The sequence below is a fragment of the Spiroplasma cantharicola genome, from assembly GCF_001281045.1.
GTDB lineage: Bacteria > Bacillota_I > Bacilli_A > Mycoplasmatales > Mycoplasmataceae > Spiroplasma_A > Spiroplasma_A cantharicola.
This window is the reverse complement of the sequence record NZ_CP012622.1, coordinates 1,038,087-1,095,757: the sequence shown is the minus strand read 5'-3', so window position 1 is coordinate 1,095,757 and position 57,671 is coordinate 1,038,087. Positions and strand designations below refer to the sequence as shown.

Sequence of the window (57,671 nt, the reverse complement as noted above, 5' to 3'; positions counted from 1 at the left end):
AATTTTAATTAGCAATATTAAATCAGAGGAATTGAAAACTTTTAAAAAGGCAACAACTCCTCCGCTATATTTGTAATTAAAGTTTTTAGTGTTTCCAAAAATAAGCTTTTAGATATTATTAAAAATGGACAAAATTCTAAAAGAAAATACAGAGTGAAAAAGTAAATTTAATTGTTAGAAAATAACATTTAATAGCACAATAACTCAAAACAATTAGGGGTAAATAATTTAAATATGGATTAAAGATGAGTATTGCAAAAGTTAGGTACTTAAAAAATAACAATAATTGAGTACTTATATATTGAAAGAAAAAAGGAGAAAATTAATTATGAAAAAATTATTAAATATATTAACTTCAGTAACCTTAATCGGCTCAGCTGCTACTTCAGTTGCAGCATGTGGAAATGGTGGAGGAGGTAAAGAACCAGATCTATCAAGTTTACAAAAGGAAATGTTAAAAGGGTCAGAATTTATCTCTAGGCTTATAGTTGCAGGTAGACATGAAAACTTAAATTACAATATTAATGAAATATTATCAATTTTTTTAACACCAACTCCAACAGCTATGAATATGCCTGTTTCATACAAATATAAAGGTGAAAGCATAAATATGGCAACTAATATTAACAAATTTAAAAATTATCTAGCACCTTCATTAAATTATTATAATGGTGATTATTATGCAGGTATGTTTGCAAGTTACATTATGGGAATGTATGACAATGAATTTTATGATGAAATTATAAATGGTGTAGATGGAGCTTATTATTTTAGAGATACTTTTTCAAAAAAGGGAAATCAAGGGTACAACAAAAATGGTAACAATGCTATGGGGTATGCTGCGGGATTAGGGAATGACATTAACTTATCAAAAAATGAAGATAGAAGAAATTTAGCTTGAGGTATTCAAGATACTGGTGCATTATCAAATTATTTATTGAATTTAGGCTTTGATGGAGCTAATCCAACAGATACAAATGGAACAGCAGGAGTAAAAACAGCGTCAGCAGAGGGTAAAAAAGGTGGAACAAATGGATCAGGATATGCTTGATATAATTCAATTTTGATGAGTGGAAAAGCTACACAGTCTGTTGATTTTAAAAATGATAAAAGTTTAATTTCTAACAATAAACTTAAAGAAGAAAATTATATAGTAGCAAATGATGAAAATCAATCAACAATTAATGGAAATAAGTTTAATTCTACAGGTGCTCTAATTACTAAAGTTGCTGGTGAACAAAATGTCAATGGTTTTATTAGTTTATTTGGGTCAATGTTAGAAAATTTATCTGATACAAAAAATGGAGCCTTTATTATGGCAGAATTTATGAATATTTTATTTCCAATGATTACTCAGGATTTTAGCGTATGAAACCCAGTTCCAGAAACACAAACAATGATGCAAGGTGTTGGTATGTCTTTAATATCAAATGTTTGAAGGGGAATTAAAAATATTGACAGTAGTTTAATTAGTAATTATCCAGACTTAATTGAAAAAATTGATAATTTAAACGATGCTCCTACAAAATTTGGACTAGCTCATTATTCCAAATTAGAAGAGATGTACAAAACTGCAAATAATGATAAAATGGAACAAGGTAAAAATGCAAAGTTTATTGTAGAAATAATTGATGAATTAATTAAAATTTATGAAAATACAGAAAATAAAGAAGAATTTAATCAAAAGTTTTTTATAGAAAAATCATCACCATTTTATAAAGCATATAGTTCAATAATGGAATATATTGGTGAAGAAAATTGAATAATTTCTATGCAAGGTAAAAATGATAATGGTGGAATTAACCTTTTAAACTTTGCGAGGGGAGCTTATAACATATTTTCAAATAGTGAAATTATGCAAGAATTTGAATTAATTATAAATGAGTTTAAAGATGAAAAAAACTTTAGAGACTTAACAAATGTGCAAAAAAATAAATTCTTAGAACTTATTGGATGATCAGAAGATGGATATGAAGAAGGTTCTTTAGGTGCAAGATTATATAATGGGTTTACTAATGAAAAGGTGATAGGACAAAAAGACTTTGCAGATTTCTTTGCTGGATTTAAAGATTCTGTTGCAAATGCAATGGCAAAAGTACATGAGCCAGTTTTACAATATATTAACGATGACAAATATTGAAAAGTTAATAATTTTAAAATTAGTACAACAAGTAACACACAATTATCTGGAAAAATGGAATTCACTCTTGATTATAATGGTATAGGTGATGTAACTTCTAATGCAAGTAAACAAACTAAAAAAGTAGAAGTTGGACAAAAATTTAATCCATATCAAACTCTTGAAAAACATCAACAAAAAGAAATTGAAGAACTTAAAAAATTAGATAAATTGGATGAAGAAAAACTTAAAAATTCTGGAAAAATTTTAGGTTTAGAGCAAAAAATTATTACAAAAGATGATCTTGCAAAGTATGATGGTCTTGGAAACTATCAAGATTACAAACCAGTAAAAAATTCATATAAAATAGTTTGAGAAAATATCTCTAAAAATCAAGAATCACCTTATTGAGTGATTACTTCACTAAAGTCATTTAATGCTGATGGAGAAGAATTCTATAATATTTATTAATAAAAATGCTTTTATTTAAAAATGGTTTAAGGAAATTATTAAAAGATTATGTCCAATTTGGGATATATTTGGTACTTATTACAATAGCTGTTATATTTACTTCTACTTTTGGTATTGTTTCTTCAAATTTAATTAGTACAAATAATAATATAAATAGAAATTTTGAAAAGTTTGATTACTCATTTAGATACACATCTAGTGCTTATAAATCTAATGATACTCAAACATTTACTCCATGATTTTCATTTAATACGCAATTAGTTGAAGACACTAAAGGTAATTTTTTCCCAACACTTCGTTTTGGTGAAAATGATCTTGGTGAAAATGAGATATTAAAAAAATATGAATTTATTGATGGTTGTGCAAATAATCAAAAGCAATGTTATGAGTCTTCTATCTTTCAAGATAAAAATAAAAATTACATAAATTTTCATTTTGGTGATGTAGAATCAAATTTTGATAGTAATAGTATTGATAAAAAATATTTACCTACTGAAAGTCAAGCTATATCTAATTTTTCAGTTGAACAAAAAATAGAAATAGTTAGAAAAGCTGAGTTTGGGGATTTATATAAATTTAATAAAGATGCAAAAAGTTTTGAAACTTCACTAATTGGAAAATTGTATAAAAAACATAATTATTTTGAAGATAAACAATTAACACCAGAAGCAAAAAAAACTGCATTGAATATTTTTCAGTATATGTTTTATTTAAATAATTCTGTTATAACTGATATTATAAAAAAAGATATTATTGATATTTATGAAAATACAGAAAAGAAAAAAGAAGAAATTGAAAAAGTCATTAATAAAGGAATCGGATTTATTGATGATAATGGGAATTATAAATTTTCTTCAAGTGAACCAAAATTAAATGGAGAAAATGATATTCAAGAGAATAAGCTTTTTAAAGAAAGAGCAAGCTTCTATATTAAAAAATTTGATTCAAGAACTTTATTTAAAACTAATTTTAATATAAATGGATATCAAATTTTAAGTAATAACATTACACATAGAGATTGATTTACAAATTATTTTAGTTTATTAGGAGACTTATCAAATTTTAAGGTGAGGTCAACTAATGAAGCTGTAAAATGAGATTCTAGTGGAAAAAAATTTAGATATATTTCAGCGTTTTATAATACTATAAAAAAAGATAGTGATGCCTATAATGTTCATTTTTATAATGAAGATATATTTAATTTATACAAAAGAACTTATAGAGAAGATAGTTTTACTTCAAATTCTTTTATAGTTTCAAATGGTTATGCCAAATATAACAAAATGGATTTAGGAAAAAGTTATGATATAAATCTTAAAAACAATAAAGGGTCATATGTAATGGATGGAATTGGTGTAGATTCACTTAATGTTTACCCAACAATATATGAAGAGGATTTATTAACAAATCAAGAAAATGAAGCAATTTTTTATATAAGTAATTCTGCTTTTGAACAAGAATTCAACAAAGAAGCAGGAGAAGATAGTTATCAAGATGTTAGTCGATCTTATTTAACTTACAAAAAAACTGATAAGAAAAATATTGAAGCTGATATGAGAATGTTTCAAACTTACTTTGCAGATAACGTCTTAAATTTAGGTCAAGTTGTTGAAAATATTGAAAAGCAAGATTATTCAGAAAATTTAGCAAGAGCAAATATTGAATCTTATAAAGATACAAAATTAATAAATATGAGAAGTAGTTTATTTCCGGGAGTTGTTAAAGGATTTTATTTATTAGCTATCATATTTTGTATAATATTTGCAAGTGCTTTAGCTTTTGTTGTATATAACATCTTTAAAAAAGTTTTGGTTTCTCAAAGAAGTCAAATAGGAAATTTAAAGTCTCTTGGAGTTTCAAATTCAAAAATTATATTTAACTATATTCTATATATGACTTTTCCTATATTAATACTTGTTCCAATAGGTTGATTTATTAGTTTATTTTTACAAGGCTCTCTAATGGGTATTTTTGAAAGATATTTTAATATTCCTTCAAAGTTTTCAATTGATTGAAAATTATTATTAGTGGAATTATCTGCCTTTTTAGGAATTGTAAGTTCAATGGTATTTTTTACAAGTTACTTTACTGTAAAACAATCACCTTTAATTTTATTATCTCCAAGTAAAAGTCATAAACCTAATATGTTTTTATCAAGAAGTTTTTCAAAAATAAAAGGTATAAGTTTTACTTCAAAGTTAAGACTTGTAATATTGTCAAGTGCAATAAAGGATTTAGTAGTTTTCTTTTCAATATTATTATTTTCAAGTTCGGTAATAACATTAGCATCAGTTGCACCAAATACAATGAAAAACATGTCAAAGGAATTTTATAAAAATATTAAATATAATAATGATTTTAGTTATTCAAATGTCATTGTAAATAATCCTTTAACAAGATATTCATTCTATCAAATGGATGAAGATAATAAAGCTAAAAGCAATTTAGAAGCTTCTTTATTTAATACATCAATAAAAAAAGGAGAAAATGACTACAAAACACTTTTTGAAGTAGATTATTGAAAAAATGGTAATGAAGGATCCTTTAAACAACACTTTGAAAGTATATTATTTAATAATTTAATAACTTTTAAAGGTGGAGTTTTATCAACAGGAGTAATGGATGAATTAGTAAAAGTAGAATCACAGATTATCAAGGAGAATAAAATAGTAAGGAATAGATTTAACAATGTTTCTTGTCAAATTATTCCAACACTATTTGGTCAAGGGGCTATTAGTGAAGTAAATGATTATAATGAATGTATAAAAAGTGTTTCAAACAATATTCTTCCTTCAACTATAAAAGAACTTTGAGATAAAGATAATCAAGAGTTTAAAAACTTCTCATTTAATTTCTCAGCTGTTTCAGTTGATAAAGAATTAGATCAAATGTATACAAGAGTTGATTCAATTATCAATAATAAAAAACAAGATAAATATACAGTTTATGGAATTGATTTAGAACAAAAAGCATCAAAAAATTTATTAATAAAAAATCAAGAAAAAATTAAATACAATAATTCTCTAGACTATATTCCAGTATTAATAAATAAAAAGGGAGAGTTAGAGGGATTAAAAATTGGCAGTGAATTTAATTTACAAACTTCTGAAAGTTTATTAGCAACTGTTGATGATGATAATTTAGCATATGAATTGAAATCTGATCAATGAAGTTATAAGAAATCTGATCAATGAAGTTATAAAGAAAAAGATTTATTTACAATGGATTTAGATAAATTCACTTATTCAAATAAAGAGGATTTTTACTTTAAAAAAGATAATAAATATGAACAATATTATAATATGGCAGATATTGAGCTATCTCTACAAAAAAAATCATTAAATAAGGATTTATTTAAGGAAGTAAATGAAGAATATCAAGAATATTCTAATAAAGAATTAATTTATAGAGATGCGGGAGATAGCTATATTGTTAAACCTTTTGATATCTACAAATATGAAAGTGGAGAGCCAATTGAAATTGGAATAGAAACATTATTAGGTGGTACAAATAACTGATTAAATATTGCATTAAAGAAAGGTCTATTAGTCAATAAATTAGTTGATTCAAATCCAAGAAAAGCAAAAGTTGTTGGAGTTGAGGAATTATACGATGGAAATAAATTATATATGGACCAGTTATATGCAAATCAGTTAATGGGAGTTACAACAGGTTTTGATAGTAGAAAAGAGTTTGAAAATGGAACTTCTATTAATATCTGAAGTAATGCTAAAATGAGTTCAAATATCCAAAATGCAGATCAAATGCAAAGAATTTTATTAGCACCATTTAATGCAAATAATTCAACTGAAGGTTTTGCAAAATATATGGACCAATCTATTGGTTATACTGACTATATTCAAATGAAGAAAATGGCTATGAGTAACTTGATAACATCAGTAATATCTATTTCCGTTATCTTTGTTTCGCTATCATTAATTACAGCAATTATTATAATTTACTTAATTACTGAAATGTTTATAGGAAGATATAAGCGATTTATGAGTTATATGAGAATTCAAGGTTATTCAATGAAAGAAATTAATTCAATTATCATGTGAATATTCTTACCTGTAGCTGCAATTGGAGTAGCCTTTGGAATAACAATTGTTTGACTCTTAATAAGTTATTTATTCCCTCAAATATTGCTTTCTCTTGATATAGCAGTACCTATGATAATGGGATGAACTATTATGCCTGTGGTATTCTTTGTAGGGTTATCAATTTTCCTATTAGGATATACAGTAATAATGTTATCTATTAAAAGAGTTAAATTAGCTTCATTGATAGGAAATGAATAATGAAAAAATCGACTTAAGTCGATTTTTTGCATTTTAAGAATTAAAAAAACTGATATATAAAAATATATTAACTTATTTTAATTAATTTAATCTTTTTTAAATTTCTTATTGCTTTTCTAATGATGTTGTGTGATAATTGGAAAGCATGTATATTTTATGTTCATTTAGACAACACACTGGAAAGGGTTGTCAATGTTGAAGGAGGACCTAATGGCTCAACAAAAAATTAAAATTAAATTAAAAGGTTACGACCATGCTATTGTTGATCAATCAATTGCTAAAATTATTGAAGCAGCTGAATCAACTGGAGCTAAAGTTCGTGGACCAATTCCATTACCAACAGAAAAGCAAATTATAACAATATTAAGAGCTACTCATAAATATAAAGATAGTAGAGAGCAGTTCGAAATGAGAACACATAAAAGAATACTTGAGATAGTTGAACCAACACCAAAAACAATGGATTCATTAACAAGAGTTCAATTGCCAACTGGTGTTAACATCGAAATTAAATTATAGTAGACGATCAAGATATACATGAAAATCATAAAAACAGGAGGAAATATCATGAAAGGAATCTTAGGACGTAAGTTAGAGATGACTCAAATCTTTAGTGAAAACGGTAAATTAATTCCAGTCACTGTTATTGCAGTGGAACAAAACACAGTTTTACAAGTGAAATCAGTTGAAAAAGACGGATACCAAGCACTAAAATTGGGAACAATCGATAAAAGAGCTAACTTATTTAATAAACCAGATATGGGTCAATTTAAAAAAGTTAACTCAGAACCTAAGCGCTTCGTAAAAGAAATCAGAGATATGGAAGGATACGAAACTGGTGCAGTAATTAATGCAGCCGACGTATTCAACGCTGGTGAATTTGTGGACGTTACAGGTATATCAAAAGGTAAAGGATTTGCTGGAGCTATTAAAAGACATAATTACTCAAGAGGACCAATGGGTCACGGATCAGGATATCACAGAGGTATCGGGTCAATGGGAGCAATTATTAACAGAATCTTCAAATCTAAAAAAATGGCAGGTCACATGGGACATGAACAAGTGACAATCCAAAATTTAGAAATAGTAAAAATCGATGTTGAAAAAAATTTAGTTTTAGTTAAAGGATCTGTTCCTGGTCCAAGAAAAGGCTTTGTTGTGATTAAACAAAACGTTAAAGGTAGAAAAGCGCAAGAGGCTGTTTCATTGTTATCAAGAAAAACTGCTACTAAAGCTGTGGTTGAACCAACTCCAGCACCAGTAGTTGAAGAAACAGCTCCTGCAGCTGAATAATTAGGGGGAAAGAAATTAACATGAAAGCAAAAGTTTTAGATGTTAAGGGAACATCTCTTAAAGAAATTACATTAAACGATAAAGTTTGAGGTGTAGAACCTCATCAACAAGCTATTTTTGATACAGTTGTTTCACAACAAGCTGCATTAAGACAAGGAACAAGAAAAACAAAAACTAGAGCAGAAGTTCGTGGTGGAGGTAGAAAACCTTGAAGACAAAAAGGTACAGGACGTGCCCGTCAAGGATCAATTAGATCTCCACAATGAAGAGGTGGGGGAGTAGTATTTGGTCCTACACCAAACATTAATTATAAAAAAGCAGTTAATAAAAAAGTTAGACAATTAGCAATTAGAAGTGCTTTAAGTATTAAAGCAAAAGAAGCAAACTTAGTAATTTTAGATAAGTTTGCATTCTCAAAACCTTCAACAAAAGAAATGTTAAGCGTAATGAAAAACATTAAAATTGAAGATCAAAAAACATTAATAGTAACTAAAGAACACGAAGAAATCGTTGTTAAATCAGCAGGTAATATTCCGGGAGTTAAAACATTAGACTTCCAAAAAATGAATATCTTTGATTTATTAAATGCAACAAAATTAGTTGTTACTGAAGATACTGTTAATAAAATCGAGGAGGTGTATGCATAATGCATTTAACACAAGTTATTAAAAAACCTTTGTTAACTGAAAAGACTTACTTAGGTCAACAAAATGGTGCGTACACATTTATTGTTGATAAAAAAGCTAACAAAACATTAATTAAAAAAACATTCGAAGAAATATTTAAAGTTAAAGTTAAAGACGTAAGAACTATGAACTATGACGGTAAAGAAAAAAGAATGGGTAAATATGTTGGAACAAAATCATCTTTTAAAAAAGCTGTAATAGTGTTAAAAGATGGAGAAACATTAGATATCTTATCAGACTTATAAAATTAAGAAATTAATTAATAAGAATTGTAAAAGATTAGGCGAAAACAGGAGGATATATTATGCCAATCAAAAAATATAAGCCTACGACCAATGGTCGTAGAAACATGACTAGCTTAGATTATAGTATCCTTACAACTTCAAAGCCGGAAGGTTCATTAGTTTCAAAACTTAATGAAAAGGCTGGAAGAAATAATCACGGTCAAATAACAACTCGCCATAAAGGTGGAGGACATAAAAGAAAATATCGTATCATTGATTTTAAACGTAATAAATTAGATATTGCTGGAAAAATCGCAACTATTGAATATGATCCAAACAGAAATTCATTTATTTGTTTAGTACATTATATTGATGGTGAAAAAAGATACATCTTATTTGCAAAAGGAATGCAAGTAGGACAAGAAGTTATTTCTAGTGAACATGCAGATATCAAAATTGGTAATGCAGCACCACTAAAAAACATTCCTGAAGGAACATTAATTCACAATGTTGAGTTAAGACCAGGGAAAGGTGGACAAATTGCACGTAGTGCAGGAAGTTCAGTACAAATTTTAGGTAAAGATGAAGATGGAAAATACATCACTTTACGTTTAGGTTCAGGAGAAGTTAGAAAAGTACTTGCCGAATGTTATGCAACAATTGGTGAGGTTGGAAATGAAGAATACAATTTAGTAAACTGAGGAAAAGCTGGAAGAAATCGTTGAAGAGGAATTAGACCAACTGTTCGTGGTTCTGTTATGAACCCAATAGATCACCCTCACGGAGGGGGAGAAGGTCGTGCTCCAATCGGACGTAAAGCTCCATTAACACCATGAGGTAAAAAAGCTCTTGGTGTAAAAACACGTGATAAAAAGAAAGCTTCTACTAAATTAATAGTAAGAAGAAGAAATGATAACAAATAGGAGGATTATGAAATGTCAAGATCATTAAAAAAAGGTCCCTTTGCAGATGACTATTTAATTAAAAAAGTTGAAGCATTAGGTGAAAAAAAAGAAATTATTAAAACTTGATCACGTCGTTCAACAATCTTTCCAAGCTTTGTTGGTCACACATTTGGAGTTTACAACGGTAAAGAATTCATCACAGTTTATGTTACAGAAGATATGGTAGGTCACAAATTAGGAGAATTTTCACCAACACGTAAGTTTGGTGGTCATGGTGATGATAAGAAAAAGAAAAAATAATCATTAGGAAATAGGAGTTTCAAAATATGGAAGCAAAAGCAAAATTAACAATGATTAGAATCTCACCAAGAAAAGTTAGACTAGTAGCTGACACTATCAGAAGTAAAAGAATATCAGAAGCTGTAGCAATTCTTCAAAACCAAGACAAAAGATCTTCAGAACCAGTATTAAAATTATTAAACTCAGCTGTAGCAAATGCTGTTAACAACAACGGTATGGAAGCTGATCAATTATTTGTTAAAACAATCTTCGTAAATGAAGGACCAACATTAAAGCGTTTTAGACCAAGAGCTCACGGAAGAGCTTATGAAATTTTGAAAAGAACTAGCCATATTACAATAGTGGTTAGTGACGAAAGATAGAAGGGAATTATAGAGTATGGGACAAAAAGTATCTCCAAATGTTTTACGTATAGGTATTATTAGAGGTTGAGATAACCGTTGATATGCTGAAAAAGGTGAATATGTTAAGTGATTACATCAAGATATCAAAATTAGAAAAGCTGTTGAAAAGCAATTAAAAAATGCAGCTGTTTCAAAAATTGAAATCGAAAGAACAAAAAAAGAAATCACTCTAGTAATTCGTTCTGCACGTCCAGCTATAGTTCTTGGACAAGAAGGTAAAAACGTTGAAAATATAGTTTTAACAGTAAGAAAAACAATTAAAGATAGAAAAGCTGATGTAAAAGTTAAAGTAATTGAAATCAAAAATCCAGATGTTGATGCAAAATTAGTTGCACAATTTATTGGAGAGCAAATTACAAACCGTGCATCATTTAGAACTGTACAAAAATTAGCTATTAGAAAAGCTTTAAAAGCTGGAGCTAAGGGAATTAAAACTGCAGTTTCAGGAAGACTTGGAGGAGTTGAAATGGCTCGTACTGAAGGTTACCTTGAAGGTTCAGTACCATTATCAACTTTAAGAAGTGATATTGATTATGCTCTATATGAAGCAAGAACTACATATGGACAAATCGGGGTTAAAGTTTGAATTAACCACGGGGAAATTATAGGAAAACAAAACCAAAACAATTCGAAAGTGATTGAGGATAAAAAACCTCAAAGAACACCAAGGGAGGTTAAATAGTTATGTTAATGCCCAAAAGAGTTAAATTCCGTCGTCCTCACAGAGTGAGTTATGAAGGAAAAGCAAAAGGTGGAAAGTTTATTGCATTTGGTGAGTATGGCTTAATGTCATTAGATGGTAATTGAATTACTTCAAGACAAATAGAGGCAGCTCGTATTGCTATGACACGTTATATGAAACGTTTTGGTAAAGTTTGAATTAGAATATTCCCTCATATGGCAATAACTAAAAAGCCATTAGAAGTACGTATGGGTTCAGGGAAAGGATCTCCTGAAGAATGAGTAGCAGTTGTTAAAACTGGCCAATTCATGTTTGAAGTTGGTGGAGTTTCAGAAGAAGTTGCTCGTGAAGCCTTACGTTTAGCAATGCATAAATTACCAGTGCGTTGCAAAATCGTTAAGAGAGGTGATGAATAATGTCTAAAGCAGTAGACTTCATGATAGAATTAAGAACAAAATCAGTTGAAGATTTAATCAAACTTGGTGAAGATCGTCGTGCTGAATTATTCGCTCTTAAATTCCAAGCTGCTGTAGGTAGTTTAGAACAGACTCACAGAATTCCTTCACTAAGAAAAGACATTGCAAGAATTGAAATGTTATTAGGTGAAAGAAGATTAGCTGGAGAAGAAGTAAATAAAACTATTAAAGCAGATTATTCAAAAGCAGTTGTTGAAGCTGAAAAAGCTGGTAAGCAAGTACGTAAAAAACATAAGGACATGATAGAAAAACTTCAAAAAGAACAATTTGGAACTGGAGAACAAGAACAAGTTTCAGAAGATGCAATTTTGGCAGCAATGCAAAAAGCAACTGAGGAACCAAAAGAACCAATTGAAATAGAAGTTAAAGAGGAAAAACCGGCTCCTGCTCCTGTAAAAGAAGTGGTTGTTGAGGAAAAACCGGCTCCTGCTCCTGTAAAAGAAGTGGTTGTTGAGGAACCGAAACCGGCTCCTGCTCCTGTAAAAGAAGTGGTTGTTGAGGAACCGAAACCGGCTCCTGCTCCTGTAAAAGAAGTGGTTGTTGAGAAACCGAAACCGGCTCCTGCTCCTGTAAAAGAAGTGGTTGTTGAGAAACCGAAACCGGCTCCTGCTCCTAAAAAAGAAGTGGTTGTTGAGAAACCGAAACCGGCTCCTGCTCCTAAAAAAGAAGTGGTTGCTAAACCGAAACCGGCTCCTGCTCCTAAAAAAGAAGTGGTTGCTAAACCGAAACCGGCTCCTGCTCCTAAAAAAGAAGTAGTTGCTAAACCGAAACCAGCTCCTGCTCCTAAAAAAGAAGTAGTTGCTAAACCGAAACCGGCTCCTGCTCCTAAAAAAGAAGTAGTTGCTAAATCAAAACCAGCTCCTGCTCCTAAAAAAGAAGTAGTTGCTAAATCAAAACCAGCTCCTGCTCCTAAAAAAGAAGTAGTTGCTAAATCAAAACCAGCTCCTGCTCCTAAAAAAGAAGTAGTTGCTAAACCGAAACCTGCAATTAAGACAGGTAAAACAATAGCTGAAGTTAAAAAACCAGTTATTCCAAAAGCAAGTAGTAAAGTAGTTCCTGCAGGTGAAGCAAAAGCAACTGGAAAAGGGAAAGAAAAACTAAAAGAAATAGCTGTTAAAAATGTTAAAGTTGGTGTAGCAAAAGGTGAACGTATTGAAGGAATTGATTTGAAACTTTCAAAAAAACCTAAGGGTGCTAAAACTTATACATTTGGATCAAATGTAGCAGAAGCAAAAAGACAAATTGAAGAAGCTAATAAAAAAATGGCTGAAAGAAAAGCAGCAAGACAACAAGCAGCAAAATCATCAATCAAAGGAGCTAAATAACCATGGAGAGAAATTTAAGAAAAACTTATATTGGTAGAGTAGTTTCAGACAAAATGGATAAAACTATTACCGTATTAGTTGAAACATACAAAAACCACCCAATTTACAAGAAACGTGTTAAGTATTCAAAGAAATACAAGGCACACGATGAAAATTCGAGTGCTCAAATGGGAGATAGAGTTGAAATTATGGAAACTCGCCCAATGAGTAAAACTAAAAACTTTAGACTTGTTAGAGTTGTTGAAAAAGCAATTATCTAATTTAAAAGAGGTACGACAGAATGATACAAAATGAATCAAGATTAAAAGTCGCTGATAACTCAGGTGCTAAAGAAATATTAGTTATTCGTAATTTAGGTGGAAGTGTTAGAAAATTTACAAATATTGGTGATATTGTTGTTGCTACTGTTAAATCTGCAGCTCCTGGTGGAACTGTTAAAAAAGGTCAAGTTATAAAAGCTGTTATTGTTAGAACTGTAAGAGGTTTAAGAAGAGCTGATGGTACATACATTAAGTTTTCTGAAAACGCTGCAGTAATCATCAAAGATGATAAAACACCAAGAGGTACTCGTATCTTTGGTCCAATCGCACGTGAAGTAAAGGATGCTGGATTTGCAAAAATTGCCTCTCTAGCTCCCGAAGTGCTATAGAAGGAGAACTTTTATGAATAAATCAAAAATCTTAAGAGGAGATGTCGTAAAAGTTATCGCCGGAAATCACAAAGGAAAAATTGGACCAGTAGTTAAAGTATCAAAAGATAAAAAAAGAGTTTATGTTGAGGGAATTGTGGCAATTAAGCATGCTAAACCTTCACAAACAGATCAAGAAGGTGGAATGAAAGAAATACCTACATCAGTAGATATTTCAAATGTTTCATTAGTTGACCCAAAAAATAAAAATGGATTTACAAAAATTGGATACAAAATTGCAGATGGAAAAAAAGTTAGAATTGCTAAAAAATCTGGCGTAGAAGTTAAATAGGAAAGGGATAAGTTAATATGGCAAAAGCAAATGTTAATAGATTAGAACAAAAATATAAAGAAAAAATCGTCCCAGAATTATTTAAAGAAAAGCAATATAAATCAATCATGCAAGTTCCAAAAATCGCAAAAATTGTTATCAATATGGGTATTGGAGATGCTGTACAAGATACTAAGAAATTAGATGATGCAGTAATCGAATTACAACAAATTACAGGACAAAAACCTCTTGTAACTAAAGCTAAAAAATCTTTAGCTGTATTCAAATTGCGTGAAGGTATGCCAATTGGTGCAAAAGTTACTCTTAGAGGAAAAAGAATGTATGAATTTTTAGATAAATTAATTTCAGTTGCGTTACCACGTGTGCGTGACTTTAGAGGGGTACCTAAAACTAGTTTTGATAAACAAGGAAACTACACAATGGGTATCAAAGAGCAAATCATTTTCCCCGAAATTGACTATGATAAAGTTAAAAAAGTTCGTGGGATGGATATCACAATAGTTACAACAGCAAACCAAAAGGACGATGCATTTTCATTATTACAAAAAATAGGAATGCCTTTCGTTAAGTAATTGAGGAGAATAGGATAAAATGGCAAAAAAATCATTAAAAGTAAAACAAGCAAAAGTCCAAAAATTCAAAGTTAGAGAATACACACGTTGTGGAAATTGTGGTAGACCACATTCAGTTTTGAAAAAATTTAATCTATGCCGTGTATGCTTCAGAGATTTAGCATACAAAGGTCAAATCCCTGGTATTAAGAAAGCTTCATGATAGTGAAAGGAAAAAGAAATTATGACAACAGATGTAATCGCAGATATGCTTACTAGAATTAGAAATGCAAACCAACGTTTTCACAAAGACGTTCTAATTCCAGGAAGCAAAGTAAAATTAGAAATAGCAAACATTCTTAAAAAAGAAGGTTTCATTGAAGACTTCAAAGTTGCAGATGACTTTAAGAAAGACATTACTATAAGCTTAAAGTACAAGGGAAAAATTAGAGTTATTAAAGGATTAAAAAGAATTTCAAAACCAGGATTAAGAGTTTACTCAAATTCTCATGACTTACCTCAAGTATTAAACGGTTTGGGTATTGCAATAGTTTCAACTTCAAACGGAATAATGACAGATAAGGAAGCTCGTCACCATAATGTTGGTGGAGAGGTCCTAGCATTTGTTTGATAAGGAGAGGAATTAATATATGTCACGTATAGGAAACAGAGTATTAACAATTCCTGCCGGAGTAGAGGTTAAAGTTGAAACAAATAACGTTGTAACTATAAAAGGATCAAAAGGAGAATTAATTCAAACTTTCAGCCCTTTAATTGAAATTAAAGTTGATGGTAGTGAATTACAAACTCTAAGAAAAAACGAACAAAAACATACAAAACAATTACATGGAACTACAAACTCATTAATTAAAGGAATGTTAACTGGAGTTAGTGAAGGATTTGTAAAGGAACTTGAAATTGTTGGGGTTGGTTACCGTGCTGCATTAGCTGGTAATAAAATCAACTTATCATTAGGGTTTTCACACCCAGTAGAATACGAAGTTCCTAAAGGAATTTTAGTAGAAATCCCAAAACCAACAGAAATTAAAATATCAGGAATTGATAAACAATTAGTTGGAGAAGTAGCAGCAAATATTAGAGCATATAGAAGACCAGAACCTTATAAAGGTAAGGGTGTTAAATACAAAGATGAAAAAATCATTAGAAAAGAAGGTAAAGCAGCTGGTAAGTAGGCTGTTGCTAAGGAGAAGTAAATATGAAATACACTAAAGCAGAAGCTAGAAAAAGAAGACATTATAGAGTAAGAAATAAAGTGTCTGGAACTAGTGCTAAACCAAGATTAAATGTATTTAAATCAAACTCATACTTCTATGCTCAAATAATTGATGACGCAAGTGGTGTTACATTAGTATCATCATCTTCAATAAAAATGGGATTTAAAAACGGACGTAATATTGATGCAGCTAAAGCTGTAGGAAAAGACATTGCTGAAAAAGCAAAAAGTAAAAAAATAACTAATGTAGTATTTGATAGAGGTGGATATTTATTCCATGGTAAAGTAAAAGCTTTTGCAGAATCTGCAAAAGAAAATGGTATGAAATTCTAGAAGGAGATTAAGAAAAAATGGCAGAAGAAACAAAAGTTGTTAAAACTGAATCAGCTCCAAAAGTAGATTCAAACAACCAAGACAAAAAAGACACTAGACCAAACAATAACAATAGACCTAACGGACAAAGAAGAGATCCAAAATTCAACAGAAACAGAGAAGACAACCCTTATGAAGAAAGAGTTGTTACTATTAACCGTGTTACAAAAGTTACAAAAGGTGGACGTAGATTCAGATTTGCAGCAGTTGTAGTTATTGGTGATAAAAAAGGTAGAGTTGGGTTAGGAACAGGAAAAGCAAACGAAGTACCAGATGCAATTAAGAAAGCTATTAAAGAAGCAAGAAAATCTTTAATTAGAATTCCTTTAGCAGGTTCTACAGTACCACATGATGTTATGGGACATTACGGTGCTGGGAAAGTTATGATTAAACCTGCAAGAAAAGGTACAGGAGTTATTGCTGGTGGTCCAGTTCGTGCTGTTGTCGAATTAGCTGGAATTTCAGATATCTATACAAAATCATTGGGATCAAATACACCTATCAATATGATAAGAGCTACATTAGAAGGTTTACAACAAATGCAAACACCAGAACAAATTGCAAGACTACGTGGAAATCAAGTTGAAGTTAAAAAAGAAACTAAAGAAGCTACAACAGCTTAAGAAGGAGTAATTATTTTATGAAATTACATGAATTAAAATCTACACCAGGAAGTAAAAAAGACTCAACACGTGTTGGTCGTGGTATGGCTTCTGGTAAAGGTAAGACATCAACTAGAGGACACAAAGGTCAAAATTCACGTTCTGGTGGAGGGGTAAGACCTGGATTTGAAGGGGGACAAACTCCTTTATTCAGAAGATTACCTAAAATTGGTTTTACAAGCTTAAATAGAAAAGAGTTTGTATTAATTAACTTAGATAAGTTAGAAACATTAGGGTTAACTGAAGTAAATCACAAAACTTTAATGGAGAAAAAAATTATTAAAAATGAAAAAACATTAGTAAAAGTGCTAGGAAATGGTAAAATTACTAAGTCAATAAAAGTTAAAGTAAATAAAGTATCAAAAAGCGCTGAAGAGTTAATTAAAGCTGCTGGTGGTACTATAGAGGTGATTTAGGTGGCTGCTAAAGTTAATAAAACTAAAAAGGCTAAAGTAACTAAATACAAAAACGAATTCGCTAAAGGTGGCTTCTTTGTTAGAAACAAAGACCTTGTAAAACGAATCGTTTTTACTTTAATAGTCTTAATAATAATTAGAATGGGAACTTTATTAACAGTTCCTGGTGTTCAAATATCACCAAATTTTAAAGAATCAGTTGGAAATCAAGACTTTTTCCAATTGCTATCAACTTTAGGGGGAGGAAGTATTGGACAATTCTCAATATTGGCTTTGGGTGTTTCGCCCTATATTACAGCATCAATTATTGTTCAGTTACTTTCAACTGATGTTATTCCTGTTTTAACAAGATGAAGTAAATCTGGTGAAAGAGGAAGAAGAAAATTAGATAGGTTAACTAAAGTATTGGCTATTCCATTTGCCTTAATGCAATCTGTAGCTACAATCTTTACATTGACAAGTCAAGGATTAATTGAAGCAAAATGAGGAACAAATGCCACTGGAACTGGGCCTGCATGATTTTATTACATATTAGTGCCAACAGTTATGCTTGGTGGAACATTCTTAATGTTATGAATTTCAGATCAAATAACAATTAAAGGTATTGGTAATGGAGTTTCAATAATAATCTTTACAGGTATTGTTTCTCAAATGCCAAATAACTTTACAAATACATTTAAATTTTGAGTTGAAGTTAAAGGTGAATCAACAATTCTATTTGATGGACTATTAAAATTCTTAATATATATTATTTCATTCTTATTAGTTATTTTTGTTGTTGTTCTAATGAACGAAGCTGAAAGAAAAATTCCAATTCAACAAACTGGAGCGGGATTAGTTGATACAAAAGATCACACACCGTATCTGCCATTAAAATTAAACAATGCAGGGGTTATACCAGTTATTTTTGCATCAGCTATAATTTCAACACCAATGACAGTAGCTCAAATTATTGCAGCTACAAACCCAAATAATGGATTTGTATTATTTACACAAAATTATTTATCATTTGGAACTTGATGAGGAATTGCAATTTATGGAATTTTAACAGTTCTATTTACTTTCCTTTATGCACAAGTTCAAATTAATCCTGAAAAAATTACAGAGAACTTTAAAAAATCTGGAACATTTATTCCAGGAGTTAAACCTGGAAAAGAAACTGAAAAATTCTTATCTGGAGTAATTAATCGATTAAGTATTATTGGAGCTTTATTCCTTGCTGGAATTGCAGTTCTTCCTTATATAATTTCTAAAATAACAGCTTTACCTTCTCACTTAGCTATTGGAGGAACTGGTTTAATAATTGTAATTTCAGTTGCAATTCAAACAGTTCAACAACTAAAAGGTAGATTGATTCAACAGTCATTCTTAGATAAAAAACAAGACAAATTTAGTGAAGATGAAACAGCATATAATTCACATATTTGATAATAAGGAGAAATAAGATTTATGAATATAATTTTACTTGGAGCTCCAGGTAGTGGTAAAGGAACTCTTTCAGAGTTTCTTTGTGAGAAAAAGACTTTTACACAACTTTCAACAGGTGATTTATTTAGAGATAATATTTCTAATAAAACTGATTTGGGTTTAAGAGCACAAGAATTTATTAATAAGGGAAAATTAGTTCCAGATTCAGTTACAAACTCAATGGTTGAAATGTATCTTAATAATAAAAAAAAGGACTTAATATTTGATGGTTTTCCAAGAACAGATGATCAAGCATTAGCATTAGATGATATGTTAAAGAATTTAAAAGAAAAAATTGATCAAGTTGTTTATTTAGATATTGACGAAAGTACTTTGATGGGTCGCTTAACTGGAAGAATGATTTGTCAAATTTGTAAAAGAAGTTATCATAAGATAAATAGAAAACCTTTAAAAGAAGGAATTTGTGATTTTGATAATGGGACTTTAGTTGTACGACCAGATGATCAAGAAGATAAAATTAAAATAAGATTAGAAGCATATCATAATCAAACAGCACCTTTAATTAAGTTTTATAAAGATAAAATAATTAAAGTTGATGCTAATTGTTCGCCTGTAGAACTTTATAATAGAGTAGAAAAAATTTTAGGTTCTTAACTATATGGCAATAACAATTAAAAATGCTGAACAAATTGAGAAAATGAGATATGCTGGACAAGTTCTTGGAGAAGCCTTACAGGAACTAAAAAAAATGATTAAACCAGGTGTTAATTGCTTGGATTTGGATAAGTTTTTTATAGATTTTATTACCCAAAAGGGATGTACAAGTAATTTTAAAGGTTATGGTGGATTTCCTGCACATATCTGTATATCAATTAATGAACAATTAATTCATGGAATACCTAGAAATAGGATATTAGAAGATGGTGATATTGTATCAATTGATGCAGGTTGTGTTTTTGAAAAGTATCACGCAGATGCAGCATTTACTGTAATTTGTGGTAACTCAAAAGATAAAAAGTATGATAAACTAATAGAGTTGTCTGAAAAGTCACTATACTTGGCAATTGAGCAGGTAAGAGCCGGTGTGCGCATCGGGACTATTTCTTCTACTGTTCAAAAATTTATTGAAGAAAATGGTTATCATTTGCCAACAGATTATTCAGGACATGGTATTGGATTGGAAATGCATGAAGATCCCTTTGTTCCTAATGTAGGAGTAGAAAATACTGGAATGAGATTAGTTCCAGGAATGGCTATTTGTATTGAACCAATGGTTCAGATAGGAACAAATAAAACTATTGTTGCTGATGATGACTGAACAGTGTCATCAAAAGATGGTAGTATGACTGCCCACTTTGAACATACTATTTTGATCACTGAAGGAGATCCAGAGGTATTAACTTTATTTAAAACCAAGGAGGAAACAGAATAATGGCAAAAGAAGATTATTTAGAAGTGGATGGTACCGTTTTAGAGGTACTACCAAATGCTACATTTAAGGTGAAATTAGAAAATGAAATAGTTATAGACGCCCACGTGTCTGGTAAAATCCGAATGAATTACATTCGCATCTTACCAGGAGATAAAGTCACTGTTGCAATTTCACCATATGATCCAACACGTGGAAGAATTACATACCGTTTTAAAAATGGTAAATAAGTAATTTTAATCAACAATGTAAATATAAATTAAGTACACAAAATCAGGAGGTTAGAAAAGATGAAAGTAAGATCATCTGTCAAAAAAATTTGCGACAAGTGTCGTGTAATTAGACGTAAAGGCCGTGTAATGATTATTTGTGAACAACCAAAACATAAACAACGACAAGGTTAATTATTTATTAATGTTTATTAATAAAGCAAAAATTGGTTAATCTTATTAGAAAGGAAATTAATAATGGCTCGTATAAATGGGGTAGAAATACCTAATGAAAAAAGAGTAGTTATTGCTCTAACTTATATTTATGGTATTGGTTTAACAACTTCACAAAAAATCCTTGAGGCTACAAAAGTAAGCGAAGATACAAGAGTTAAAGACTTATCAGAAGAGAATATTAAATTAATCTCCCAAGAAATTTCTAAAGTAAAAACTGAAGGAGATTTAAGAAGAGAAACAGCATTAAACATTAAACGTTTAATGGAAATTGGATGTTACAGAGGAATGAGACACAGAAAAGGACTTACTGTTCGTGGACAGTCAACTAAGACAAATGCACGTACAAGAAAAGGCCCTCGAAAAACTGTAGCTAATAAGAAAAAATAGTTAGAGAGGTATAAACTATGGCAAATAATAAACAAAACAACAAGAAAAAAGTTAAAAAGAATATTGCTAAAGGTATAGCTCACGTTCACTCAACATTCAATAATACAATCGTAACTGTTTCAGATGAAAAAGGTAATGTTATAGCTTGATCAAGTGCCGGAGTAATGGGATTTAGAGGAAGTAAAAAATCAACACCTTATGCAGCTCAATTAATAGCTGAAGCTGCAGGAAAAGGGGCTATGGACAATGGTGTAAAAACTATTGCTGTTGAAGTAAAAGGTCCAGGTCCAGGAAGAGATGCTGCTGTTAGAAGTTTACAAGGTATCGGATTAGAAATAACTTCAATTAAAGATACAACACCAATTCCCCACAATGGAGTGCGTCCAAGAAAACGCCCGAGAGGTTAATAAAAAGTATGAAACAATTTTCAAGACCAGAATTTAAATTATTAAAAGAGGAAAAAAACAGAAATTATGGGGAATTTAAAGTAGAACCTCTTGAAAGAGGATTTGGAACAACACTTGGTAACGCAATTAGAAGAACATTAATTTCTTCAACTCCAGGTGCAGCTGTTTATGCAATTAAAATTGTAGGTGCAGCTCACGAATTTACATCAATAAATGGAATTGTTGAAAATGTAAGTAGAATTATTTTAAATCTAAAAAAATTAGCTTTAAAAATTGATTCAAAAATATTTGATGATGAAGAATTTGTTGAATTAAAAGTAAGTTCTACAAGAGTTGGAAAAATAACTGCAGGAGATATCAGTTTACCTACTGGAGTTGAAGTTATGAATCCAGAATTACATCTTTGTACAATTGCTGATGGTGGAGTTTTAGATTTAACTTTATTTGCAAAAAACTCAAGAGGGTATAGATCATTTAAAGATAACAAAAAAGAGAAATTGGTTGCTGATGCAATTACAATCGATTCAAATTATTCTCCAATTGTTAGAGTTGCTTACCATGTAGATGCAACAAAAATTGGAAAATCAGTAGACTTAGAAAAACTTATTTTAGAAGTTGAAACTGACGGAACAGTTACTGCAAGTGACGCAGTTGCAACAGCTGCAAAAATATTAGTTGAACACTTACAATTCTTTGTAAATCTAAATGATGAAATCAATGATTTAAATGTTATTGGAGCTACAAATGAAGAAGATGAGAAAGAATTAGATCGTTTAATTGAAGATTTAGATTTCACACAAAGAAGTTTAAATTGTTTAAAAAGAGCAAGTATCAATTCATTACGTGACTTAGTTTCTCGTACTGAAGATGATATTCAAGAAATCAGAAACTTAGGTAGAAAATCATTAAAAGAAATTAAGGATAAAGTTGTTCAATTAGGACTAACTTTCAAACAAGATTAGAAGGAAGGTGTAGTTATATGTCATATATTCAAAAAAGAGGTAAAAACACTGCTTGAAGAGTTGCTTTAATGAGAAACTTGACTACTGAGCTAATAATTTCAGAAAGATTGGAAATTACTGAAACTAGAGCTAAAGAATTAAGACAACACTTTGACAAAATGGTTACACTTGGTAAAAGAGGTGACTTACATGCTCGTAGACAAGCTGCTGCTTGATTAAGACATGTGGATGCTTCTGAAAAGGAAACTGCATTACAAAAATTGTTTTCAACAATTGCAAAAAGGTTTAAAACAAGAGAAGGTGGTTATACAAGAATTCTTAAATTGGATAACCGTCGTGGTGATAATGCACCAATGTGTATCATAGAGTTAGTTTAATTATTAATAAAAAAAGTTCCAATAGGAACTTTTTTTATTAATTTGCTTGTCTTTAAATAAACTTTTATCAAAAAAGATTTATAATATATGAGGAGGCAAGTTCTATGCGAAAGGTTTTGTTTATTGGTTTAGGTCATATGGGTTCTTCTTTGTTTAAAGGAATTCTTAAAAATAAAAAAATTGAAGCTGTATTTTATGGATATGATACTTTTAAAGAGTTACAAGATAAAGTAATAAATTCTGTTGATAGAGCAAAAACTTTAAATAACTTAGAAGAAATTATTTCAATAGATATTAATTATATTATTTTTGCTGTTAGACCAATAGATTTTGATGAATTATGTGATAATTTAAATAAGTTGGATTTGACTAATAAAACTATAATTTCAATGGTTAATGCTATAGAAATAGAAGATCTTAAATCAAAATTTAAACAACATCAAAATTTAAAAATTATAAGAATAATGCCAAATATGAATGCTTCTATACAAAAATCAGTAACAGCTATTGCACATAGTAATGTTGCAAAGGAAGAATTAGATTTTGTTATAAAAATGTTTGAAAGTTGTGGTATTGTAGAATTAATTGAAGAAAAAAACTTTGCTACTTTTACAGCAATTTCTGGTTGTTTACCAGCATATGTATTTACTTTCTTTAAAGCAATTACAGATTATGGAATTCAAAATGGAATTGAAAAAGAAAAAGTATTCAGAATTGTGGAACAATCAATAATAGGAAGCATTGAAAATGCATCAAATTCAGGAATTGAATTAAAAGATATGATTGCAAGTATATGTGTTCCTAATGGTTCAACAATTCAAGGACAAAAAGTTCTAGAAGATAATGATTTTGAACAAATCATAAAAAAATGTCTTGAACAAGCAGATAAATACTCTAAACCAATTAAATAATAATCTTTGCTTATTTAAATAATACTAAATTATAAAAAGTATAATTTAGTATTATTTAAATATTTATATTTGATATAATAATAAATGTATGAGAGGTAATACTATGTCAAGCACCAATTTAAATGCAACTGAAAAATTAAATGAATTTAGGCTTAAATTAAATGAACATAATGATAAGTTAATTCGTGCAAGTCAAAAAATGATTATTGCAAGAAGTAAATTTTCAAGACGTGAAGTTGAAATTGATTTTGTTAAATCAGCTGAAAATGAATATAAAATAATCAAAAAAGATTTTAAAGAAGTTTCTGATAATAGCTTCTTTTTTGAAAATGTTAAAAAGGCTAAAGAAGAATTAAAAAAAGCTTCAAAAAATTCAAAGGAGTATTGAAAATTATTTGAAGAATATAAATTAGCAGTATTTTTATATAAAGAATCAAAGGTAGCAATTAAAGATAGAGGCCACGGTGGATTGCTTTCAAAGCTATCTCAAACAGCTTTGAAACTTGATAAAATTAAATTTCGATATAGAGAAGGTCATCCTTTTGCAGTAAATGGTGTAAGTGTTGAAATTAAACACGGTGATTATATAGCAATTATTGGACATAATGGTAGTGGTAAATCAACGCTTTCAAAAATAATTATTGGAGTTTTGCAACCAACAAATGGATCAATTGAAGTATATGGTAATAAAGTAACTAGAAATAATATAAATATGATTCGTAAATTTTTAGGAATTGTATTTCAAAATCCAGATAATCAATTTATTGGATCAACTGTACGAGATGATATTGCATTTGGATTAGAAAATAGAAGAATTGCTCCATCTAAAATGGCAGATATTATTGTGAAATCTGCTAAAAAAGTAAGAATGGAAGAATTCTTAGATCATGAACCATTAATGCTAAGTGGTGGTCAAAAACAAAGAGTAGCAATTGCTTCTGCTTTGGCTCTTTCTCCAGACATTTTAATTTTTGATGAAGCAACAAGTATGCTAGATCCAAAAGGTAAAAATGAAGTCAAAGAGATTATGGTTGAATTAAAAAATACGAGAGAAAAAACAATTTTTTCTATTACTCATGATATGGATGAAATTTTAAATGCAGATAAAGTTATGGTAATGAATAAAGGTGAGTTAGTTAAATTTGGTTCACCAAAGGAAATCTTATCTGAAAAAGAATTCTTAAGATCTATTCATTTAGATATTCCATTTGTTGCTCAAATTGAAGAAGCACTACAAAATGAGGGTCTTAAAATCTCTGGAAGTGCAAATTTGGAAGAGTTGGTGAAAAATATATGTCAAAAATAAAGAGAATGTCACCAGAGCAAAAAGCAAAGGCTGTAGCAGAAAAAAAAGAACATAAAGTTGAGTATAAAATTCATTTAAAAGAATTAAGTGTTAAACAAAAACATGATAATAAGAGTAGAAAAAAAAGACATAAAGAAGTAAAAAATTTAATTAAAGCTGACAGAAAAAATCAAAAGGAATACCAAAAGGAAATTAAAGCTAATATTAAAAAAGATAAAGAATTCATGCCTGAAAGAATTAAGGAAGTTAAAGATTGATATGCAAATCAGTCAAAAAAAGACTCTTTAATCAAAAAGGAATTTAAAAGAAAGCTTAAAATTGTAAGTCAACCTAAATGAGATTTTAATGGTGAAATTAAATTTGAATCAGTTGCCTATACATACAGTAAAAATTCACCATTTGAATTTAGAGCATTAAATGGTACAGATTTAATAATTGAAGAGAAAAAAATTACAGCAGTAATTGGTATGACAGGTAGTGGTAAATCAACTTTAATTCAGTTAACAAATGGTTTATTAGTAACTGAAACAGGAAGAACCAAAATTGGTGATTTTCAAATTCCTGCTTCTACTAAAAAAATTAAACAAGTTAAGGAACTAAGAAGAGAAGTTGGTTTGGTATTCCAATTTCCAGAATATCAATTATTTCAAGATACAATAGAAAAAGACATTTCTTTTGGGCCAATTAATTTAGGAGCAAATAAAAAGGAAAGTTTTGAAAAAGTTCCTGATTTATTAAAAATGGTGGACTTACCAATAGATTATGCAAAAAGAAGCCCATTTGATTTAAGTGGGGGTCAAAAGCGTAGAGTTGCTATTGCAGGAATTATTGCAATGGATGGTAATACACTTGTTCTTGATGAACCAACAGGGGGCTTAGACCCTCAAGGTGAAGAAGACTTTATGAATTTATTTAATAAATTAAATAAAGAAAAAAATAAAAGAATTATTATTGTAACTCACAATATGGACCATGTTCTACAAATTGCAGATCAAGTAATTGTTATGCATAAAGGTAAAGTTATTTCAAAAGGAACTCCATTTGAAATTTTCTCTAATAATAAGTTATTAGAGCAAATTGAAATTGAGCCTCCAAAATTATATAAACTTGCTCATAAATTAAAAAAAGCAGGTTTGGATGTTACAAGGACTGAATTTAGATCAGTTGAAGAGCTTGCAAAAGCAATAAAAGAAGCTGTTAAGGCTAAAAGAAAATAGGTAAGGAGAATACGATAATGAGAATGGTATTTGGTAGATATATGCCCTATAATTCAATAATTCATAAAATGGATCCACGATTGAAACTGTTTATGATTATTTCATTGATTGTTGTTGTCTTTTTACCAATTGGTTATACTGGTTTTGTATTAACAGCAAGTTTAATATTTATGATGTATTTGATAAGTAAGTTAAGTTTTAAAATGCTAATAAAATTATTTTTTCCAATTATATTTATATTTTTGGTTTTAATATTAATTAATATATTTATGCTAAAACCAGATAATTTTAAAGAATTAGCTGATGGTGCGCATGATACAGGTGCCTATGCCTATGGTTATCTTTATAAATGAAAAGCTATTTGTTTTTCAGAAAAGGCTTTATATTCAGCTTTATATATGACAATTAGAATATTTTTAATGATAACTTTAACTACAATTTTAACAGGAACAACACAACCATTAGAATTAACTTTAGCAATTGAAGATTTATTATGACCATTAAAATTAATTGGAATACCTGTGTATATTTTTTCTACAATTATTTCAATTGCTTTAAGAATGATTCCAACTTTAATTGATGAAGCAGGAAGAATTATGAAAGCGCAATCTTCAAGGGGAATTGACTTTAAAAATGGAAAATTAATCGATAAAGCAAAATCAATGACATCATTAATTATTCCTTTATTAGTATCAGCTTTTCAAAAAGCTGAAGATTTAGCTTATGCAATGGATTCAAGAGGTTATGACCCTCATGCTAAAAGAACAAGATATAGACAAGTAAAATTTAGATTTTTAGATGTAATTATCTTTACTATTGGAATGGGTGTCTTTGCAACTCTTATTTGTTATATTAATATCAGTTCATTTCAAGAAATGGTACAAATCCCTAGAATAGATACAATTCTATTTTCTCAACCTATTAAATAAAAAAATGTATTATTATTTATTAACTATTGAATATGATGGAACTGATTTTTGTGGTTGAGCTAAACAAAATAGACAAAGAACTATTCAAGGTGAAATTGAAAAATCTATAGCAAAAGTAGCCAAAAATTCTATATTTAGATTAGTAGGAGCTTCAAAAACTGATTCAGGAGTTCATGCAGAAGATCAAAAAGCTTGAGTTGAATTAAATTTTAAACCAAATATTGATGGTTTTCTAAAAGCACTAAATAGAAGTCTACCTTTGGGCATTCAAGTAAAAGATATGAATCCTATAAAGAAGGAATTTAGAGTTAGAAATTGTAAAGAAAAAACTTATGAATATAGAATAAATTTAGGAAAAAATAATGTCTTTGAAAATAGACATTATTTTTTAGCAAAAAATTTTTTAGACATTAAAAAAATTAAAGAAGCTTTAAATTTATTTGTAGGAAATCATGATTTCTTAAATTTTTCAGGAATTAAAATTGAAGAAATCGATTTAATTAAAACTAAAAGAAAAATTAATTCTATTGAATGTCAATTGAATGATGATATATTTTTTATTACTTTTAAAGCAAAAGGATTTATAAGATATCAAATAAGAATGATTGTAGGAGCTTGCTTAGCTTATAGTTTAGGCAAAATTACTTTAGATAAAATTGTTAATGTTTTAAAGCTAAGGGAGGCAAAAATGCCCTATATTGCAAATCCTGAAGGACTTATTTTAAAAAAAATTACTTATTAATCATTTTTTAAGGTATTATTTATTTAGGTCGGTTATTGTGAACTTAAATACACCAAAAATGAGTAATAGATATTTATTAGTTTATCTTTTTTGAATAAGTTTTCTTAACAAGAAGGAAAAGGTATGTAATAAATCTCTTTTACAGTAAACCGACTAAAATACGCAAAAGGCGTATTTTTTTATTTATAAGCATAAAAGTTGTTTTTTTCCATTAAAATATCATTGTATATAAAATAAATAACAATTTAATTTATTTTTCTACGAAATTTGTTATTTTTAAAATTTGTTATTTTTTTTAAAAATGCTAATATTAACTTGATTATCAGATTTTTAAGAGGAGTTTGCATGAATAGTTACAATAAAAAAAATGTTAAAAAACTATATATGTTATTTGTTTTAGTTCATTTAACTATAATTTTTATTTCAACTTTTTTTAAAGATTCACAAGATAGTTTGTACTTTGCAATACAAACTACATGAATAATAAATACAGTGATTATTTCTGCAATCTTTTTTTGAATAGTTATTGAATCATTATTGATAATTCAAAAGCTTAAAATGAGTTTTATTAATTTTAAATCTTTTAAATCCTTTAAAAGATTTACTTATTTAAATGATTTTTTCAAATTAATATTGATTACATTTCCGATATTTATTTCAACTGAAATTCAAGCAGTAGAATATTTCTGAAATTCAAATCAAGCTTTAATAAGTTTAGAGATTTTCTTAATAATTTTTTTCACAGTTATAATATTATTTACTTTTATAATGATTTCAACAAATATAATTTATGCAAAAATTAGAAATAAAATAAAATCAGAAATTAATCAAACTATCTTTTTTAGTATTTCAACGATAATACAACAAGATTTAATTTCATCAGAATATCTAAATTTTACAAAATTGTTATTAAAAGAATTTAAATTAGATTTTATGACAATTACAGAAAAAAATAGTTTTGTAGAGCAAGTTGTTAATTGAAAAAAAAGTTTCCATCTTAAAATATTTAAAAAAGGAGTGACTCCTCCTTTAATAATTTCTTAATATATAATAATTAGTTATCAATTAATAGGAGGAAAACTAAATATGAAAGGAATTAGACTTTTACTAAAGAATGCTTTTAAGTCTGCTGGAAAAAATAAATCACAAATTATTGGTTTATCACTTTTAGTTATGTTGGTATCTTTAGTTATATCAGTTTTAGGTGCAACATCAACTAGAGTTGTAGGGGCTTATAATCAATTAAATAGTCAATCAAATTTGAGAGATTATGTTGTAGATATTAATATGGAAGATAAAATCTTAGAACCTGATGAAAATGGTAAAGATATTAAAGAATGAGAAATAGATGGAGTACTTTCAAAAGATGATATGTTGTATCAGCAATATATCATGAACCAAATAGCACTTAAATATAATTTAGATGTATCATTTACTGAAGCTAGATTGATATCAGGTTTATATGGTAAAAAAGGTGATATTAGAGTTAAAGCAATTTCAAAAATTAACTCTGATATAAATATGGGTGTAGATAAACTTGTAGTATCAAAAGGAAGAACTTTTAAAGCAGAAGCCAAAGAAGTAGTAATTGGTGAATCTTATGCTAAACAAAATGGTATTAAAGTTGGTGATATTGTTAGAGTGAATACAGATAAATATGGAAAAGATTTATTAGTTAAAAACACTGAGGGTAATTCACCAGAAGTTGAACAACTTAAAAAAGATTTAAGAGAAATGACTAATGTTCAAACATTTCTAGATAGCAATGCTTATAGAAATCAAGTTTGATTTGAAGTTGTAGGAATTGGAACATCAGCTGATTTTACAACTCCAATAATGGATGCAACTACAATAATGCCTAACATTAATAATGAAGTATTAATGTATATGGATTCTTCATGAATGGGTTATGAAAGTATAGCTTATAATTTTACAAAAATAAATAATGAAGGATCAACAGCAAGAAATGAAGTTAAAAAGACTATGGCTTCATATATTGTTTCAAATGCAAAAGTTGTTGTAACTTCTGAAAATGATAGAGAAACTTATATCTCTGTTAAAGCAGCAAATGGAAGTAATAGTGAACTTTTAAATAATTTAGAAAAAGAATATAAAACTTGAGCGAATATAAAACTAGATAGTAAATATATTTATGACTCAAATGATTCACTTTATAAATTTTCTACAAGAATAACAACATTTAAATCTATAATGACTGGTTATAATTCAATGGCAACTGCTTTAATAATTGTTATTGTTGCAATTGCAGGTTTTACAACAGTGTTAACAACAAAAAAACAAGTTGAGTTACAAAGTAAACAAATTGGTTGTTTAAAATCTTTAGGATATAAAAAACGTGAAATTGTTAATAATTTTATTGCTATTCCATTAATTGTTTCAATTCTTGGAGCTTTATTAGGATATATTATTTCAATATTTATTGAAACTCTAGTAGTAAGTATTTTTTCAAATTACTTTAATATTGCTTTCTTAGGGTTTAAATTTAATATTGTTTCTTTTGGAACAAGTATTATTGGTTTATGAATCGGTCTAACACTATTGGCATTTATAATTGGTTATTGAACTATTAGGTTGCCTGCTCTAACTTTATTGCAAGGTGGAGATGATAAGGTAATTAATAAATTTTCAATGTCTATTAAATCTTTATTTAAAAAAAGAGGTTTTAACACAAGGCTAAAAACAGCTCTATTAACTACTTCTATGGGAAAACTTGCTGGAGTTAGTGCCACAATGCTTTTAAGTGCAACTTTAATTACAACAACAATTATTGCTCCAAAAGTTATGAAAGATAATATGACAGCAACTTTTAACGGAATGAATTATGAAAATATGGTTGAATATACTCAACCAATAGCAAATAATCCATGATCATTTCAAAGAACATATAACCCAAATTGAAACAGTGAAAAAGAGGGTTGGGGACAATATGAAATAGATAAAATGGTAAAAATTAAAAATTCTGGAAAAGAAGGAAATAAAGGAATTACAGATGGTTGAACTCCTTATCCAGTTAAAGAAATTGAATCTAATCCAACAGATGCAATTAAGCATGAAATCGATTGGGCAAATGTATATAGCTCTCTTTTAGAGGGGAATATAAGTCCCTATTACTATACATACGATATTGCAAAAGATGATAAATTCTTTTGAACAGAATTCTCATATTTAAATTGAAAAAACATGTCAACAAAATTACTTCAAAATTTAGATAGAGCAGAGGTTTCTGGATTTACTGGTGGAATAGCTTTATCTCAGTTACAAGCTCAATGACCAGATTACATAAAATTAACTGATAATATAAAAAATTTGAAGGACCCAACTGCTTCACCTTCTACTTTAGATTTAAAAACATACTCTAGATTAATGTTACAAGTTTATAGTAAATATATTAAAGGATTAAAACTTACTTATAATGAGGGCATGATTGATAGAAGTAACCCAGAAGAATTATTAATTAACGCTTCAAAAGCACAAAATAAATTAAATTCAGTTTTTAAAACAAAGAAAACTAAAAATTATTGAGATTTAAATAAAAATGAAAAAAATACTATGCAAATTAATGAAGACTTTACAGCTGACTTTAAATTTAAATGAAATGGTGAATTTATAAGTCCATTGGAAATTAATGAAAGTGATTTAGAATCAGTAACTGATGAAAATATATTAAAGGATTTAAATAGAGCACTTACTTTATGATTTGGTTCTGTATTGGATGGAAGAATGGGTACTGCTGTATTACAAACTACATATACAAGGTCTCCTTATTTTGTTCAAGAATATATAAAATCAGCTATTGAAAATAATGAAAATTATAATATTACTTTTAATTTAATTCCCTATGATAATAATAAAGATGAACTTGGAACAATGCTTAACTCAAACTTTTTATCTAAAAATGGGAAAGTTGAAAGTGCTAAAATATTTGGAGTAGAAAAAGATTCAAAACTTGTTTCTTTAAAAAATGCAAGGGGTTTAGAATTAAGTAGTACTCTATTTAAAAATGAAGTAAATGACTTTGTACCTTTAATTATTAATGAAAGTTTTTCCAAAAAAATAAATAAAGAAGTTGGACAAACTATTTCTCTTAAAGTTTTAAGAGAATTACTTAAACTGGATGGAGAAAATAAAGATTTAGTTTTAAATGAAGATGTAAAATACGGACATAATTTAGTAAAAGATAATAAACTAAATTTTAATAATGAATTTAGAACTCAATCAACTTATGCATACTATTCAAATGGTGGCATTTATGCAGATAACTCTTCAGCAATATTGGGTAGGGGTGTTGACTCATCAACTATTGGAGATATAAATATTGCAGCTAAGTATGCTGATAAAGCTACAAACCCAATAGATGTTTATGAAAAATATAAAGATGGAACATTGAGAGTAAATTCAAAATATGAAAATGTAGAATTTGTAATTGCAGGTGTACAAAATGGATATGGTCAACCACAAGGTTGAATCTCTAATGAGAAGGCAAATCAAATTTTAGAATATGATCAAGTTAAAAAATATAATTTCCAAAATTGATTTGCTAGAGAATATCCTCAAGGAAATCCATTATATAAACTTGAACAATTCTCAAATGGTGATGAGGAAAAAATTCAAGGAGTTACTTTAGAAGAGTTTATACAAGAAGTTTATGATGGAAAAAGAACTTATGAGGATTTCATTGCAAATGTGCAAAGAAGTAAACCTGGCTCAAGTTGAAGAAATATGAATCAACTTTATGATAATTTATATCCTATATTTAACTATAAATATAGTGAAGAACCAGAAATTATTGATTTAACTCAGGGGTTTTCGGTATCTTCAAAAATTGGTGACTTCAGTTCTGTTGGTTTAAATGGAAGTTTTGAAACTAAACAAGTCCCTTGTTCAGAAGTAGAATCAACTGATGCAGATGAAAATGAATGTACAATTGTTGATCCAGAAAAATTTAATCAAGGTTATGGAATTGGAACTCTTTCAACAATGCTACCAAAAGAACAAACTAGACAGATTTTAGGTCAAGTTACAGATCTTATAAATTTAATAATTATAATGTTTATTACAATAGCAATTATTGTTTCAGCAACAATTATTCTTTTAACCACAAGTTTAATTATTTTTGAAAATAAACAATTTATTGCAACTATGAAAACTTTAGGATATTCAAATGGATATGTTGTGAGACAAATTTTAGGAATGTACATAGCTCCAATTATGATTATGTATGTTATTGGTTTTATAGCAGGTTGGTATATCTTTGTCATAATATCTGACTTTTTAGCTTTAAATACAGCATGAGTTTTACCAGTAAATTTCTCATTGTGATTGCCATTTAGTGTATTTGGAGTTATTGCAACGATTTATGTAGTAACTTTTACAATTGGATGAAAAAATATTCAAAAAATAAATCCATTAGAAGCTTTAAAGGATAAAGATTAAAATTAAAATCTTATATATTTATATATAAGATTTTTTTTATATAGATTAAATTCTGTTAATTAGAAAAGTGATAATTTTCTATCATTTTAAGTTAGAATTATTTTGAGGTGCTTTATGAAAAGTCATAACAAGTCTGAACGTGTAAATATTTATTTATCAAATCTTAATGACCAAATAAATCTTAATATGAAATCTTTTATTAAAATAGGACACGATTATAATATCCCAGAAATAACTGTTAGAAGGGATGTTAAGTTTTTAGAAAAAATGGGTTATTTAAAAATTGATATGGGCTTAATGAATTTTGTTAAGAATAAAGACTATGAAATTACTAGAAATGAAAAATTGCAAACTAATAAAGAAAAGAAACAAATAATTGCTATTAAGGCAAATGAATTAATTAGCTCTTCTGAAATATTTGTAGGTCCAGGAACTACATGTGAAACTTTTATAAGAGCAATTACTAAAAATATTAATGTTTTATATACTAATGGAATGGAAATTGCTAGAATTGCCAATAATTCGCCAAATATCCATCATGTAGTTATAATTGGAGGTCGATTAAGACCTCAATCAACAGCTATGTGTGGCCCAATAGCTAATCGAGCTTTAGAAACATTAAAATTTGCTCAATCATTTATAACTGTTACTAATGTTGATCAAAATTTATATCTTTATAATAATCATGAAGACGAAGCCGAATTTATTAATAATTTAATTAATGTAACAAAAGAAACAATTTGTTTGATAGACTCTAGTAAAATTAATAATTTGGTAAAGGGAAATTTAATATGTAATATTGAAAAAATTAATACCTTAGTAGTAGATAAATTGCCAGATGAAGAAATTTTAAGTAAAATTCCACCAACTATTAAAAATGTCTAAAAATGATAAAAAATGATAATTTTTTATCATTTTTTTATTAGCTTATGATAGTATTTTAGTGGAAAGGAAACTAAACGTGGAAAATATAATAATATATATCAATAAAAAAATTGATAAAGAATATAAAAAATATTTATTGGAAAATATTAAGTCAAAAAACTTTACTATTACATTTCAAGAAGAAAAGGATATGTTTAGTGACTTAAATGAATTAGCAAATAAGCTAAGTTTAAAAGAATTGCAAAGAGTAATTGTTATTGATGACTTTGGAACGTTACCATTTATGATTATGGCTCAAAAAAAAGGAGTTGTAGTTGCTCAAGTTTCTGATTATCATTCTGGAAGAATGACAATTGAACACAATAACTCAAATGTTTTATCTTTAGGGTTTGCTATTATTGCAAAAGAAAATATGATGGATGTAATTAATGTTTATTTAAATGCTACATTTGAAGCGGGAAGACATATGGTAAGAATCAATATGTTAGAAAATATTTTGGAGGGAGAATAATATGAAAATCGCAATAGGATGTGATCACATTGTTACTGACATTAAAGATAAAATAGTTGAGATGTTAAAACTTGATGGAATAGAAGTAATTGATTGTGGTACTAATGATTTTAATAGAACTCACTATCCGATATATGGTCATAAAGTAGCTGTCAATGTAGTGACAAAAAAAGTTGATCTTGGAATTGTAATTTGTGGAACTGGGGTTGGAATTACAAATAGTGCTCAAAAAGTTAAAGGAGCAAGAGTTGTCTTAGCCAAAGATGTTTTAACAGTTGTTGATGCAAAGGAAAAATACAATGCCAATATTGTTGGATTTGGTGGAAGAATTGTTGGTCTTGGCTTAATGTATGAAATGATTACAAAATTTATTGAGGCTAAATATTTAGCTAAAAATGATAAACTAATTAGTCAAATTGATAATATGATTAAGCAAGAAAATTATGATAGTAGAATTTTTGATAAAGAGAATAAAAAGTGAGATGAGGGATTTTATAATTAATTGCTATTAGGGGGTTCTATATGAACAAAAAAAACTATGCCTTAGCAATTGATCTTGGTGGCACAACAGCAAAATGTGCTTTAATTTATGAAGAAAAAATTATTGACAAAATTATTATAAAAACTAAAAAAAGTGAAATTTTGGAAAACATTTATTTTAATATTTTACCTTTTTTAGAAAAGTACAAATTAAAACAAAGTGATCTTATTTTTATAGGAATTACAATTTGTGGGTTAATTGATTATGAAAATGGAATTTCAATTTGAGCAGGAAACTTAGAATGAAATAATTATGGAGTAGTTAATAAATTAAAGGAATTATTTCAAATTGAAAATATTTATATTTTAAATGATTCAAAATCTGCTACATATGGAGAGTATGTTAAAGGAATCAAAAAAGAAAAAAGTAGTATGCTTTTATATACAATTGGTACAGGACTTGGTGGAGGAGTTATATTAAACCATGAATTATATTTTGGCAATAATACAAAGTTGGCAAGTGAACCAGGACACAGTGGTGGATTTCAAAGCAATTATCAATGTAATTGCAATTTACCCGGATGTATAGAAGGCTTAAGTAGTGCCACAGGAATTGAGAAAGAACTAAATAAAAATTATGAATATTTTTCAAAAAAATTAAATATTCAAAAAAAGTGGATTGAAATAAAAGATATTTATAGTTTATTTCAAAGTGAAGATAAAAAGACAATTGATATTTTAACAACATGCTTAACTCCTTTAGCCAAACATATTGCAGTTTCCTTACATTTAATGGATTTTGAAATTGTTGTTATTGGAGGAGGACCTTCTGCATTAGGTAAAAAGTTAATTACTATTATTAAAGACATATTAAGGAAATATTTATTACCCAGTTTTTATAAAAAATTGGACTTAAGAATAGCGAAGTTAGGAAATGATGCTGGTATTTGAGGAATATATTATTGAGCTATAGAGAAACTAACTAATTAAGAATATTTTTAACAAAATATAGGAAAATATCAATTTCTATATATTTTTATAATTGACTATTTTTATTTATAAAATCATAACAATACTTTGATGAGAGGATGCAATTTGTGGAGCAAAAAAATACAAATAAATCTAATAAGAAGGTACTTGTATTAAAAGATATAACTAAAAAATTTGGAGATGTTGTGGCTCTCAAAGGTGTAAATTTAAATGCCTATTTAGGAAAATGTATGGGAGTGCTAGGTGAAAATGGTGCAGGAAAATCTACTTTAATGAATATAATTTCAGGAGTTTATAAAAGAACTAGTGGTTATATGATATATAACTCTAAAAAATATGAACCCAAAAACATTAAAGAAGCAGAAAAAAATGGAATAGTAATAATTCATCAGGAATTAAATACTATTAGTGAAATGACAGTAATGGATAATATTTTTTTAGGATCTGAAATAAAAAATAAATTTAAAATTATTAAATTTAAAGAACAGGAAAAAATAATTAATAAAATATTTGACCAGCTCAAAATTTATATTAATCCTTATGTAAAAATTGGTACTCTCTCAATTGCGCAACAACAATTAATTGAAATAGCAAAAGCTGTTATTAGAAATGCAAATGTAATTATTATGGATGAACCTACTTCTTCATTATCAAATAATGAAACACTTAAATTATTTGAGATTATTAAAAAAATGAAAGAACAAAATAAAGCAATTATTTATATTTCACATCGATTACAAGAGATTCCAGTAATTTGTGAAGATATGACAATAATTCGTGATGGTGAATTTATTGGGGAATTTAAAGTTGGCGAAATTAATGAAGATGAAATTATTACTAAAATGGTGGGAAGAAATGTAAAAGAAAAGTTCCCTAAAAAAATTTTATTGAACAAATCTAAAATTTGTTCAATAAAAAATGTACAAAGTAATTTAATTAAAGATGTTAGTTTTGATATCTATAATAATGAGATTTTAGGTTTTGCTGGATTAGTTGGAGCTAAAAGAACTGAATTATTTAAAACTATTATCGGACAATTAAAAGATTCCAAATTAGAAATTATTTTAAATAATAAAAAAGTTAATTTTAAAACTCCGTCAGATGCAATTAAAAAAGGATTTTATTATGTTACAGAAGATAGAAAAGTAGATGGTTTATTTTTAAATTTTGATATTAAATTTAATATAACTATTTCGTCATTAAGAAAATATAAAAACAAATTTATAAAAAATATTTCTACCAAGAAGCAAAATAATGATTCCAATTATTTTCTGAATAAAACATTATTAAAAGCTCCAGATATTTTTAGAAATGTTTCAACTCTTTCTGGGGGAAATCAGCAGAAGGTCTTGATTGCAAAAGCTTTAAGTGTCAATCCCAAAATAATTATTTTTGATGAGCCCACAAGAGGAGTTGACGTTGGTGCTAGAAAAGAAATTTATGATTTAATTTTAGAATTTAAAATGCAGTCTAAAGGTGCTGTCATTATAATTTCAAATGATTTACCTGAAATTATAGGTCTTTGTGATTCTGTAATTGTAATGAAGAATGGAACAATTACAAAACAATTAGATAATAATAATTTGACACAAGAAGAAATTTTAAAATATGCAATTTAGTAAAGGAGTAAAAATGTGATTAATCCTTTTAAAAAAGTATTAGTAGAAAATGCAAGAATCAATATTGAACAAAATTATAATAAGGATATAAAATTTTTAGAAGAGCATAAAGAAAAAGTAATTAATAGAAGATTGGATATTATTTTTAATATATCTTATATAGTTGCAAATAATATTGCAATTTATGAAAATAAAATAAAAAATTTTTATAAAAGTCACAACGAAACTATTGAAGAACTTGAAATACAGTTAGAGGATGAAATAATTAATCAAAAGGAATTTGATAGTTTGAAAAAGCAAGCTTTGGAAAAATTTAATATACAATATCAATTTAAAATTCAAAAAGTTAATAATAAGATTAAAAAATATAGTGAGAAAACTGAAAAAATAATTGACTTAAAAAAGGAAAAATATAAATTAAAAAATAAGGAATTTAGTAAATCAATTGATTTAAAGATTGCAAATTTAAAATTAAAAAGAGAAGAAAAAATTAAGAAATTAATTTTACCAAATATTACAAGAATAAATGCAATAGAAGAAGTTTTGATTTCCAAAAAGCAAAATAAATTAACAAATAGTAAAGAGTATAAAAGCTTTGTTAAAATTGATTCTGATTTAAAAAATAAAAGTATTGGTCAAACTAAATTCAATCAACAAATGGATTTATTAAAGCCAAAATTGGATGAAAAGATTCAAAAAATTGATAGAACTAAATCTTTTAAAGTCAAAAAATTTAGTGAAGTTGCAAAATTAACAAATTTTAATAGTTATTTAAGAAGAAAAAAAACTAAAGATAGTTTAATAAATATTTTAAATCAATCAAAGTTATTACTTTTAATACTAATTATTTCAATTGTTGCAGGTTTATCAAATCCATATTTTTTTACACAAAGAACTTGAATCAATTTATTAACAAATAATTTAGATTTATTACTTGTAGCTTTTGGAATGACTTTAATTATTTTAACTGGGGCAATAGATCTTTCAGTTGGTTCAGTATTGGCTTTTTCAGGAGCAATAACGATTAAACTATTAGAAGCCAATTTTGCTATCTTATTGGCAATTATTATTGGCTTAATTACAGCGTGTATATTTGGTTTTATTGCTGGATTCTTAATTAGTTTTATGAAGTTACAGCCATTTATTGTAACGTTAGTATTAATGCTTTCTTTGCGAGGTGCAACCGCTTTGTTGCTTGAATCAAAAGCAACTGCTTTACCCCAAGAAACTTTACAATGAATAACCCAACCAGCAATTGGTAAAATGCCTTGAAGTTTTTTTATAGCTATAATTGTATTTGTAGTACTATTTATTTTAATGAAATGATATCAATATGGTAGATATGTGTATGCAGTTGGTGGAAATCAAAAAGCTGCCTATTTATCAGGGATTAAAACAAATATGATAATGACTAGTGTTTATGTTTTTTCAGGTGCCTTAGTTTATGGAGGTACATTAATTTATATTAGTAAGTTAAATTCAATTTCACCTACATCAGGAAATCAACTTGAATTAGATGCAATTGCATGTGTTGCTCTTGGTGGTACTTCGCTTTTAGGAGGTAAAGGGGGAATATCAAAAACTCTGCTTGGTTGATTTGTAACATGTGTTTTAAGTACAGCTATGAATATGATTGGTATTGATAGTTATTGACAAATGATTGTTAAGGGAATGATTATTTTAGTAGCAGTAATATCGGATAAACAATTTAACATTGTAACAAAAATGGAAAGACTATATTTAAATCTAAGATTTAAAATATAAGGAGGAAAACATTATATGAAGAAATTACTAGCAATATTTGGTTCAACTTTTTTAATAAGTTCAAGTGCCTTAACAGTTGTAGCGTGTGGAGATTCAAAAGGAGTTATTCAATTAATTATTCCAGAAGATCCAAATGCGTTTTGACAGGATTTATTAGATACAGCAAATAAATATGTATCATCAAATGATAAATATAAAAATAAATATAAAGTTAAATGAACATCATCACAACAAGATTCAAATAAAGAGTTAACAAATACAAAAAATGCAGTTGATGCAGGAGCTTTGGGAGTCATAATGGGACAAAATAACCCAACTCAGAGAGAAGCTGCTAAGTATGTAGTTCAAAACAATATACCATTAGTAGCTGTTAATATTCCATTTGCAAATGATTTAAAAGAGGGTGAAAAACCAAACTTTCAAGTCTATCAAGATGCTGAAGAAGCATCTTCAAAAATGGGAAAAGAAATTTTTAGCTTATTAACTAAAAATGGTGTTGTACCAACTGAAAATGATAAATTAAAAGTATTTGAAATTTGAGGAGATCCTTCAACTCCAACTGCTCAGGGAAGACATAAAGGTTTTGCAGAAACTAAATCTTATGATTACTCATGATTTAAAGGAGATAATACACCTCCAATTAATGGTGAAGGTGTTAATGGAATGTATTTAGAAACAACAGCAAATAAATTAGTTTCAGACAATATAGCTGAAATTACAAAAAAAGCAGATATAATTTATGCCCATTCAGATTCAATGGCTAGAGGTGCATTGGCAGCTTTAAATAAAAGTGAAGAAGGCAAAAAATGATTAACTCCTGAATATGATGAAAAAACTGGAGAAATTACAAAACTTGGTGGAGTAATTGTAGGATATGACTATGACTCAATTTCAGTTACACAAATTGCTAATTGAAAAGAAAAACCAACAGAAAACATTTTTGCAACAATTCATATGTCATCATCAGATTTGGCTACAAAATCAATGGCAAAAGTAATTGAAGAAATTGAAAATAGTAATCTTAATAAAGAAAAAAATATAATGGAAAAAATTGATGTTAATGTAATCATTCCAGATTATTTTAAAAAATAAAAATCTAGTTATATAAATATAAAGTGATATTCAAATAATAATGAAAATAATATTATTTTTATTATTAAAATTTGTATTATCACTTTTTTATTTTTTTAATAAATTAATAAATAATATTTTTACATTTTTTATTTTATATAATTAAAGATTTTTTTACATAAAATGAATGCAACAGGAAAATGTAGAAATTGGGTGGCAGGGGTGGGGTTTGGAAGAAAGAAAATTTTTTAAATGTTAAAATTATTTAGTTTAATTGGTAGTTTAGTAATTGTAGGATCAAGTGTAGTACCTGTTGCTCAATTATCTTCAAATATTGTCAATAAAGATATAGATAAAAATTTTCATATAAGTGAAGCCAATGATTATGTGACATATTCTTTAAAAATGTCTTATTTTCAAATGGATATTAATTATTTTTATATGACTTTACAAAATCTTGCAGCTGAAGGAATTAATGAGGCAAGAAACTCAAAAGATATTGATTTAAATGATATAAGCATTAAATCCGTTTGAAATATTGATGAAAATGGAGAATTAATAAATGAAGATATTTATGGAAGAAATGGTGCAGGAACAAGAATTCTTGAAGTGAAAGTAGCTCCATCAGATAATGGAAAATTAAAAGGATTAGTAGGCAAAAGGATTAGTAGGCGAAATGGATTTTATTAATTTTATGAAACATAATTATTTAGATTTAAGTGATTCTGAATTAACTAATAATCGCTTTCCAATTGAAAATCCTTCTTTGTGATATCATCAGACACTTGAAAGTATTAATGGTCAAATGATAGGGTGAATTTATGAATATTATTGAACTCTGGAACTTGGTTGATATACTCCATTAGCTTTTGGACCAAATATATTTAAAAATCAGCCAAATCTTTTATTTAATGCAAAAACAAACAAAAGATTTACACAAAGAGAATTAGATGATATGGAATATGGAGAATTAACTGATTTAATAATGGTTTTAAGTCCTAGTGAATATGGAGCTCGATATGGTGTATTAAATAGTACAAGATATACTTTTAATTTTACAAAAAATCCTAAAAATAATATAAATCCAAAATAAATTATTAAAATTATTATAGAAATTAATATAAATAATTTCTAGGAAAGTTGTTTTAGAAGACAACTTTTTTTATGCAAGCCCTTTAGTTTAATTTTTTAGAATTTCATGGATCAATTTAAATAAAACTTGCATTTGACTTTTTATGTTGTTAAAATAGAAAAAATAGGAGATAAGTTGGATGTTAAAGATAAAAAAATTAAGTAAAACTTTAATAAAAAATATTTTTGTACTATCTTTACTTTTATATTTTTATTTATCAGCGGTCTCTGAGTTTGAAATTTTTTTAAGCAATAAAGCAAATATAATTTTTAATAGTTTTAATGTTTTTATTAATACAATATTTATGTTTATTTTACTTCTTGTTTTAACAATTGAATTTAGTAAATTTATGTATTATATTGAAATAAATATAGGAAATACAAAAAATTTAAAATGAGTAGTTAAAAGAGATAATTTAGTCTCACTTTTTAAATTAGCAGTTTTAACTTTTCCATTTGCACTTATTTATTTAGTTAAATTTTTTACAAAACAAACAAGTGTATTAGAATTTGAAATTGTAATTTTATGTTATGCATCAGCTGCAGTTTTATTGATCATTACTTTAATCACTATGTACATTGCATATAGTTTTGTTGTAAAAAGAAAATGAATAAATACTTATGAAAAAGAGTATAACTTTTTAATTGAATCAATTTACTTTAACTCAATGTTTCTTGATATTATAAATTTTGATCAAAACAACTATTTTGTTGAACTAAAAGATGAAATTAATATTTTTTTAGCATCTAAAAATGAAGAAAATGATATTTTATTTACTCATCAATTAGCTGAATTTTTGAACAATACAAAAAAGGCAACAACTCCACCTTTAATTTAATATATTTATTGAAAAGCTATTTATTAGCAAATCTATTTAAATAGTAATTTTTATTATACTCAAATTATATTTTTAAAAATATAAGAGTAATTTTTTAAATACCCAAATATATTAAATAAGGAGAAAACTAAATATGAAAAAATTATTAACAATATTGGCAACTACAAGTATGGTTGCAACTTCATCATTATCAGTTATAGCTTGTGGTTGAACTAAGGATAAAGATGGAAATAATGATAATTTACCAAATACTAATTTTGAATTAGATAAAAAAGCTATTGATATTTATAGCAATGAAGTTGGCTATATTAATATAACCAACTGAACAATTTTAAATAGCAAATCAAAACCAAATAAATTTAAATATAGCCAAGAAGGTATAGTTCAAATTACAAAAACTATTAAAGAAGATCAACTTGTAATTACACCTGTATCACAAAAAATTGGAACTGTAAAAGTAACAGTTTCTTCTGAAATTCACTCAGTTGAAATAACAATTAATGTTAAACAAGTAGAGCAAGAAGAAAATTTTAAATTAGAAAAAACCACTTTAGATGTAAAAACTTCTTCAACCAATTATATTAAAATTAGTAATTGAGATGCTTTACAAGAAAATTCAAAACCTGACAAATTTGTATTTGAAAATCAAGGAATTGCAACAGCATCTTTGGATAGCGCAAATAAAAGAATAAAAATTGAAACATCCTCACAAGTTGCAAAAAATTTAAAGCTAACAGTTGTTTCAAAAGACAATAGTCATTCTCAAGATGTTTTAATCAACATTGAGGCTTCAAAATTTAACTTAGCTCAAGAAAACTTAATTGTAAATATTGCAGCGGGAAATATGGTAAATGGTTTAATTGATTCAAGTATTGCTGTAGGAAAGGAAGGCTTTACAATAACAGATGAAGCAATTATTAGTGGATTTAATGCAATGAACAATTCAAATATTTCTAAAGATGAATTAGAAATTGATAGAGAGGGAGAAGGAACAACAGAAGGTAATAATGGTATAGGAACTTCTGTAATTATAAGGGCAAAAGAAAATAGTCAAGTAGTAGAGGGTGAAACTCTTTTAATACTAAACCAAAATATTGACCCCAATGAGTATTTTGCAAACAAAAATTTAGGAGAAATTAGATTATTTGAAGGAGCTTATAATAAACTTGCTGAAGTACTTAATTCAAAAGACGTTATTAGTTTAGGGGCAATTATCTTTGAACAAGTTGGGGCTAAAAATACTCAACTAGAATATATCAAAGCAAATTTTATTCAAAACTTAGGAGAAGCTGGAAAAGCTATTATGCAAAATGCTAAAACAACAGCAACTACATTCCAAATTACAAATATGCCAACTCTTGGAGGTATATTTAAAGAGGGAATAAATGTTGAGTTTACATATAAATTCGTACCAGAAGATCGAATAACATTATTTGAAGCACTACCAGAAAATAAAAAAGTATTTGTTGACGTAGATAAATTAATGGATAAATCAAAATTTGCACAAAAAGCTGCTAAGGAACAAATTTATAATCAATTATCTCAAAACTTTAAAACTGAAATTAGCTTAAATCATTTTATAGAATTTACAAATATAATTTTTGATACATATGAAGTTATTACACCTGGAATAATTTCAACTAGTATTCCAGTTGATTTCAAATTTGATGTATTACCTGGATCAGATAAACTATATGCTCATGATGGAGCAGCATGAAATGGTTATATAAATGCAAGTGGCTTAGCAGAAGTTGCTACTAGTGGAGGTAATTTAGAAAAATATGAAGACAATAAAAAATTTGAAGAAAAATATACTGCAGGAATGGGAGGCTTTACTGTTGGTGGCTCTACTAGTGGTAATTTCTATCAAGGACATAATATAATGGCTTTAAATCAAACTTTAGTATCACCAATTGAATTTCAAACAGTTTCACAGGGAAGTACAATTAATTTAAATTTTGATTTAGAAAATATGAAAGAAGAATATAATGTTACAGTTCAATCAAGTGATTCTAATGTCGCTTCAGTTAATTTAATTAAAAATGAGAGTTATCAATATACTATAGAGCTTACTGGTAAGAAAAAAACAGGTGGTTTTTTTGGTTCAAAAGAACCTACAATGAGTATTAAAGTAAATGGATTTACAACATATAGTTTTAAAGTAAAAGTAAGTTAATAAAATGAAAAATCAAAAACCATTTTTTAAAAATTCATTTAAAAACTTATTAAGAAATAAAATTCAATTAATTACAATTATTGTTCTAGTATTTTTAACAGCATTTGTATTTACATTATCCTATTCTTCAACTACTAGAGTTGAAAATTCATATAAGAATTTTATTTCACAAAGAAATAGTAATATCCATGATGCAGTAATAGATTTATCAAAAGCTTCATATATTAATGACTTTGAAAAAGATTTGTTCAGCAAAAATATTTCAAATTCAGAGGTAAGAGATAATTTATTAATAACTTATTTACAAAATAAATTGAAACATTCAAGTTTGGAATTTGATTTTGATAGAGTAGAGTCTCGTATAGCTACCTTATCAACAAACAAAACGTTAAAAGTCTTTGCGCTAAATTCAGAACAAAAAGTTGATAGGTTTGTTGTTAATAAAGGAATGAGTCTCGATTTATGAAAAAAATATAGTCAAGCAACAAATATAAATACAAAAAGATGAGTATATGTTAATGAACAATTTGCAAATGCTAATAATATAAAAATAAATGACATAATTAGATTACAAGATGATAATTATGGAACAAGTGTCTTAGTAAAAGATAGTGAAAATAAAAAAGTAGATTTTAGTCTTTATGAAAAAATAGATATTAACTCATGAATCAATAATACTGAATATGCAAATCAAAATTGATTTCAGGTTGTTGGATTTGGATCAACTGCAGATTTTTCAACTCCTATAATTGATGAAACAAAACCACTTCCAAATACAAAAGAAGAAGGTTTAGTTTATATTGAACCATCTCATTTAGGTATTAAAAATGTTTATTATCAAAGTATTTATCCTGATAATCAATTTAATCTTTTAGATTTTGAAAGCCAAAGGATATGATATACAGATAGTGAAATAAAAAATGAGGAAATTATTTCTGCTTCTTCAAATTTAGATAAAGAAATAAGTTTTGTTCTTAAATTTAAAAATAATAAAGATATTAAAAATTCAACAGCAGCAATTAATCAATATTTAACTAATTTAAATAAGTCAAAAGAAATTGATTTATATGCTGGATATGAAAACACAATTAATAAAGACATACCAATAGCTATTCATAGAGGAGATATAAAATATAAATATAGCAACAGAACTGAAATGCTAGCGTTTACAATTAAGTCTTACAAAACTTTTAGTTATATTATTATGTTAATAACCTTAGCTATTGGTATTGTAATGCTAGTTATAATGTTAAATAACCAAATTAAAAAATCCTTTGGTCAATCGGGAGTTTTATTATCATTAGGATATAAAAAGTCATCTTTAATTTGAGCAAATGGATTATATCCTTTAGTTATTTCAATTACTGGAGGATTATTAGGTTATATTATTGGAATGAGTATGCAAGAATTAGTTATTTCTTTAACAAATAAATTTTTCTCAATTAAAATTGAACCATTTAATATTTCATGAGAATCAATTTTAATAACAGTCTTTGGGATGTTTGTATTTTTGGAAATAATTACATTAATTACTTATTTCTATATGTTTAATAAATATACACCTCTACAAATGATAAATTTTGAAAGTAGAAGCTCTACAAATAAATTTAAACTTGCAATTAAAAAAACTTTAACAAAAGGTAGAAAATTTGATGGAAGATTTAAAGGTGCAATCTTATCAGGTTCAGTTTTAAAATTGCTTTCTGTATTTTCAGTAATGTTAGTTTCGTCTAGTTTAATTACTATTGGTGCTATAATGCCAAATGTCTTACATGAGAACAAAAATAAAACTTATTTAATAAATGGTTTTGATAATCAAATTGAATATGAAAGCCCAATATATAATTCTCCAACAAGTTTTTATAAAACATATAATCCTTATAGCACTTTTAAAGATGACTTAGATGATTCAAAAAATATTCTTGATATGTTTTTACAAAATAATGTATCAGAAAAAATATATAATCCTTCAATTGATGTTGGTTCATTAAATGATATGACATATAAATCAATTGATATTGATTATTTAAAAAATGATAATTTAACAATAGAGCTGGGTGATATTGGCCAAGATCAAAAAAATAATTTTTACAAAACAGTTATTTTTAATCTTTGATCAGATTTAAAAAACTTTAATTTAGATAAATATTGAAATAAACAAGCTATAATAGATGTTTTAGCAAGTGATTCAAAGTCAAAAGAAAATATTGAAGACTTAGAAAAAATAAGACAGTTTTATTTAAAATATAAAAATGCTATTGGCTTAGAAAATAAAAGGAAAGGTTATATAATTTCTAATGGAACAAGATTAGACAATAGAGGTGGTCCTGTTGAAGCTGGAAAACCAATGATTAGTGAAACTGATTATTATGCTGCTTTTGGAAGAAGTTTTACATTCATTCAAGTAGATCTTACTTCTACTGGTCAAATGAAAAATGATGAGCCATTTGAAAAATCTCTTTATGATTATGTAGATAGAGAAAATTGAACTGAGAAAAGATTAGCAACTATTGTCCCAATTTATAATTGAATAATAGCTTACTTCTTTAATAATTTACAACAAGCATTTTTACAAGGAATTTATAATGATGCTCCAGTTTTAATTAAAAAAACTATCGAAGAAGAATATAAAAAAGAAGAGGGAAATTTTAATGTTGCTTTTGGACTAATTCCTTATAATGAAAAGAAAGAAGATTTGGGAATATATTTAAATGGTTATGTAAAAAATCAAAGTCTAAAATTATATGGAATTAAAGAAGATAATAAAACTCAAATTTTAAAAGATAACAAAACTGTAGATTTAAAACCACAATTGTTTAATAATAAAAATTCAATTTTAGTTAATCAATCACTTGCCAAAAGATTAAAACTGAAAGTTGGAGATAAAATAAATATTAATCATATAATTACTGCTTTAAATTATGAACAAGATTTATTAGATATAAATAGTTGAGATTCATCATCAATGAAAGCTACATCAAAAGATGATAATTTTACTTCTTCAAAAAATCTATATACGACTTCTATGTTATCAGATGATGGACGAGGATGAAAAAATAAAGTAATTAATCAAGAAGAAGATGGAAGAGTTTATAAATCAGATATAAACTTTAGCAGTCCAGGTTTAGTTGGAGCAAATGCTATGTCAAAAAATGTTGCTAGTGGAAAAATTTCAACAAAAAATTTTGAAAAGGATTTTGAATATACTATAGCTGGAGTTGTTGAACAATATGGTGAAAATAAAGCTTGAATTAACAATGAAACTGCTAAAATAATTTCAAATTATAATAAAACAGAGGAATTATTATTTAGATTATTTATCAAAGAATGAAGTAATCCTAAAAATCCTAATAGTCAGATAGCCTTGCTAGTAAATTGAATTAAAGAAAATCAAAATCAAAATGATAACTCCATTCTATTAAAGGATTTTAAAAAATTTGCGAGTCAAAAAAATAACGAAATCTATTTAAAACTATTTGAAGCTCAATACCCACTATTTAACTATAAAACTTCTTTTGACAAGAGTTTTACTGATATTTCAAAAGGAGTTTCAACTAATCAAAAATATGGAGATTATTCAATGATTGGATTAAATGGTGGAAGTGATAATACAACTTCTTATACAAGCTATTCAACTAGTTCTATTCAAAATGCTTTAAAAATAGATGAAGCTTTAAAAGTAATAAATCGAATTAATAGTACTGTTGATATGATTATTTACTTTGTTGTTTTTGTAACTATCTTTTTAAGCGCTATTATTATTTTATTAACAATTAATTTAGTAATTTCAGAGAATGCTAAAATTATAGCAGTTATGAAAATACTTGGTTATAAAGAATGATACATTAGTAAATTATTTATAGGTATTTATATACCTGTAGCAATTATAAGTTCATTTGTTGGATTTGCAATTGCATGAGCAATAATTCTATTAGTTGTTAAAACACTTTCCGTTAGTTTAGTTTTACCATTAACATTCCAAATTTGATATATCATTCCTGGAGTTTTAGGAACTTGACTATTATATTCAATAAGTAATGCATTAAGTTGAACATCACTTAGAAAAGTAAGTATGTTATTAGCAGTTCAAGGAGGTTAAAAAAATGAGTAGTAAATTTAAAAAAGTTTTAGTTGGATTGTCTTCAATTGTCTTTATTCCTAGTATAACTGCAAACGTAGTTTCATGTACAAGTGATAAATATGATGATATTTTTAGACCAGATCCAATTATGCCTATAACAAAAAATGGTTTTGAAAAGGTAAATCTTGATAATATCAATATCGAAAAAATTTATTATACAGATGATTTATTAAAGCAAATTATTAATAGTCTAGAATTAGGGGGCTATAAAGAAGATAATTTAAAAATTCAAGTTTTTAAAAATAACAGTGAAATAAGTCTGAAAGATGATTTATATAGAAATGGTACATATAAATTTATTATTAGTAATAAAGAAAATGCAAATGATAATATTACTGCATCAATTAAAATCTCAAATTCTGTTCACTTACAAGATGTTTTTAAAGTAACAACTATTGGCAATATTTATGATAATCGACCAAGAACAATAATGATGGCGTTAATGTTTAATAATATAGATATGGTTAATCAATTATCAAAAGTAGGAGATGAGTTAACTGATGTAAGTAAATTTGACTATAAACAAAATAATAAGGGAGCTATAATTAGAATTAAAGATGAAGTTCCAAAACAAAGACCTGAAAGCTACTATGGGTCTTTAGATGTAAATTATCAAATAACTCCTTTTATAGCTGAAGAAATTGAAGGTCAAAGTTTTCCAATGACTATTTCTGAAATAGTAAAAATATCAAATAATAAAGTACCAACAATAAGTTTTGGCAAACTAGAAGGAAAAGATAAATATACAGTTTTAATGCAATTTATTATTGAAAATTTATCAAATCCTACTTATTGAGCTTTATTTGTCAATGATCTTGATTTAGATAATTTTGAATCACTACCAATTGAAAATAGTGCAAATCAATATAAAATTAGATTTTATTCAAAAGACTATCAAAAAATGCAATTACCAGAAACTGCTCAAGAGCAAAATGGTGATTATGATAAAAAAGCTCATTATTTAAATGATAAACAGGGAATCGAATTAACATTTAGTTACTTTGATTAAGCTATTTTTTATATATTATTTTAATTTAAAAGCTAATAATTAACCATTTGATAGACATATCAAATGGTTTTTTCTATTTTCTTTAACTTTTTATTTGTCAGTTTTAATAAATAATGTATAATATATTTGCTTACTCACTAGCCCCGGAAGGTAAGGAGAACAAGCACATGAAACAAACTACACTTATTAAAACAGCAGATATTGCTAAAAAATGATATGTAGTTGACGCAACTGGAGCAACTTTAGGTAGATTATCTACTCAAATTGCTATGGTTCTAAGAGGAAAAAATAAACCAACATTTACACCCCATATTAATAATGGTGATCATGTAATTGTAATTAATGCAGAAAAAATAGTTTTATCAGGTAAAAAAGAAAATGATAAAAACTATTACCACCACTCAATGCACCCAGGGGGATTAAAATCTAGAAACGTTGCCACACAACGTAAATTATTCCCTGAAAGAATTATTGAGCGTGCAGTAAGATTAATGTTACCTAAAAATGTTCAAGGAGGGAATCAATACCGTGCATTACACGTTTATGCAGGTAATGAACATCCACACCAAGCACAAAATCCAGAAATTTTAGTAGTTCAATCAAAAAAAGGAGATAGTAAATAATGGCAGCAAAAAAAGAAGTTGTTATGTATAGAGGAACAGGAAGAAGAAAATCTTCAGTTGCTCAAGTAATACTGACTCCTGGACAAGGTGAAATTATAGTTAATGGAAAACCAGCTTTAGAGTTTTTCCCATATGCAACATTAGTTCAAGATATGGAACAACCTTTAGATGCAACAGGTACAAAATCAGATTTTTCAATCAAAATTACTGTTAAAGGTGGAGGATTTACTGGTCAAGCTGGAGCAGCTCGTTTAGGGATTGCAAGAGCTTTATTAGAAGCAAGCAAAGATTACAAACCAGAATTAAGAGGGAATGGTTTATTAACACGTGATGCTCGTGTTAAAGAACGTAAAAAATACGGACTTTATGGAGCACGTAGAGCACCACAATTCTCAAAACGTTAATTTACAATATCGTATGTACATATGAAAATACTCATTTATGAGTATTTTTTTTATTTTTTGTAAAAATTTTTTTCATTTTTATATTAATTCTCTATTTATATAGATATAAGTTTACTTTAGATTAATATATAAGTGTAGGAGCGATAAAAATATGATAAAAAATAAAAAAATAGTATTAGTTGGTTGTGGAGCTGTAGGAACAAGTTTTATTTACTCAGCTGTGAACCAAGGAATTGCACAAGATTATGTCTTAATAGATGTATTCAAGGATGCAGCAATAGGAAATGAAATGGATATTGCAGATGCTCAAGCAGTATTGCCAGTATCATTTAATTCAATAAAAGCAGGAGATTATGCGGATTGCAAAGATGCAGACATTATTGTTATTACTGCAGGAAGACCACAAAAACCTGGTGAAACTAGATTAGAAATGGTTGCAGATAATGCAAAAATTATGAAACAAATTGCAACGCAAATTAAAAAATCTGGATTTAGTGGAATTACAATAATTGCTTCAAATCCAGTTGATGTGTTAACTTATGTATACAAAACAGTTACTGGTTATGATAGTTCTAAAGTTATTTCTTCAGGAACAACTTTAGATTCAGCAAGATTAAGAAGACTGTTGGCAGCAAAACTTGGTGTAATGCCAAATACTGTTGAAGCTTACTTATTGGGTGAACATGGAGATTCAAGTGTTGCTGCTTGAAGTAAAGCTACAGTAATGGGCAAAACTGTTCAAGAATATATAAAAGAAGGTGTTATTTCTGAAAAAGATCTTTCAGAAATAAAAGATGAGGCTACGCACTTAGCATACAAAATTATTGAGAAAAAAAGAGCTACATATTATGGTGTAGGAGTTTGTTTAGCAGCAATTGCAAAAGCAATTCTAAAAAACGAACAAAAAATGTTATTGGTTGGAGCTCATTTAAATGGTGAATATGAAAATGAAAATATTTATACTAGTGTTCCATGTATTATTGGAAGAAATGGTATTGAAAAAATAATTAAATGAAATTTAACAAGCAAAGAACAAACTCTTTTTAATAAATCTTGTGAGCAGTTAAAAGAAGTATTCAATACAGCAAAAAAAGCAATAGCTTAGTTTAAAACCCTTTAAAATAATTTGAAGGGTTTTTATTTTTTTGTATCATATAATATAAATAGAAGGACGTGTTTAAATTGAAAGAATTAGAATTATTTGCTCAAGATGGTAAAAAAATTCATACTTATATTTGAGATGATGTTAAAGAAGTAAAAGGTATCTTGCAACTTGTTCATGGAAGCTGTGAGCACTCTAAAAGATATAATGACTTTGCTAAATTTTTAAATGATAACCATTGAATTGTAATTTCAAATGACCATAGAGGTCATGGAAAAACTGCTGATTTAGAAAAACAAGAATTAGGCTATTTTGCAGATGAGAATGGGTGAAAAATTTTAGTTGATGATTTATTTCTAATAAACAATTATATTAAAAAGAACTACTCAAATAAAAAAATTGTTATGTTAGGACATTCAATGGGAAGTTTTTTAGCAAGAAGTTATGCAATTGATTATGGAGAAACAATTGAGGGGTTAGTTCTAAGTGGAACTGCTTGGGAAAGTAAACTTTCTTTAAAATTTGGAGTTAGAGTTGCTAAATCAAGACAAAAAAAATTTGGAGCCAAAAATATTGATCAATTCATATGAAATTTAAGTTATAAAAAATTTAATAAGAAGTTTAATAAAGAGGGAAATACTGGTTCTGAGTGATTGTCTATTGATAAAGATAATGTTAGAAAATTTATTGAAGACCCTTTATGCGGACAAGTTTTTACAACTTCTGCTTTTAAAGATTTATTTGAAGGACTTTTATATATCCAAAATAAAAAAAGTATTTCAAATATGAGAAAAGATTTGCCAATAATTTTAGTATCAGGATCTAATGATCCAGTTGGTCAATATGGTAAAAAAGTTATTAAAACTTATAAGAAATTTAAAAAAGCTAAATTAAAAGTAGGTTTAAAAATTTATGAAAATTTAAGACATGAAATACTTTTTGATATAGATAAAGAACTAGTTGCCCAAGATACTTTAAAATTTTTAAATGCAATTTAAAAATTTTAAATAAAAACTTTTATAATTTTATTTATTGAGTTTTATAAGCCCTTTGAATATTAAAGATTCATCAAAGATATAGCCATCCTTTAGTATATCCTCTTCAAATTGAATTGAATTTCCACCTGTAAAAATAGCAAAATCCAAATTTAGTTTTTTAATCATTGAAGTTAACATTAAGTAATGGGCATTAAATGCACCAATATTTATTGCATCAATTGTATTTGTTCCATAAATTTTATTTGATTTTTGATAATCATTATTTTGTAAAAGAACTGCACTTGAGATTAAACAATTTAATGAATTTTTTAATCCTGGACAAATTATAGTTCCTTGCAATTCTTTATCTTTAATTATTGCAATAGTGGAAGTTGTACCCATAGAAATTATGGCTCCATTTGTAAATTTGTAATTTTCAATTGCACCATAAAAATTAGATATAAAATCTGCTCCTAATTTATTAATATTATCAACTTTAAATAATTCTTTTTGAATATCAAAATCATCTCTTAAATTTGAGATTTCTACACCAACATTATTTGCTAAAGCTCTCATAATATCATTTCATTCTGGCACAACAGAGACATAACTAATTTTGTCAATTTTTATTTTATTATCTAAAAAATACTTACTTAGTACTTTACTTCTTCTTCATTTTGGGTCTTTAGTTTCTGGTCTAATTAGTTTTGTTAGTTTATTAGTATTTTTATCTCACAAACGGAAATCAGCAGTTGTATTTCCAATATCAACTAGTAGTATTTTCATTATTATCTTCCTTTTGTCCTTATTTTATTACATAAAATAAAATAAAGACACTTTTTTGCCTAAAATAAATATAAAATTATAAATGTATTAAGGAAGGGTTAATATGAAAAAGGCCATTTATCCAGGAAGTTTTGATCCTTTTCATGAAGGACACTTAAATATTTTAGTAAAAGCTGCAAAACTATTTGATGAAGTGATTGTTGTTATTACAAAAAATATTTCAAAAAGTGAAAAGCCTGATTTGAATCAAAGAATTGAAAAAATAAAATCAATGATTAAGGGTTTAAAAAATGTAAAAATTGAAATAAATGAAAATAAATTAACTGCCGACTTTGCAAAACAAAGAAAAATAAAATACATTGTAAGGGGAATAAGAGATTCTCAGACTTTGGATTATGAAATAGAACTTTATGATGGAAATAAAAGTATTTATGATGAGTTAGAAACAATCTTATTTTTATCTGATAATAAAAATAGAAAAATTTCATCAACTTTATTAAAAGAAATAGAAAAATACAAAAGCGAGGAATAGTTATGTGATCAATTAAAGAAATAGAAAATAAAATTAAAGCAATTAAAAAGAAACAAACAATTGTTTTTCCAGAAGGAACTCAAGAAAAAATACAACAAAATGCAACATTTTTAGTAGAAAATGATTTAGCAATTCCAGTATTACTTTTTAATACAAAGAGTGAAGTACCAAATAAATTACATGAAAAAATACAAGTTGTTATTATTGATGAGTATGATAAACAAGAAATGATTAAAGTCTTTTTAGAAGTAAGAAAAGATAAGGCTGATGAACCTACGGCAAAGAAACTAATGAATCAAAGAACTTATTTTGGAGTGATGATGATGAAATTAGATTTAGCTGATGCAATGATTTGTGGTTTAGAATATACAACAGCTGATACATTAAGACCAGCTTTACAAATTATTAAAACAAGCAAGAAGTATTCAATAGCTTCATCTGTTTTTCTAATGTCAAAAGAAAAGGAAATATATTTATTTACAGATTGCGCGTTAAATGTTGACCCAAATGCAAACCAATTAGCAGATATTGCTTCAATGTCAGCTGATTTTGCTCAACAATTAAATGAAAAAGATGTGCAAGTTGCAATGTTAAGTTATTCAACAAGTGGTTCAGGAATGGGGCCAAGTGTAGATAAGGTAAAAGAAGCAGTTAATTTATTAAAAGCAAAATCAACAAAAGGAATAATTTTTGATGGAGAAATGCAATTTGATTCTGCCTTTGATAAAAGTGTAAGAGTTAAGAAATACCCAACAACAAAAATTACAAAAGAACACCCAGATGTTTATGTGTTTCCAGATTTAAACTCTGGAAACATTGGATATAAAATTGCTCAAAGGTTTGGTAATTTTCAAGCAGCTGGCCCATTTATATTAGGTTTAAATAAACCTGTAAATGACCTTTCAAGAGGAGCAACTTTAGAAGATATTAAGCAAACATCAATTGTAACAATATATACATCAATGTTTAATGGAGGAGATAAATAATGATTTTAGTAGTAAATGCGGGAAGTAGTTCAATTAAATTCAAATTATTTAATATAAAAGATATAAAAAACCCAATTTCAACTTTAGATGGTTTAGCAGAAAGAATTTCAGTAGATGGCAAATTAACAATTGAAATTAATGGTGAAAAACACGTGTTTGAAAGTGAAATGAAGGATCATTTAGAAGCAGTTAAATTAATTTTAAGTAAGTTTACTGAATTAAAAGTTATTGGTAAACCAGAAGATATTAAAGGAATTGGTTTTAGAGTAGTTCACGGTGGTGATAAAATTGTTAAAACAGTTGAATTAACAAATGATATTAAAAAAACTATTGAAGACAATATTAGGTTAGCACCTTTACACAATCCAGGAGCATTAACTTCAATAAATGCTTTTCAAGCAAGTTTACCTAATGCTAAACTTGTAGGATGTTTTGATACATCATATCATCAAACAATGCCAGAAATCAATTATATGTATACAACCCCATATAAATGATATACAGATTATAAAGTTAGAAAATATGGTTTTCATGGAATTAGTTATGAATATATTGTGTATAAAGCTCAAGAAATTTTTAATAAAAAACAAGATAAATTAAATTTAATTGTTTGTCATTTAGGAAATGGTGGAAGTATTTGTGCTATTAAAAATGGTAAATCATATAATACAACTATGGGATTAACTCCTTTAGCAGGATTAATGATGGGAACAAGAAGTGGAGATATTGACCCTTCAATTATTCAATATATTTCAAAAGAAACTGGAAAAGATATTTATGAAATAACAGATATTTTAAATAAGCAATCTGGTTTACAAGGTGTTAGTGAAGTAAGCAGTGATATGAGAGATGTTATTGCAGCTGCTGAAAAAGGAAACAAAAAAGCATCATTAGCTGTTGAATTATATACTCAAATAGTTGCTGATTTCATAGTTAAATTTGCTAACCAAATAAATGATAAAATTGATGGAATTATATTTACTGCTGGAGTTGGAGAAAATGCTGGAGTTATTAGAGAAAAAGTAACTCAAAAATGTGGTTTACTTGATTTAAATATTGATTCAAACTTAAATGATGAAAAATATTCTGATTATTTAGTAATTTCATCTGCTAAATCAAAAATGCCAATTTTAAAAGTTAGAACTAACGAAGAGTTAATGATTTGTAATCAAACTCTAAAATTTTTATAAATAATATCTTATACAAATAGTAGTATATCAGTTTGGTTTTTTTATTGTATTTAGATATAATTTTTACAATGAGAAATAAGGTGATATATTATGAAATTTAATAAAGATTTTGAATTTTCTTTAAAAGTAATGATACTAATGGTTTTAGTTGCTTTTTTAGCGTTCGATTTTGTTTTACAAATATATTCACCTAAAAAGAATCTTGAAGGGATTCCTACTTTAGAAAGATTAAATATATATTATTCATTTTTTACAACTCAATCAAATTATGCTGTAGTTTTCTATTTAGCAATGGCAATTTTTATGAAAAAAATATATAACACAAAACCGCCATTCTCAGTAGAATTAGCAATGACAGTATATATAAGTTTAACTATGATTGTTTTTTGATTTGGACTTCTTGCATCTGTTGATGAAATGGGTGCATATTATCCATCCAGTTGAGTTTCTACTAGTGTTCTACATATCTTTATTCCAAGTATTATGATTGGTTACTTTATTTTTTCTTGTGGAGATCAGTATTATTCTCCTAGAAAATATTCAAAATTCTCTTTACCAATGAATTGTTTATATCCAACAGGATATTTGATTTTTACAATGATAAGAGGAGAATTAAGATATAATTTTTATTCGCCTGAATTTTATTCAAGAATATATAGTCCACCAAGTGGCAATATTAGCTCAGCATTTTCTGGTTATGATTATTTTTGAAATAACATTTGAAGTCCTGAAAATGGTGTTATTGATAAAACAAGACACTTTACTGAGCAAATGTGATATCCATATTGATTTTTAAATATCCACCAATATGAATTATCATATACAGTTGATGGGCAAAAGTTTATTGCTAGAGAAAGCTTTGGCCCACAATGATTGGTTATATCTACTTTTTTATTTGCTTGTTTATGTATAACTTTAATAGTGGTGGGTTTACAATTTATTTATTTAAGATGAAATAATGGTAAATTTTATAGATGACATGATATTGAAGGAAAATTGATCACTAGAGAAGAACATGCATATCGTATCCAAAAACAGAAATTAAAAAAAGTAACTATT

60 protein-coding genes and 1 pseudogene (2 of these 61 cut by a window edge) are annotated in these 57,671 nt (G+C 27.3%); 60 read left to right on the top strand and 1 reads right to left on the bottom strand.

The window, feature by feature from the left end; translation table 4 throughout:
- The 56 genes and pseudogenes from SCANT_RS04855 to SCANT_RS04585 form a co-directional block, all read left to right on the top strand.
- On the top strand, positions 1 to 76 hold the 3' portion of the coding sequence (locus tag SCANT_RS04855; protein WP_053946593.1) for a hypothetical protein. Its footprint begins 653 nt before the window's first position; the window shows 76 of its 729 coding nt (coding positions 654-729); its start codon lies beyond the left edge, outside the window; it ends in the stop codon at positions 74 to 76.
- 252 nt (positions 77 to 328) lie between these two features.
- On the top strand, positions 329 to 2,590 hold the full coding sequence (locus tag SCANT_RS04850; protein WP_053946592.1) for a lipoprotein: 2,262 nt from the start codon (positions 329 to 331) through the stop codon (positions 2,588 to 2,590).
- A gap of 5 nt (positions 2,591 to 2,595) precedes the next feature.
- On the top strand, positions 2,596 to 6,891 hold the full coding sequence (locus SCANT_RS04845; RefSeq protein ID WP_053946591.1) for an ABC transporter permease: 4,296 nt from the start codon (positions 2,596 to 2,598) through the stop codon (positions 6,889 to 6,891).
- A 210-nt stretch (positions 6,892 to 7,101) separates the two neighbouring features.
- Positions 7,102 to 7,410 carry a 30S ribosomal protein S10 gene (gene rpsJ, locus SCANT_RS04840; protein ID WP_020834754.1) on the top strand — a complete coding sequence of 103 codons (309 nt, stop codon included), beginning with the start codon at positions 7,102 to 7,104 and terminating at the stop codon, positions 7,408 to 7,410.
- Between the two features lie 48 nt (positions 7,411 to 7,458).
- Positions 7,459 to 8,184, top strand: a complete 726-nt coding sequence (gene rplC, locus SCANT_RS04835) for a 50S ribosomal protein L3 (protein WP_053946590.1) — start codon at positions 7,459 to 7,461, stop codon at positions 8,182 to 8,184.
- A 20-nt stretch (positions 8,185 to 8,204) separates the two neighbouring features.
- A complete protein-coding gene (gene rplD, locus SCANT_RS04830) occupies positions 8,205 to 8,831 on the top strand; it encodes a 50S ribosomal protein L4 (RefSeq protein ID WP_053946589.1) in 627 nt (208 codons plus the stop codon).
- On the top strand, positions 8,831 to 9,115 hold the full coding sequence (gene rplW / locus SCANT_RS04825) for a 50S ribosomal protein L23 (RefSeq protein WP_053946588.1): 285 nt from the start codon (positions 8,831 to 8,833) through the stop codon (positions 9,113 to 9,115). The genes rplD and rplW overlap by 1 nt, the downstream gene beginning before the upstream one ends.
- 59 nt (positions 9,116 to 9,174) lie before the next feature.
- On the top strand, positions 9,175 to 10,017 hold the full coding sequence (gene rplB / locus SCANT_RS04820) for a 50S ribosomal protein L2 (RefSeq protein ID WP_053946587.1): 843 nt from the start codon (positions 9,175 to 9,177) through the stop codon (positions 10,015 to 10,017).
- A gap of 12 nt (positions 10,018 to 10,029) precedes the next feature.
- Positions 10,030 to 10,299, top strand: a complete 270-nt coding sequence (gene rpsS / locus SCANT_RS04815) for a 30S ribosomal protein S19 (RefSeq protein WP_053946586.1) — start codon at positions 10,030 to 10,032, stop codon at positions 10,297 to 10,299.
- A gap of 26 nt (positions 10,300 to 10,325) precedes the next feature.
- A complete protein-coding gene (gene rplV, locus SCANT_RS04810) occupies positions 10,326 to 10,661 on the top strand; it encodes a 50S ribosomal protein L22 (protein ID WP_053946585.1) in 336 nt (111 codons plus the stop codon).
- 16 nt (positions 10,662 to 10,677) lie between these two features.
- Complete coding sequence (gene rpsC / locus SCANT_RS04805; RefSeq protein WP_053946584.1) at positions 10,678 to 11,385, top strand: 30S ribosomal protein S3; 708 nt, start codon at positions 10,678 to 10,680, stop codon at positions 11,383 to 11,385.
- Between the two features lie 2 nt (positions 11,386 to 11,387).
- Positions 11,388 to 11,801 carry a 50S ribosomal protein L16 gene (rplP, locus tag SCANT_RS04800; RefSeq protein WP_053946583.1) on the top strand — a complete coding sequence of 138 codons (414 nt, stop codon included), beginning with the start codon at positions 11,388 to 11,390 and terminating at the stop codon, positions 11,799 to 11,801.
- Positions 11,802 to 11,821: 20 nt separating this feature from the next.
- Positions 11,822 to 12,211 (top strand): annotated as a pseudogene (gene rpmC / locus SCANT_RS05605) (50S ribosomal protein L29); the annotation flags it as partial.
- A gap of 977 nt (positions 12,212 to 13,188) precedes the next feature.
- Entirely contained in the window at positions 13,189 to 13,446 is a 258-nt protein-coding gene (rpsQ, locus tag SCANT_RS04790; RefSeq protein WP_053946582.1) for a 30S ribosomal protein S17, read from the top strand.
- A gap of 20 nt (positions 13,447 to 13,466) precedes the next feature.
- Positions 13,467 to 13,835: a 50S ribosomal protein L14 gene (gene rplN / locus SCANT_RS04785; protein ID WP_053946581.1), complete on the top strand. Its 369-nt coding sequence runs from the start codon at positions 13,467 to 13,469 to the stop codon at positions 13,833 to 13,835.
- Positions 13,836 to 13,848: 13 nt separating this feature from the next.
- Positions 13,849 to 14,166, top strand: coding sequence for a 50S ribosomal protein L24 (rplX, locus tag SCANT_RS04780; RefSeq protein WP_053946580.1), 318 nt, complete (start codon positions 13,849 to 13,851; stop codon positions 14,164 to 14,166).
- A 17-nt stretch (positions 14,167 to 14,183) separates the two neighbouring features.
- On the top strand, positions 14,184 to 14,738 hold the full coding sequence (rplE, locus tag SCANT_RS04775) for a 50S ribosomal protein L5 (protein WP_053946579.1): 555 nt from the start codon (positions 14,184 to 14,186) through the stop codon (positions 14,736 to 14,738).
- A 19-nt stretch (positions 14,739 to 14,757) separates the two neighbouring features.
- Positions 14,758 to 14,943, top strand: a complete 186-nt coding sequence (locus tag SCANT_RS04770) for a type Z 30S ribosomal protein S14 (RefSeq protein ID WP_053946578.1) — start codon at positions 14,758 to 14,760, stop codon at positions 14,941 to 14,943.
- Positions 14,944 to 14,961: 18 nt separating this feature from the next.
- Positions 14,962 to 15,351: a 30S ribosomal protein S8 gene (gene rpsH, locus SCANT_RS04765; protein WP_053946577.1), complete on the top strand. Its 390-nt coding sequence runs from the start codon at positions 14,962 to 14,964 to the stop codon at positions 15,349 to 15,351.
- 16 nt (positions 15,352 to 15,367) lie between these two features.
- Positions 15,368 to 15,910, top strand: a complete 543-nt coding sequence (rplF, locus tag SCANT_RS04760; protein ID WP_053946576.1) for a 50S ribosomal protein L6 — start codon at positions 15,368 to 15,370, stop codon at positions 15,908 to 15,910.
- Positions 15,911 to 15,933: 23 nt separating this feature from the next.
- On the top strand, positions 15,934 to 16,284 hold the full coding sequence (gene rplR, locus SCANT_RS04755; protein WP_053946575.1) for a 50S ribosomal protein L18: 351 nt from the start codon (positions 15,934 to 15,936) through the stop codon (positions 16,282 to 16,284).
- Positions 16,285 to 16,301: 17 nt separating this feature from the next.
- Complete coding sequence (rpsE, locus tag SCANT_RS04750) at positions 16,302 to 16,946, top strand: 30S ribosomal protein S5 (RefSeq protein WP_083434232.1); 645 nt, start codon at positions 16,302 to 16,304, stop codon at positions 16,944 to 16,946.
- Between the two features lie 17 nt (positions 16,947 to 16,963).
- On the top strand, positions 16,964 to 17,401 hold the full coding sequence (rplO, locus tag SCANT_RS04745; RefSeq protein ID WP_053946574.1) for a 50S ribosomal protein L15: 438 nt from the start codon (positions 16,964 to 16,966) through the stop codon (positions 17,399 to 17,401).
- On the top strand, positions 17,402 to 18,832 hold the full coding sequence (secY, locus tag SCANT_RS04740; RefSeq protein ID WP_053946573.1) for a preprotein translocase subunit SecY: 1,431 nt from the start codon (positions 17,402 to 17,404) through the stop codon (positions 18,830 to 18,832).
- An 18-nt stretch (positions 18,833 to 18,850) separates the two neighbouring features.
- Positions 18,851 to 19,483: an adenylate kinase gene (locus SCANT_RS04735; RefSeq protein WP_053946572.1), complete on the top strand. Its 633-nt coding sequence runs from the start codon at positions 18,851 to 18,853 to the stop codon at positions 19,481 to 19,483.
- Positions 19,484 to 19,487: 4 nt separating this feature from the next.
- Positions 19,488 to 20,261, top strand: coding sequence for a type I methionyl aminopeptidase (gene map / locus SCANT_RS04730; protein ID WP_053946571.1), 774 nt, complete (start codon positions 19,488 to 19,490; stop codon positions 20,259 to 20,261).
- Positions 20,261 to 20,488 carry a translation initiation factor IF-1 gene (infA, locus tag SCANT_RS04725; protein ID WP_053946570.1) on the top strand — a complete coding sequence of 76 codons (228 nt, stop codon included), beginning with the start codon at positions 20,261 to 20,263 and terminating at the stop codon, positions 20,486 to 20,488. The genes map and infA overlap by 1 nt, the downstream gene beginning before the upstream one ends.
- Before the next feature lie 60 nt (positions 20,489 to 20,548).
- Positions 20,549 to 20,662, top strand: a complete 114-nt coding sequence (gene rpmJ / locus SCANT_RS05310) for a 50S ribosomal protein L36 (RefSeq protein ID WP_020834730.1) — start codon at positions 20,549 to 20,551, stop codon at positions 20,660 to 20,662.
- A 63-nt stretch (positions 20,663 to 20,725) separates the two neighbouring features.
- The gene (rpsM, locus tag SCANT_RS04720; RefSeq protein WP_053946569.1) at positions 20,726 to 21,091 is read left to right on the top strand and encodes a 30S ribosomal protein S13; all 366 of its coding nucleotides are present in this window, start codon (positions 20,726 to 20,728) and stop codon (positions 21,089 to 21,091) included.
- Between the two features lie 17 nt (positions 21,092 to 21,108).
- Complete coding sequence (gene rpsK, locus SCANT_RS04715; RefSeq protein ID WP_053946568.1) at positions 21,109 to 21,498, top strand: 30S ribosomal protein S11; 390 nt, start codon at positions 21,109 to 21,111, stop codon at positions 21,496 to 21,498.
- 8 nt (positions 21,499 to 21,506) lie between these two features.
- On the top strand, positions 21,507 to 22,460 hold the full coding sequence (locus SCANT_RS04710; RefSeq protein WP_053946567.1) for a DNA-directed RNA polymerase subunit alpha: 954 nt from the start codon (positions 21,507 to 21,509) through the stop codon (positions 22,458 to 22,460).
- A 17-nt stretch (positions 22,461 to 22,477) separates the two neighbouring features.
- Positions 22,478 to 22,837 carry a 50S ribosomal protein L17 gene (rplQ, locus tag SCANT_RS04705; RefSeq protein WP_053946566.1) on the top strand — a complete coding sequence of 120 codons (360 nt, stop codon included), beginning with the start codon at positions 22,478 to 22,480 and terminating at the stop codon, positions 22,835 to 22,837.
- A gap of 104 nt (positions 22,838 to 22,941) precedes the next feature.
- Positions 22,942 to 23,748 (top strand): pyrroline-5-carboxylate reductase family protein, encoded by an 807-nt coding sequence (locus tag SCANT_RS04700; protein WP_053946565.1) that lies wholly within the window; start codon positions 22,942 to 22,944, stop codon positions 23,746 to 23,748.
- A gap of 103 nt (positions 23,749 to 23,851) precedes the next feature.
- Entirely contained in the window at positions 23,852 to 25,054 is a 1,203-nt protein-coding gene (locus SCANT_RS04695; protein WP_083434231.1) for an energy-coupling factor transporter ATPase, read from the top strand.
- A gap of 317 nt (positions 25,055 to 25,371) precedes the next feature.
- Complete coding sequence (locus SCANT_RS04690) at positions 25,372 to 26,271, top strand: energy-coupling factor transporter ATPase (protein WP_407696240.1); 900 nt, start codon at positions 25,372 to 25,374, stop codon at positions 26,269 to 26,271.
- Positions 26,272 to 26,288: 17 nt separating this feature from the next.
- Positions 26,289 to 27,200, top strand: a complete 912-nt coding sequence (locus tag SCANT_RS04685) for an energy-coupling factor transporter transmembrane component T family protein (RefSeq protein ID WP_053946564.1) — start codon at positions 26,289 to 26,291, stop codon at positions 27,198 to 27,200.
- Between the two features lie 4 nt (positions 27,201 to 27,204).
- On the top strand, positions 27,205 to 27,942 hold the full coding sequence (gene truA, locus SCANT_RS04680; protein WP_053946563.1) for a tRNA pseudouridine(38-40) synthase TruA: 738 nt from the start codon (positions 27,205 to 27,207) through the stop codon (positions 27,940 to 27,942).
- Positions 27,943 to 28,287: 345 nt separating this feature from the next.
- Positions 28,288 to 28,986 (top strand): hypothetical protein, encoded by a 699-nt coding sequence (locus SCANT_RS04675; protein ID WP_053946562.1) that lies wholly within the window; start codon positions 28,288 to 28,290, stop codon positions 28,984 to 28,986.
- A gap of 42 nt (positions 28,987 to 29,028) precedes the next feature.
- Entirely contained in the window at positions 29,029 to 33,396 is a 4,368-nt protein-coding gene (locus tag SCANT_RS04670) for an ABC transporter permease (RefSeq protein WP_053946561.1), read from the top strand.
- A gap of 114 nt (positions 33,397 to 33,510) precedes the next feature.
- The gene (locus SCANT_RS04665) at positions 33,511 to 34,281 is read left to right on the top strand and encodes a DeoR/GlpR family DNA-binding transcription regulator (RefSeq protein WP_053946560.1); all 771 of its coding nucleotides are present in this window, start codon (positions 33,511 to 33,513) and stop codon (positions 34,279 to 34,281) included.
- 76 nt (positions 34,282 to 34,357) lie between these two features.
- Entirely contained in the window at positions 34,358 to 34,792 is a 435-nt protein-coding gene (locus SCANT_RS04660) for an RpiB/LacA/LacB family sugar-phosphate isomerase (protein ID WP_053946559.1), read from the top strand.
- Position 34,793: 1 nt separating this feature from the next.
- Positions 34,794 to 35,294, top strand: coding sequence for an RpiB/LacA/LacB family sugar-phosphate isomerase (locus tag SCANT_RS04655; RefSeq protein WP_053946558.1), 501 nt, complete (start codon positions 34,794 to 34,796; stop codon positions 35,292 to 35,294).
- Positions 35,295 to 35,314: 20 nt separating this feature from the next.
- Positions 35,315 to 36,262, top strand: a complete 948-nt coding sequence (locus tag SCANT_RS04650; RefSeq protein WP_053946557.1) for an ROK family protein — start codon at positions 35,315 to 35,317, stop codon at positions 36,260 to 36,262.
- A gap of 107 nt (positions 36,263 to 36,369) precedes the next feature.
- Complete coding sequence (locus tag SCANT_RS04645; RefSeq protein ID WP_158500868.1) at positions 36,370 to 37,881, top strand: sugar ABC transporter ATP-binding protein; 1,512 nt, start codon at positions 36,370 to 36,372, stop codon at positions 37,879 to 37,881.
- A 15-nt stretch (positions 37,882 to 37,896) separates the two neighbouring features.
- Positions 37,897 to 39,645, top strand: coding sequence for an ABC transporter permease (locus tag SCANT_RS04640; protein WP_053946555.1), 1,749 nt, complete (start codon positions 37,897 to 37,899; stop codon positions 39,643 to 39,645).
- 15 nt (positions 39,646 to 39,660) lie between these two features.
- Complete coding sequence (locus SCANT_RS04635; RefSeq protein ID WP_053946554.1) at positions 39,661 to 40,737, top strand: sugar ABC transporter substrate-binding protein; 1,077 nt, start codon at positions 39,661 to 39,663, stop codon at positions 40,735 to 40,737.
- A 231-nt stretch (positions 40,738 to 40,968) separates the two neighbouring features.
- Positions 40,969 to 41,406: a hypothetical protein gene (locus SCANT_RS04630; protein WP_053946553.1), complete on the top strand. Its 438-nt coding sequence runs from the start codon at positions 40,969 to 40,971 to the stop codon at positions 41,404 to 41,406.
- A gap of 4 nt (positions 41,407 to 41,410) precedes the next feature.
- Positions 41,411 to 41,809: a hypothetical protein gene (locus SCANT_RS04625; RefSeq protein WP_235443286.1), complete on the top strand. Its 399-nt coding sequence runs from the start codon at positions 41,411 to 41,413 to the stop codon at positions 41,807 to 41,809.
- Between the two features lie 178 nt (positions 41,810 to 41,987).
- Complete coding sequence (locus tag SCANT_RS04620; RefSeq protein WP_053946551.1) at positions 41,988 to 42,686, top strand: hypothetical protein; 699 nt, start codon at positions 41,988 to 41,990, stop codon at positions 42,684 to 42,686.
- 133 nt (positions 42,687 to 42,819) lie between these two features.
- On the top strand, positions 42,820 to 44,862 hold the full coding sequence (locus SCANT_RS04615) for a lipoprotein (protein WP_053946550.1): 2,043 nt from the start codon (positions 42,820 to 42,822) through the stop codon (positions 44,860 to 44,862).
- A gap of 4 nt (positions 44,863 to 44,866) precedes the next feature.
- Positions 44,867 to 48,961: an ABC transporter permease gene (locus SCANT_RS04610; protein WP_053946549.1), complete on the top strand. Its 4,095-nt coding sequence runs from the start codon at positions 44,867 to 44,869 to the stop codon at positions 48,959 to 48,961.
- A gap of 4 nt (positions 48,962 to 48,965) precedes the next feature.
- Positions 48,966 to 50,012: a hypothetical protein gene (locus SCANT_RS04605; protein ID WP_053946548.1), complete on the top strand. Its 1,047-nt coding sequence runs from the start codon at positions 48,966 to 48,968 to the stop codon at positions 50,010 to 50,012.
- Positions 50,013 to 50,179: 167 nt separating this feature from the next.
- Entirely contained in the window at positions 50,180 to 50,635 is a 456-nt protein-coding gene (rplM, locus tag SCANT_RS04600; protein WP_053946547.1) for a 50S ribosomal protein L13, read from the top strand.
- Positions 50,635 to 51,039 carry a 30S ribosomal protein S9 gene (gene rpsI, locus SCANT_RS04595; RefSeq protein WP_053946546.1) on the top strand — a complete coding sequence of 135 codons (405 nt, stop codon included), beginning with the start codon at positions 50,635 to 50,637 and terminating at the stop codon, positions 51,037 to 51,039. Before rplM ends, rpsI begins: the two co-directional genes overlap by 1 nt.
- A gap of 151 nt (positions 51,040 to 51,190) precedes the next feature.
- On the top strand, positions 51,191 to 52,144 hold the full coding sequence (locus SCANT_RS04590; protein ID WP_053946545.1) for an L-lactate dehydrogenase: 954 nt from the start codon (positions 51,191 to 51,193) through the stop codon (positions 52,142 to 52,144).
- Between the two features lie 68 nt (positions 52,145 to 52,212).
- Positions 52,213 to 53,139, top strand: a complete 927-nt coding sequence (locus SCANT_RS04585; RefSeq protein ID WP_053946544.1) for an alpha/beta fold hydrolase — start codon at positions 52,213 to 52,215, stop codon at positions 53,137 to 53,139.
- 27 nt (positions 53,140 to 53,166) lie between these two features.
- Here the strand turns inward: SCANT_RS04585 and SCANT_RS04580 are convergent, their stop codons facing one another.
- On the bottom strand, positions 53,167 to 53,904 hold the full coding sequence (locus tag SCANT_RS04580; protein ID WP_053946543.1) for a type III pantothenate kinase: 738 nt from the start codon (positions 53,902 to 53,904) through the stop codon (positions 53,167 to 53,169).
- 103 nt (positions 53,905 to 54,007) lie between these two features.
- Here SCANT_RS04580 and coaD point away from each other — a divergent pair, with 103 nt between their 5' ends.
- The 4 genes from coaD to SCANT_RS04560 all read left to right on the top strand — a co-directional run.
- A complete protein-coding gene (gene coaD / locus SCANT_RS04575; RefSeq protein WP_053946542.1) occupies positions 54,008 to 54,436 on the top strand; it encodes a pantetheine-phosphate adenylyltransferase in 429 nt (142 codons plus the stop codon).
- Between the two features lie 2 nt (positions 54,437 to 54,438).
- Positions 54,439 to 55,422, top strand: coding sequence for a phosphate acetyltransferase (pta, locus tag SCANT_RS04570; RefSeq protein ID WP_053946541.1), 984 nt, complete (start codon positions 54,439 to 54,441; stop codon positions 55,420 to 55,422).
- Entirely contained in the window at positions 55,422 to 56,612 is a 1,191-nt protein-coding gene (locus SCANT_RS04565; RefSeq protein WP_053946540.1) for an acetate kinase, read from the top strand. Before pta ends, SCANT_RS04565 begins: the two co-directional genes overlap by 1 nt.
- A 90-nt stretch (positions 56,613 to 56,702) precedes the next feature.
- A protein-coding gene (locus SCANT_RS04560; RefSeq protein ID WP_053946539.1) for a Pr6Pr family membrane protein crosses the window boundary here: on the top strand, positions 56,703 to 57,671 show its 5' portion. 327 nt of this gene lie beyond the right edge of the window; the window shows 969 of its 1,296 coding nt (coding positions 1-969); it begins with the start codon at positions 56,703 to 56,705; the stop codon falls past the right edge of the window.